General features: G+C 49.0%; 44 protein-coding genes and 1 riboswitch (2 of these 45 running past the window's edge). Of the genes, 25 read left to right on the top strand and 19 right to left on the bottom strand.

Going from position 1 to position 57,671, the window contains the following annotated elements; genetic code table 11:
• Together IPL32_06790 and IPL32_06785 are read right to left on the bottom strand one after the other, a co-directional pair.
• Positions 1-779, bottom strand: the 5' end (the start) of a protein-coding gene (locus IPL32_06790) for a DUF3857 domain-containing protein (GenBank protein MBK8465522.1). The gene continues 1,201 nt to the left of window position 1, outside the view; the window shows 779 of its 1,980 coding nt (coding positions 1-779); its start codon is at positions 777-779; its stop codon lies off the left edge, out of view.
• Between the two features lie 27 nt (positions 780-806).
• On the bottom strand, positions 807-2,810 hold the full coding sequence (locus tag IPL32_06785; protein ID MBK8465521.1) for a DUF3857 and transglutaminase domain-containing protein: 2,004 nt from the start codon (positions 2,808-2,810) through the stop codon (positions 807-809).
• A gap of 243 nt (positions 2,811-3,053) precedes the next feature.
• Here IPL32_06785 and IPL32_06780 point away from each other — a divergent pair, with 243 nt between their 5' ends.
• Entirely contained in the window at positions 3,054-4,124 is a 1,071-nt protein-coding gene (locus IPL32_06780; GenBank protein ID MBK8465520.1) for a class I fructose-bisphosphate aldolase, read from the top strand.
• A gap of 109 nt (positions 4,125-4,233) precedes the next feature.
• Complete coding sequence (locus IPL32_06775; protein ID MBK8465519.1) at positions 4,234-6,000, top strand: hypothetical protein; 1,767 nt, start codon at positions 4,234-4,236, stop codon at positions 5,998-6,000.
• Between the two features lie 88 nt (positions 6,001-6,088).
• Here the strand turns inward: IPL32_06775 and IPL32_06770 are convergent, their stop codons facing one another.
• Genes IPL32_06770 through IPL32_06755 form a run of 4 tightly spaced genes read right to left on the bottom strand, consistent with a single transcriptional unit; the run spans position 6,089 to position 8,501 of the window.
• Positions 6,089-6,988 (bottom strand): MBL fold metallo-hydrolase, encoded by a 900-nt coding sequence (locus IPL32_06770; GenBank protein ID MBK8465518.1) that lies wholly within the window; start codon positions 6,986-6,988, stop codon positions 6,089-6,091.
• A gap of 58 nt (positions 6,989-7,046) precedes the next feature.
• Complete coding sequence (locus tag IPL32_06765) at positions 7,047-7,715, bottom strand: MBL fold metallo-hydrolase (protein MBK8465517.1); 669 nt, start codon at positions 7,713-7,715, stop codon at positions 7,047-7,049.
• Positions 7,716-7,773: 58 nt separating this feature from the next.
• Positions 7,774-8,058 (bottom strand): hypothetical protein, encoded by a 285-nt coding sequence (locus tag IPL32_06760; GenBank protein ID MBK8465516.1) that lies wholly within the window; start codon positions 8,056-8,058, stop codon positions 7,774-7,776.
• Positions 8,055-8,501 carry a GNAT family N-acetyltransferase gene (locus IPL32_06755; protein MBK8465515.1) on the bottom strand — a complete coding sequence of 149 codons (447 nt, stop codon included), beginning with the start codon at positions 8,499-8,501 and terminating at the stop codon, positions 8,055-8,057. The genes IPL32_06760 and IPL32_06755 overlap by 4 nt, the downstream gene beginning before the upstream one ends.
• 113 nt (positions 8,502-8,614) lie before the next feature.
• On the opposite strand from IPL32_06755, the gene IPL32_06750 reads away from it, so the two are divergent.
• Positions 8,615-9,574 (top strand): phosphoesterase, encoded by a 960-nt coding sequence (locus IPL32_06750; protein MBK8465514.1) that lies wholly within the window; start codon positions 8,615-8,617, stop codon positions 9,572-9,574.
• A 394-nt stretch (positions 9,575-9,968) separates the two neighbouring features.
• Here IPL32_06750 and IPL32_06745 read toward each other — a convergent pair whose 3' ends face one another.
• Entirely contained in the window at positions 9,969-10,523 is a 555-nt protein-coding gene (locus IPL32_06745) for a hypothetical protein (GenBank protein ID MBK8465513.1), read from the bottom strand.
• A gap of 103 nt (positions 10,524-10,626) precedes the next feature.
• On the bottom strand, positions 10,627-12,429 hold the full coding sequence (locus tag IPL32_06740) for an amino acid permease (GenBank protein ID MBK8465512.1): 1,803 nt from the start codon (positions 12,427-12,429) through the stop codon (positions 10,627-10,629).
• A 121-nt stretch (positions 12,430-12,550) separates the two neighbouring features.
• Between IPL32_06740 and IPL32_06735 the strand changes: the two genes are divergently transcribed.
• A complete protein-coding gene (locus IPL32_06735) occupies positions 12,551-12,823 on the top strand; it encodes a TMEM165/GDT1 family protein (protein MBK8465511.1) in 273 nt (90 codons plus the stop codon).
• A 57-nt stretch (positions 12,824-12,880) separates the two neighbouring features.
• Here the strand turns inward: IPL32_06735 and IPL32_06730 are convergent, their stop codons facing one another.
• From IPL32_06730 to acs, 3 genes are all read right to left on the bottom strand, one after another.
• A complete protein-coding gene (locus tag IPL32_06730) occupies positions 12,881-18,592 on the bottom strand; it encodes a hypothetical protein (protein MBK8465510.1) in 5,712 nt (1,903 codons plus the stop codon).
• Between the two features lie 178 nt (positions 18,593-18,770).
• A complete protein-coding gene (msrA, locus tag IPL32_06725) occupies positions 18,771-19,316 on the bottom strand; it encodes a peptide-methionine (S)-S-oxide reductase MsrA (protein ID MBK8465509.1) in 546 nt (181 codons plus the stop codon).
• Between the two features lie 3 nt (positions 19,317-19,319).
• A complete protein-coding gene (gene acs / locus IPL32_06720; protein MBK8465508.1) occupies positions 19,320-21,272 on the bottom strand; it encodes an acetate--CoA ligase in 1,953 nt (650 codons plus the stop codon).
• Between the two features lie 127 nt (positions 21,273-21,399).
• Here acs and IPL32_06715 point away from each other — a divergent pair, with 127 nt between their 5' ends.
• The 3 genes from IPL32_06715 to IPL32_06705 all read left to right on the top strand — a co-directional run bounded on the left by IPL32_06715 (position 21,400) and on the right by IPL32_06705 (position 24,863).
• Complete coding sequence (locus tag IPL32_06715) at positions 21,400-22,911, top strand: xylose ABC transporter ATP-binding protein (GenBank protein ID MBK8465507.1); 1,512 nt, start codon at positions 21,400-21,402, stop codon at positions 22,909-22,911.
• 5 nt (positions 22,912-22,916) lie between these two features.
• Positions 22,917-24,059 carry a sugar ABC transporter permease gene (locus IPL32_06710; GenBank protein ID MBK8465506.1) on the top strand — a complete coding sequence of 381 codons (1,143 nt, stop codon included), beginning with the start codon at positions 22,917-22,919 and terminating at the stop codon, positions 24,057-24,059.
• A gap of 246 nt (positions 24,060-24,305) precedes the next feature.
• The gene (locus tag IPL32_06705; protein MBK8465505.1) at positions 24,306-24,863 is read left to right on the top strand and encodes a hypothetical protein; all 558 of its coding nucleotides are present in this window, start codon (positions 24,306-24,308) and stop codon (positions 24,861-24,863) included.
• Between the two features lie 3 nt (positions 24,864-24,866).
• On the opposite strand, the gene moaA is transcribed toward IPL32_06705, so the two are convergent.
• The 6 genes from moaA to IPL32_06675 all read right to left on the bottom strand — a co-directional run bounded on the left by moaA (position 24,867) and on the right by IPL32_06675 (position 34,538).
• The gene (moaA, locus tag IPL32_06700) at positions 24,867-25,859 is read right to left on the bottom strand and encodes a GTP 3',8-cyclase MoaA (GenBank protein ID MBK8465504.1); all 993 of its coding nucleotides are present in this window, start codon (positions 25,857-25,859) and stop codon (positions 24,867-24,869) included.
• A gap of 119 nt (positions 25,860-25,978) precedes the next feature.
• Positions 25,979-26,926 carry a tRNA epoxyqueuosine(34) reductase QueG gene (gene queG / locus IPL32_06695; GenBank protein MBK8465503.1) on the bottom strand — a complete coding sequence of 316 codons (948 nt, stop codon included), beginning with the start codon at positions 26,924-26,926 and terminating at the stop codon, positions 25,979-25,981.
• A gap of 87 nt (positions 26,927-27,013) precedes the next feature.
• Positions 27,014-30,820 carry a TonB-dependent receptor gene (locus IPL32_06690; GenBank protein ID MBK8465502.1) on the bottom strand — a complete coding sequence of 1,269 codons (3,807 nt, stop codon included), beginning with the start codon at positions 30,818-30,820 and terminating at the stop codon, positions 27,014-27,016.
• Positions 30,821-31,027: 207 nt separating this feature from the next.
• Positions 31,028-32,062 (bottom strand): hypothetical protein, encoded by a 1,035-nt coding sequence (locus IPL32_06685; GenBank protein MBK8465501.1) that lies wholly within the window; start codon positions 32,060-32,062, stop codon positions 31,028-31,030.
• A gap of 100 nt (positions 32,063-32,162) precedes the next feature.
• Positions 32,163-33,305, bottom strand: coding sequence for an N-acetyl-alpha-D-glucosaminyl L-malate synthase BshA (gene bshA, locus IPL32_06680; GenBank protein ID MBK8465500.1), 1,143 nt, complete (start codon positions 33,303-33,305; stop codon positions 32,163-32,165).
• A 30-nt stretch (positions 33,306-33,335) separates the two neighbouring features.
• Positions 33,336-34,538 (bottom strand): PQQ-dependent sugar dehydrogenase, encoded by a 1,203-nt coding sequence (locus tag IPL32_06675; protein MBK8465499.1) that lies wholly within the window; start codon positions 34,536-34,538, stop codon positions 33,336-33,338.
• 83 nt (positions 34,539-34,621) lie between these two features.
• On the opposite strand from IPL32_06675, the gene IPL32_06670 reads away from it, so the two are divergent.
• Positions 34,622-35,233, top strand: a complete 612-nt coding sequence (locus IPL32_06670) for a zinc ribbon domain-containing protein (GenBank protein ID MBK8465498.1) — start codon at positions 34,622-34,624, stop codon at positions 35,231-35,233.
• A 13-nt stretch (positions 35,234-35,246) separates the two neighbouring features.
• Here the strand turns inward: IPL32_06670 and IPL32_06665 are convergent, their stop codons facing one another.
• Complete coding sequence (locus IPL32_06665; protein MBK8465497.1) at positions 35,247-36,437, bottom strand: PQQ-dependent sugar dehydrogenase; 1,191 nt, start codon at positions 36,435-36,437, stop codon at positions 35,247-35,249.
• A gap of 66 nt (positions 36,438-36,503) precedes the next feature.
• On the bottom strand, positions 36,504-37,031 hold the full coding sequence (locus IPL32_06660; protein MBK8465496.1) for a hypothetical protein: 528 nt from the start codon (positions 37,029-37,031) through the stop codon (positions 36,504-36,506).
• Positions 37,032-37,234: 203 nt separating this feature from the next.
• Between IPL32_06660 and IPL32_06655 the strand changes: the two genes are divergently transcribed.
• The 17 genes from IPL32_06655 to IPL32_06575 form a co-directional block, all read left to right on the top strand.
• A complete protein-coding gene (locus IPL32_06655) occupies positions 37,235-40,111 on the top strand; it encodes a M48 family metalloprotease (GenBank protein MBK8465495.1) in 2,877 nt (958 codons plus the stop codon).
• Positions 40,112-40,656: 545 nt separating this feature from the next.
• Positions 40,657-40,765, top strand: a riboswitch (TPP riboswitch).
• Complete coding sequence (gene thiC / locus IPL32_06650; GenBank protein ID MBK8465494.1) at positions 40,757-42,721, top strand: phosphomethylpyrimidine synthase ThiC; 1,965 nt, start codon at positions 40,757-40,759, stop codon at positions 42,719-42,721. (Overlaps the previous riboswitch by 9 nt.)
• Positions 42,722-42,768: 47 nt before the next feature.
• Positions 42,769-43,725, top strand: coding sequence for a class I SAM-dependent methyltransferase (locus IPL32_06645; GenBank protein MBK8465493.1), 957 nt, complete (start codon positions 42,769-42,771; stop codon positions 43,723-43,725).
• A gap of 84 nt (positions 43,726-43,809) precedes the next feature.
• A complete protein-coding gene (locus IPL32_06640; protein MBK8465492.1) occupies positions 43,810-44,880 on the top strand; it encodes a glycosyltransferase family 4 protein in 1,071 nt (356 codons plus the stop codon).
• Positions 44,877-45,773 carry a glycosyltransferase gene (locus tag IPL32_06635; GenBank protein ID MBK8465491.1) on the top strand — a complete coding sequence of 299 codons (897 nt, stop codon included), beginning with the start codon at positions 44,877-44,879 and terminating at the stop codon, positions 45,771-45,773. Before IPL32_06640 ends, IPL32_06635 begins: the two co-directional genes overlap by 4 nt.
• The gene (locus IPL32_06630) at positions 45,730-46,671 is read left to right on the top strand and encodes an FkbM family methyltransferase (GenBank protein MBK8465490.1); all 942 of its coding nucleotides are present in this window, start codon (positions 45,730-45,732) and stop codon (positions 46,669-46,671) included. Before IPL32_06635 ends, IPL32_06630 begins: the two co-directional genes overlap by 44 nt.
• Before the next feature lie 11 nt (positions 46,672-46,682).
• A complete protein-coding gene (locus IPL32_06625) occupies positions 46,683-47,666 on the top strand; it encodes a methyltransferase domain-containing protein (protein MBK8465489.1) in 984 nt (327 codons plus the stop codon).
• 1 nt (position 47,667) lies between these two features.
• Positions 47,668-48,399, top strand: a complete 732-nt coding sequence (locus IPL32_06620; protein ID MBK8465488.1) for a class I SAM-dependent methyltransferase — start codon at positions 47,668-47,670, stop codon at positions 48,397-48,399.
• Positions 48,392-49,618 (top strand): glycosyltransferase family 4 protein, encoded by a 1,227-nt coding sequence (locus IPL32_06615; protein ID MBK8465487.1) that lies wholly within the window; start codon positions 48,392-48,394, stop codon positions 49,616-49,618. The genes IPL32_06620 and IPL32_06615 overlap by 8 nt, the downstream gene beginning before the upstream one ends.
• 31 nt (positions 49,619-49,649) lie before the next feature.
• The gene (locus tag IPL32_06610; GenBank protein MBK8465486.1) at positions 49,650-50,738 is read left to right on the top strand and encodes a glycosyltransferase family 4 protein; all 1,089 of its coding nucleotides are present in this window, start codon (positions 49,650-49,652) and stop codon (positions 50,736-50,738) included.
• Between the two features lies 1 nt (position 50,739).
• Complete coding sequence (locus IPL32_06605) at positions 50,740-51,864, top strand: NAD-dependent epimerase/dehydratase family protein (protein MBK8465485.1); 1,125 nt, start codon at positions 50,740-50,742, stop codon at positions 51,862-51,864.
• Positions 51,865-51,867: 3 nt separating this feature from the next.
• The gene (locus IPL32_06600; protein MBK8465484.1) at positions 51,868-52,587 is read left to right on the top strand and encodes a hypothetical protein; all 720 of its coding nucleotides are present in this window, start codon (positions 51,868-51,870) and stop codon (positions 52,585-52,587) included.
• Positions 52,588-52,601: 14 nt separating this feature from the next.
• Positions 52,602-53,969, top strand: coding sequence for a glycosyltransferase family 39 protein (locus IPL32_06595; protein MBK8465483.1), 1,368 nt, complete (start codon positions 52,602-52,604; stop codon positions 53,967-53,969).
• Positions 53,970-53,976: 7 nt separating this feature from the next.
• Positions 53,977-55,863 (top strand): asparagine synthase (glutamine-hydrolyzing), encoded by a 1,887-nt coding sequence (gene asnB / locus IPL32_06590; GenBank protein ID MBK8465482.1) that lies wholly within the window; start codon positions 53,977-53,979, stop codon positions 55,861-55,863.
• A 154-nt stretch (positions 55,864-56,017) separates the two neighbouring features.
• Positions 56,018-56,848, top strand: coding sequence for a DUF3473 domain-containing protein (locus IPL32_06585; GenBank protein MBK8465481.1), 831 nt, complete (start codon positions 56,018-56,020; stop codon positions 56,846-56,848).
• 40 nt (positions 56,849-56,888) lie between these two features.
• Positions 56,889-57,560, top strand: coding sequence for a methyltransferase domain-containing protein (locus IPL32_06580; GenBank protein ID MBK8465480.1), 672 nt, complete (start codon positions 56,889-56,891; stop codon positions 57,558-57,560).
• Between the two features lie 27 nt (positions 57,561-57,587).
• On the top strand, positions 57,588-57,671 hold the start of the coding sequence (locus IPL32_06575; protein ID MBK8465479.1) for a glycosyltransferase family 4 protein. Its footprint extends 1,167 nt past the window's final position; the window shows 84 of its 1,251 coding nt (coding positions 1-84); its start codon is at positions 57,588-57,590; its stop codon lies off the right edge, out of view.

Genomic DNA, 57,671 nt, shown 5'->3' with positions numbered 1-57,671 from the left:
TCCGTCCAATTCGCAAACGCAGGACGTGTCGACTGAGATTTATTTTCGGGTGAATAGTTGACTGAAATGCGCGGAGTGAGGCTGTCGACATCCGGCCCAAGCGGTTCAAACGGTATCCATCCGAGATTTCGCAACTCCCACGAATAGGATGATCCATTCACCTGAGGTTTTATCTCGGACGAATTGAAAGTAAGGCTTTTTGCGGTCCAACCGGCAGGCAGATTGAGTGAATAACGAGAAAGCAAAGTCGGCAGCCTATTCTGAAAGCGCCATTGGTCTTGATAAAACAACGGCGTATTTTCCGAAACCGTTGTGTATCCAAAAACATATCCGATGTCCACATCACCTGAAGCATCAATTCGTTTTATGCGCCCTTCATCATAAACGTCGTCAGGGTCTGCGATGCGGTCGTACATCGCCTTCTTGTCGTACGATTTTACCGTTCCGTCGGGCCTGATGATCCATGCGTTGATGTCGCGGACCTTGCCTGAGCTTACCCAATAGAATGCCGTTGCCATGGCATATTCTTTTCCCTCACGGGTAAGAAGCTTGATCGCATAATTATCAATAGTTACGAGTTTGCCGTCGCCGTTAAGAGTGACCTGTTCCTCGTCATGCAGCACTACTGCAGGCACAGCTTTTTCATATGCCGGTACAGTTGCTGCGGCAGCCTGTTTTAACCATGTTGGAGCATCATCTGCCCTAACTGTTGCCGCAAACGCAAGAAAAACGGCTAAGCTGGAAAAAAGAGTGGTTAGTTTTTTTACCTTTTTACACATATAACCGTCCTGTTCTTTAATCTAATACTAACGCTGTTTCAGAGTTATCGTGTGGGAATCCGCAGTATGAAACGCATCAAATAATCCCTTTATAGGCTTATAATTGCTAGCGTCAAACAATACGTATCCGTTGCCGCCGAAATGAAAGTGACGGCTATAGCTTAGAGAAGCGGCCGAATTGGACCTGGAGATCTTTATGTCGAGCATTGCAATCTTTGCTGGATCGGAAACTATCCCGGGAGTATCGGCATTGTCCAGATCAAAGTTTTGCGGGTATGTAAATTCTATCTTGTCATCTTCTGACCAAGGAAACCGAAAAAAGAGGTCGTATTTTCGCGAAGAGCTTGAAAATACGGGATTTGAGCCGTATTCAAAAAAACCGGGTTGCAGGAAAAGCCTCTTGCCCGTTTTTTGAGCATAGTTTGGTACCCGAATTGTGTATTTTTGGACCAAAGGTTTTGAGCTGTCCATCAGATTCTCGATCGAAACGTTTGAAACCTCAATCAGGCTCATACGTAGCTTTAGATCTTCCTTAAGGCCTTCTTCGATTTTAGCCGGAGCATCTTCATAGTTATCCAACCTGTAAAGTAATGCCGGCTGGCCATACATCTCGATCTGAACCGATCCCTCGATGGTGCCATCTTCCAGCAAGCTAAACTTACCGGTTCGTTTTGTTACGGACGACTCGTGTTTAGCGTAAGGGGTTTTGACCCATTCTAATCCATCTTCACCGACAAGCATGGCCGGAGTGTCCTCTTCGTACCACACGAGCATACCGTAAGGCGCGAATTTGAGCCCGGGATTAAAGTACTTCCACTCGGAACCAACCTTTACGGCAACCGCCGCCGGATGAATGAGATTTTCATCTAGCATCTGAGGCGTAAAGAACATTTTGCTGCGATCAGAGGAAAGCACCACACGCGTCTCAAAGCCGGCGGCTTTGGCAAGGCTACCAAACAACATATCGATGAACATACTGCTTGCAGATTTTCGTTTTAGAACGTCAGAAACGGATTTGGCCTGCGGCAGTTTTTCCCGCTGTTCATCGGTTATTGATGGGTCAAATGTTGTGTTTGCGATCTGTGTCTGACAAAACTCGTAGAGCTTTTTTAGCTTTTCTTCCGGACTGGAAGCTCCGGCGGTGATGTCGGACGCTGCTTTCTTGAGCTCACCATTTGTTTTGTTCATTATTTGAGCCAGAAATTTGTATTGTGCTCCCACACCGCCCCAATATTTTGTTGGTGAACTGGTGTCTTTGACGGCGTAAGTGACAGTATCAAGTGAGGCAGCGATCGCATCTCGGTCAGGCATGAGAAGCTGCATCCAAGAGCGAACCATATTCTCGGGCGGCATTTGTGGCTCCTCTATCATCGCCGGAATATTTGTTCGCTTTGCGATCCAATAGCCGCCTTTGTCCTTTACAAACTTTGTATCGTTAAAATTGTATGTCTGATAAGCCGGATCGCCTTTCCACGGCTTGTAGTAATAGGTCAGCGTCTGAACCGGTATATCCTTCTGAAATTCAAGCGTTATCCCTCGCGCGCTGGCGTAACTGAAAACTTCTTTGTATTTGTATTCAATAATGACGCCAGGCTCGATATTGGGAATGGCAAATGATTTAGCCATTAGCTTGGCACCGTTCGTCTTGACGATCTCACGCTCGAAAACGTCCCCTGGCTTTATATCTACGATCGAACCATCCTTCTTTATGACGCGCGCCGCAAGATCTTTGATCTTGATTCCCTTAACAAATGAAACGTCAAACTTGCTATATTTTTCGCGGCCGCGCTCGGTATATATCTTGATGCGGACATAGTGTTTTCTGGAAAGATCGATCGAGTCACTGTCGTCTATCCTAACTTCCCAAAATATGGCCTCGGCATCCGCATCGGGTTCAATTGAAGATTTTTGTGAAGACAGTTCTTCCTGAGAAACAGGACGCCAATCCTTGTCCTGGGCGGTCGTGTTGGCGACCAAAAATACGACAAAGATAAAACAACTGAACAGCAGATAAGCACTATAAGCCTTCATATTTACGTTGGGGTCTCCTGTTAATATTTTTTTAAATTTATTGTGTTGACGGGGCAGTTTACTATGGAATTGCTATAGAATCAATGAAATTTAGCTCGTGAAGCCTCTCGAATGACAGTTTTTTGAGCATTATTTTAATGTAATTTTGAAGATACTAGGATGAGAAAAGAAACATTTCATATGCTACAATGTCGAAAATCAGATTTTTAGTTTAATTAAGTTAATTATTCAGGAGAGAATTAGATGTCTGTCGATAGTATTAGAGAACTCTTGGGTGCCGAGGCCGATACCCTTTTAAATCACGTTTCAAAAACGATACCAAAAGAAACTTTACAGTTGCCGGGCGGCGATTTTGTTGATCGCGTCTGGACAAATTCTGATCGTACGCCGAGCGTTTTGCGTTCGCTGCAGACGTTGAATGACAATGGGCGTTTGCGCGGGACGGGTTATTTGTCGATCTTGCCGGTCGATCAGGGAATCGAGCATTCGGCGGGAGCGAGCTTTGCTCCGAACCCGATGTATTTCGATCCTGAGAACATTGTAAAACTCGCTATCGAAGGCGGCTGCAACGCCGTTGCTTCAACATACGGCGTGCTCGGTTCGGTCGCTCGCAAATACGCACACAAGATACCGTTTATCGTAAAGATCAATCATAACGAGCTGCTCACCTGTCCAAATCAGTTCGATCAGGTGATGTTTGGCACGGTCGAGCAGGCGAGCAATATGGGTGCGGTCGCTGTCGGAGCGACGATCTATTTTGGTTCGGACCAATCGACGCGGCAGATCACTGAGGTCGCCGAGGCGTTTGCGTATGCACATGAGCTTGGGATGGCGACGATACTGTGGTGCTACCTCCGCAATTCGGCATTTAAGACCGACGAAGGCGATATGCATACGGCGGCCGATCTGACTGCGCAGGCAAATCATCTCGGCGTGACGATACAGGCCGATATCATCAAGCAGAAACTGCCCGAACGCAACGGCGGATATCCCGCAATGAACAAAGCGGGAAGCTACGGCAAGACACACAAAAAGGTCTATGACGAACTGACGACCGACAATCCGATCGACCTCGTCCGCTATCAGGTTGCGAATTGTTATATGGGCCGCTGCGGCTTGATAAATTCGGGTGGCGAATCAAAAGGCGCAAGCGATATGGCAGATGCCGTTCGCACGGCTGTTGTAAATAAACGCGGCGGCGGCACGGGTTTGATCTCGGGACGCAAGGCATTCCAGCGGCCGATGAAGGAAGGTGTTGAACTGCTCAATGCAATTCAGGACGTTTATCTGGCAAAGGAAATTACCGTAGCGTAGTTTTTACTACTTTAGTCTGCACAAGCCCGCACGTAAGTAAGGGCGTTACACTCAACACCCGCGTGTATCGCCCTTACTAACGTGCGGGCTTGTGCAATAATATCCAAGCATGAACGCAAAAAATTGGAAATACGCCTTACTGCCAACGCTCTTCATGGTCTTTTTGGCGATGTATCCGCAGATCAATTTTCGCATTGCAAAAGGTTCGGCATGGCACGGAGCTTATTTTGTTGCAAACTTTGACGAAGTCGCTTATTCAGCCTATGTAAATGCTCTGATAAACGGCAAACCGCGCAAATATGACCAATATATGGCAGCCGAGCTGCCTCACGAATCGCTGTATTCGATACAGTTCATACCTGCATACACGATCGCCATGCCTGCGAAGCTGTTGGGCATTTCTGCTTCGACTGCGTTTATCTTCCTGAATATTCTATGCTCCGCACTCGCGGCGTTGTTCATATTTTGGCTTTTATTCAAGATCACCGGCGACGGGCCTTTAGCTGCGACAGGCGTTTTGATGGTTTGCTGTCTCGGAACGGCTGTTGCCTACGAAGGCGAGTTGCGGGATTGGACCCAAGGCCAGATCCTTGTCGATTTTTTTCCGTTTTTGAGGCGTTATCAACCGGGATTTGCGTTTTCGTTCTTCTTCCTTTTTTGCGGATCGGTCTGGTTTTCACTAAATGCTGAAACACGGAAAAAGGCGATTCTTTATTCTCTGATGAGCGGCATTATTTTCGTTCTGCTCATATATTCTTATTTCTTTCTCTGGACAGCCGCCGCAGCGTGGCTTGCCTGTGTTTTCGTTTTAAGTCTCATTTGGCATAGAGAGAATCTCAAAAATCTGCTCACCAATGCAGCTGTCGTCGGCGGGATCGCGATCGCAGCTCTTATTCCATACGCCATGATGCTTTCCGAACGCGGAGCGCATATTGACAGTATTCAGCTTCTGGCAAATACGCGCTTGCCCGATCTTGATTCGCCGTCGATGATCTTTGGATCGATCGTTTCTATCGCGATCGCAATTCTCATATGGCGCGGCGGCGTGGAGATCAGGTCGCCTCAAACGTTGTTCGCACTCGCATTTGCTGTGACGCCTCTGGTGTTATTCAATCAGCAGATCGTGACCGGCCACTCGCTGCAGCCGATACACTACGAAGTTTTTATTGCCAATTATATGGTGCTGATCGCGTTGGCACTTTTATTGTTCATGGTCCTGCAGAAAAAGGAAGTTTTTCGTAAGGCACTGCTCTACATAGCGATAATTGCCGCCGGTTGGGGCGTTGTCGAAGCAACAGGCTCGACTAGCCGCAACAGCCAGTTTGCCGATCTTCGCGATCTGGCGATACCGGCGATTCGCTATGTCGAAAAACAGGAACAGCAATCATCAACAAAGGGAAGCGCCGTCTATGCGGCAAATACCGGCTGGTCAGATTTTATCCCGACGATCGCCGATCTGAGGCCGCTGTGGACATCTCACACGACATCGGCCGGAGGTATTGGCATAACCGAAAACAAGCGGCTTTTTCATTGCTATCTGTATTACGGCGGATACGGCGAAAAGGACGTTGAGGAAGGCTTGAAAGCAGGTGCGTTTGAAATTACCGCCGCACTTTTTGGATCGGAACGTGCACTTCCGGCACTAGGTACACATTCTGCACCGATCACAGCACAAGAGATCAGCGCAGAGGTAAAATTATATGGTGACTTTATAAAGAATTTCTCTAAAACAACTGCAACTCAACCGCTGATCTCTTACGCAATATTACCTGCGGAAGAGGGATCAAATCTCGACAACATTGATAAATGGTACGAGCGAGATGCCGGAACGGTTACAGGTTTGCTGAAGGTCTACAAGCTCAAATTAAAACCCTAAAATGCCGAACCGCACGTTAAGGGCGATACACTCAAACGCCGAGTGACGCCCTTGTTTAGAAGCAGGCTTCGCATTTGTTGACCGTCTATTATTTCTTTGAATAGCTCCGATATACGATTTCCAGCCACATGTCTGTTTTGATAAATCCGGAGCCGGCTTCTTTGAATTTATCAGGAAGGCCGGCTTTTTTAATATCATCCAGCGATTTTCCCGCCTTCATTGCGTCCTGTACGATCTTCGTACTCTCGACCATTGTTTGGTGATATGACTTTAGATCTTCGATCGTGGCGAGCGGGCCATGACCGGGAATCAGCTTCGCATCTGCCGGAATTGTCTTTATCAGCGAAGCGATATTGTTTATAAGGCCTTGCACATTGCCGCCGCTGTCGACATCGACGAACGGAAAGCGGCGAACAAAAAAATCATCACCGAGATGGACCACGTTGGCGTTTTTAAAGAAGACGACCGTGTCTCCATCCGTGTGCCCCGTTGGATAATGCACAGCTTTAACTTCTTCGCCGTTAATGTGAATCGACAGGCTCTCGTTGTACGTCACGATCGGCAGCGCGTGAGAGACATACGGAGCGGTTTTTTCGCCGAAGATCACTGGCGGTTCCATCATTCGTCTTCGAACGTTTGAATGCGCGACGATGATCGAATCCTTGCCAAAGAAAAAGTTTCCCTCTGTATGATCGCCGTGCCAGTGTGTGTTAAAAATAAATTTTGGCGATGCGGCTCCGAGTTCTTTTAGCGCGTCACGCAGCTTTTCACTTACGGCTTTGTAGTCGTCATCGACGATCAAGATGCCGTCGGGGCCGACCACAGCTCCGATATTGCCTCCGCGCCCTTGCAGCATATACACGTTGCCGCTCACTTTTGTGACTTTGACGGTCACGTCTTGCGGATTTTCAAAATGGCTGTCATCGCCGTGCGCAAACACAAGGCACGACAGACTTATTATCATTAGTGCGGAAAGTAATTTGTTCATTTTTATATAATTCCTTTTAGTCAAAAGTGGTTAATACTACTATTACGCCGGCTTGCAATCACTGTACGCCGGTCAAAAATGGATTACGTTCGCGTTCGATGCCGACAGTAGTTTCCGGCCCGTGGCCGCAGTGAACGGTAAAGTCGTCTGCTAGCGAGAGGACCTGCGCTTTTATCGATTCAATAAGCTGTTCGTGGTTGCCGCCCGGCAGATCGGTTCGTCCGACCGTTCCGCTGAACAAACAATCCCCTGTGAAAACTACACGTTCATTTTCCTCGACCAAAACAACGTGGCCGCGCGTGTGTCCCGGACAATGCCGTATCGAAAATCTCAAACTACCAACTTCGTAAACTTCGCCGTGCTTCCAGTTTTGAGTCACCGGCGGCGGAGCATCATAATCAAATCCCAATGCCGCCAACTGCGTCCGCGGAATGCCCATCATCAAGGGCTGCTGCGGCAAGCCGTAATACAGATCTTCGTCGTCTTTATGAATTAATATCTCCGCGTCAGGAAAAGTTTTGGCAAGATCAGACGTGCCACCGATGTGATCAAGATGCCCGTGCGTTATCGCTATCGCCTGTAAGTCAAATCCGTTGTCGTTTATAAAGGCAACAACCTCGTCCGATCTCTCGCCGGGATCAATGCAAATCGCCTTACGCGTTTCCTCACAAGCAACAATACGAGTGTTCTGTTGGAAAGCTGTTAGCACGAAAGTTTTAATCAGCATAACGGCGAATTTACCACATAGACACATCGGACACATAGTCAGAAAAAATCTATGTGAACTATGTTTCTATGTGGTCTAAATATTGAACCGGATCAAAATCGTCAAAGCGACGTTCGTTTAGTACAAAAATAATTGCATCGCGATAAGTTTTTGCATCTGGCTTGCCGGTAAAGCAAGGCGTTTCGATTTCGGTAAGGCTCAAATAGGTTATCAAGCAGCTTAATAGCATCCAGAGCAGTACTTCTTCGTCCGTGCCGATCGGGTTGTGCTTTATTATGCTTTCGCGATCTTCAGCTATTCCTTCGCAGATGCGTGCGAACTCGGCTTCGCTTATCTTGGTCATAATACCTCGTCATACATCTTGTATGGCGACTGCTTCATGCCCAATTTTTCATAGACGCGTTGGGCGTGCGTGTTTTCATTTTCAACGTAGAGCCGGATGCCGTAAACATTCCCTGTCGCCGCGGCATGTGTCTTTACGAAATCGTAAAGTAGGCTGTAAATTCGCTTTCCGCGGGCTTCGGGGCGAATGTAAACGCTTTGAACCCACCACCACCATGCGTTTCGCCAATCGCTCCATTCATACGTCACGAGTAGAGCTCCGGCTATCTCGCCATCCTCGTCAGCAACAACATAGAATCCTTTTGCCTTATCCTCAAATATGCTCTCAACCGCCGGTCGGACAATCTCCGTATCCAGGCGTTTCCCTTCGGTTTCAAGGGCCATTGCCCTGTTAAATTCGACCAGTGAGCCGATATCGTTTGTTGTTGCGATTCTGATATTCATTTATGTTTCCTTGACGCGAAGCCCGGCGTCCTCTAGCCTAATATGTTTTGCGCCGTGTCAGTAGCCCGCACGTAAGTAAGGGATCTAAAGACATGTGCGGGCTATCAATACTTATGAAACTTAGGATACTTTATCACGGCAACTGTTTTGACGGCGCGGCATCGGCAGCTATATTCAGCAAATTTTATCGTGCGAAAGTCGATGAGAATGCCGAGATCGCCTACACACCGACTATGCATCGCGCCGGAAATGCGTTTGACCGCGATCAGTTTGACGGTGACGATAATGCGATCGTCGATTTTAAATACTGCCCGGACGAACGGCTGACATGGTGGTTTGACCATCATCAATCGGCTTTTCTTTCGCCGTCGGACCAAGAGCATTTTCTTGCCGATACCTCGGGCAAAAAATTTCTTGATACGACAAGTAAATCATGCGCTGAGTTCATAGCTCGCATAGCAAAAGAAAAATTTGATTTCGAGGACGAATCGCTTGCCGAGCTTATCGAGTGGGCACACATTATCGACGGTGCTCTTTACGAATCGCCCGCACAATGCGTCGAGCTGCGTTCTTCTGCTTTGAAACTAATGCAGGTCATCGAAGGTGAAAAAGATCCGGCATTTGTCGAACAGGTAATCAGATATCTGACTGAAAGATCACTAGACGAGATCGTGGAAAGCGAGGAAATACAGGCAAAGCTCACGCCGATCCTCGAACGCCATTGGAACACGGTAAATCTGATCAAGGAACATGCCCAATACGAACGCGGCGTTGTTCGTTTTGATCTGACCGACACGGACATCGATGGTTACAACAAATTCATACCGTATTATTTTTATCCCGAAACGACCTACAATGTCGCTCTAACCCAAAGCGAGTTCCGCACGAAAATATCAGTCGGCTCAAACCCTTGGTCGCCGCGTCCGCGTACTCACAATATCGCCGAGATCTGCGAACGCTACGGCGGCGGCGGCCACGCCGTTGTCGGCGCAGTTTCACTGAAACCCGACGAACTCGACCTCGGCAAAAAATATATGGCTGAGATCATCGAAGAATTACAATTTGACGAATAAGTTTCCGTCAATGTAATTTGCCGGGTTGATGGGCGGGATGAAGGGCGTCATCAAGCTGTGATGATCACGTGTCCGCAAAACGATGATGGCGGGTATCAGGCATTAAAGATTTACGATTTTCCTGATGGCTTTTTGGGGGTCTGCGATGGCTTTTTAGGAGTCTAAGATGGCTTTTTGGGGGTGTTCCGATGGCCTTTTTGAGGCGATTTCCGCTAAATCACTGCGGATAATGTATTTAGCTTGGTATCAGCACTGTTCGGCGCTAGCCTGTGTTTCTCGTCTTCTATTCACATCGTCGTCGATGACATCCGGCATTTTTATCATTATTTACATCCTCTGCATTAGAAAAGGCTGCCCTTGCAGGCAGCCTTAAAACGAGGATCTGGCTAAAAGTTTACGATTTCTTAGTAAAAACCTTTGTTGAAGATTCGCTGCCTCTCGGCGTGCTTCGCTCCGAGTTGACTGTCAAAGTGTTGCCGTCGGATGACAGCTCCCACGTTTCCTTGGATGTCATCGTCACTTCGCCCATTGGTCCGCTAAAACTGCGTGAATTCGATAGTTTCAGTTTACCGCTTTCTATTTTTGCTTTTGTAATCTCAGGCATTGAGCCCATCGGCCCTTCAACGTCTGTTTTGGCTTCCTTGCCGTCCAAACTGTAAGTTTTCGTTCCGTCGCCCATCGCACTGCCTGGCTTACGTCCGCCCATTTGCCCGCCTTGCGGTGCGTCTGTCGGCGGAGGCGGACGTTTGGTCGCCGTTTCGATCTTGATGTCTTTGTCCGTTTGAGTGACGGTCAAAGTCTGTGACTCGATCGGCATGCGGTCGCTCATTTTCGATTTGCTGACATCGAGTGTCCATGTGCCCGAAAAATTCGCTGCCTTATCCTGTGCCGAGGCCGATAACGCAACGAACAGCGAAAGAAACGCTGCCAACATAAAATTCTTTTTCATAATTATTGCTCCTAAAAATCGATATTTGGATCTGTCCATATGTTAAGACGCTCTTTGATCAAGTTTGGTTCGGGCAAAATTGTAAAGATACTTTTAAAGTTTTTTATGTTTGAGCAACACGGCTGAGATGGCTGTTTTTGTAGCCGTAGAATGCATAAACAAGGAGTCCAACGATCAGCCAGATCCCGAACCTCAGCCAGTTTGTCACACCGAGTTCGGTCATGAGGTAAAGACACGAAAGTAATCCCAAGATCGGTATCAGCGACAGCTTTTTGGTCAAACTTAGAAATACAAGGACAAGAGCAGTTAAATAAAAGATCAAGAGCGGAATTTTATGAGAAAATGCCGCTAACAATGACTCTCCTTTCTCGGGAGTCAGTGTTAGAAAATCGCTCATGAAAGTCGGATTAAAATAATAAATTACCGCAAAAACTGCGATCAATATTACCGGTAAGCTGAACTGTGAATTGAAGTACGGCACAAACCTGGTTCCACTTTCCTTAAACTCTTTATCTTTAAACAAGACGCCTGCACAAACTACGACAAACGCAAACAGTGTGCCGATGCTTGCTAGGTCCGTTACCTCGGTCAGGTTCATAAATAACGCGGGAATTGCTACTACGATGCCTGTAATTATGGTTGCAAACCATGGAGTTTTGAATTTTGGGTGAATCGAAGAAAATACTTTCGGCAGCAGTCCGTCGCGGCTCATCGCCATCCACAAACGCGGCTGGCCGATCTGGAAAACCAGAAATACTGTTGCCAAAGCGATCACTGCACTTATGGCAATAATTCCCGCAACCCACGGCATATTCGCACCTTCCGGGCCGAAAACAAACGCAAGCGGATCGCCGACGTCGAGCTTTGTGTAGCTGACCATTCCCGTCAGAACCAGCGCGATCGCTATATAAAGAACAGTACAGATCACCAGCGACAAGATCATCGCTATCGGCAGATCGCGTTGAGGATTCTTACACTCTTCGGCGGTCGTGGACAATGCGTCAAAACCGATGTACGCAAAAAAGACTGCTGAAACGCCCTTCAGCACTCCTTCTATGCCGTTCGGAGCAAATGGCGACCAGTTTGAAGGATTAACGTAATTGAGGCCGAGAAAAATCACGAGCAGAATGATTCCGATCTTTAGGCACGTCATTATATTTGACGCAAATTTCGACTCGCGAATTCCGATATAGACTAATGTCGTAATTACAACCACGATGCCGAGCGCCGGAATGTCGGCAACAATCGGTATCGAGCCGATGTGCGGCGAATTGAGCCACGCCAAATATCCATCGACCTGTCCGCAGTTGACAACGGCGTCCTTAGCGTCACACGCTTTTGTTAAAACATCGACCGTTGCTCCTCCTGCAATTGCATCTTGTACGGCATTATAGCCACGGCTCGCGGTGACAAAATCCATCGTGAAATGCAGCGGAATGTTGATACCATATCCCTTTAACCAGCCCGTAAAATAATCGCTCCACGAAATCGCGACCGCGATGTTGCCGATAGCGTATTCTACGATAAGGTCCCAGCCGATGATCCACGCGATAAGCTCGCCCATTGATGCATAAGCGTATGTATATGCCGAACCCGCGACCGGAATTCGCGAGGCAAACTCTGCGTAGCAAAGTGCAGAGAACGCACATGCGGTGGCTGTAAATACAAACAACAAAGCTACAGCCGGGCCGCCGTTATACGATGCCTTACCGACCATTGCAAAAATTCCCGCTCCAATGATCGCGGCAATTCCCATCAATGTCAGATCAAACACGCCAAGCGATCGGCGGAGCGTCGCCGTGCCTTCGGTACCGCTGCCGACATCGCCTAAATGGTCCGACAATCCTGCGGCCGCGTCGGCCTGTATCTGAGCGATAGACTTTTTGCGAAATAGAGAATTTGCCATAATTCGAGTCTTGAGTTGTGAGTCTGAAGTCGTGAGTCTGCGCGTTTTGATTTTGAAGTCTTACGTCGAAACTGTCAACATTAGACGTAAGACTCACTACTCTAGACTGCGGACTCGACTTATGGATTGGAAAATATTTGGAACGGCTTTCTTAACATTATTTTTGGCAGAGCTTGGCGACAAGACGCAGCTTGCCGTGATCACAATGACGGCGAGCACGGAATCCAAAATATCCGTGTTTCTCGGCGCGAGCCTTGCACTTATAACCGTTACTCTTTTGGGTGTGCTGCTCGGAGGGGTTTTGAGCGAATATGTTCCGACCGAGTGGCTTCAGCGGATCGTCGCGGCGGCATTTATCATCATCGGAGTGCTGATGCTTTTAGGCAAGATGTAAAAATGCGCAAAAAAAGGCGGCTCGAAAGCCGCCTTTAGTGGTCTTTGATCGGTATTTCTACCAACCAACAAAATCCACATCAGTCAAATTGTCAAAGACACTAACAACCATCGGATTGAAGCTATAGTGTCGCGAATCCACTCTAAGGATATAGTTTCGTCCGACCGGAATACCGTCGAAACTATAGTATCCGAACGAAGTTGATCTAGTTGTTCGCACGAATCCGTCGCCATCGGCGATCGACACCGTTGCGTTGACAAGCGACTGGCCGGTTTCGATCTGAACACGTCCTGAGACCGAAGCTCCTGCGGCGGTCGTGCTGCATGCAGCGCCGATAACGGAATCTATGCGGACTCCCTGATCGCCGAGAGCGACACCGCTGCTGTCAGATGCAACGAGCCATCTTAATTTAACTGTCTGGCCATCGGCAGATGCAGGCAGATTTACCGTCGTCGTTATATAGGCGGGCACAACCACGGTTCCTCCTGACAGTCCGCTCCACGCAGCTCGTCCGCTTAGAGGGCTGCCAAATTGGTTGCTGATGACCTTATTATAACCGCCGGTCACAAAGCTGCCGCCCGCGTCAACAATATCCTGGAAAGGATTTCCGTTGATGCTGATCTCGAGGACCATTCCATCAAATCCCGTCGGTGATGCTGAACCGGCATCTTCAAGATTAAACGCATTCCTGAACGTCAACTGAAGACTGCTGGGTGAGACCGGATAACTTGGTGTGATCAGTTCAGTCGTACCTATCGAGGTTGCCGACGCAGCGAAAGCATTGTTTGTAGGCGAATCTGAATTAACATTCGACGTCACCCATCGAGCCGGCCCGCCGTTTGCGATCGAGATCCATCCAGTCGGCAGATTAGGCACAGCCGTCGTATCGAAGAACTGAGGGCATCCGAGCGGAGTAGCGGTCGCAGTTGCTGTCGCTGTACTCGTCGCCGTAGGTGTATTTGTCGGGGTGTTTGTCACCGTCGGCGTATTTGTGGGCGTAAATGTTGCTGTTGGCGTGCTTGTTGGAGTAAACGTCGCAGTTGGCGTGTTTGTAGGCGTACTTGTTGCGGTACTCGTTGGAACCACCGTCGGAGTATTTGTCGGAGTATTCGTCGCTGTTGGCGTAAATGTTTCAGTTGCGGTGGCAGTTGGTGTAAAAGTCTCCGTCGCGGTTGGCGTTGGAGTCAACGTTTCCGTCGCAGTTGCCGTTGGAGTAAATGTCTCCGTTGCTGTTGCCGTTGGCGTGAACGTTTCCGTGGCTGTTGCTGTTGGAGTAAATGTCTCCGTTGCTGTTGCCGTTGGCGTGAACGTTTCCGTGGCTGTCGCGGTTGGAGTAAACGTCTCGGTGGCTGTCGCCGTTGGCGTAAACGTTTCCGTAGCAGTTGCCGTTGGAGTAAACGTCTCTGTCGCAGTTGCAGTCGGAGTGAATGTCTCGGTTGCCGTCGCCGTTGGAGTAAATGTCTCAGTTGCGGTAGCTGTCGGAGTAAACGTCTCCGTGGCAGTTGCAGTCGGAGTGAATGTCTCGGTTGCGGTAGCTGTCGGAGTAAATGTCTCCGTAGCTGTTGCGGTTGGTGTAAACGTTTCCGTCGCCGTAGCTGTCGGTGTGAACGTTTCTGTGGCTGTTGCAGTCGGAGTAAACGTCTCTGTCGCCGTTGCTGTTGGTGTATCTGTCGGCGTGTCAGTCGGCGTCGGAGTGAAAGTTTCCGTAGCGGTAGCAGTTGGCGTATCGGTCGGGGTAAATGTCTGTGTTGCTGTTGCAGTCGGAGTGAAAGTCTCAGTTGCAGTCGCGGTTGGAGTATTTGTAGGTGTATCGGTAGGCGTATTCGTTGGAGTAAACGTCTCCGTAGCGGTTGCTGTTGGGGTAAATGTCTCAGTGGCCGTCGGAGTCGAAGTCGATGTCTCCGTAGCCGTTGGAGTAAATGTTTCCGTTGCAGTAGCAGTCGGTGTGAAAGTTTCGGTCGCAGTCGCCGTTGGAGTAAATGTCTCCGTCGCGGTAGCTGTCGGTGTGAAGGTTTCGGTCGCTGTTGCAGTCGGAGTGAAGGTTTCGGTCGCGGTTGCTGTCGGAGTGAATGTTTCCGTAGCCGTCGCCGTTGGAGTATCGGTTGGAGTAAATGTTTCTGTCGCCGTTGCAGTTGGTGTATCCGTCGGAGTGTCAGTCGGCGTCGGCGTGAATGTTTCAGTAGCGGTCGCTGTTGGAGTATCGGTTGGAGTGAATGTCTCTGTTGCGGTTGCGGTTGGTGTAAACGTCTCCGTCGCGGTTGCTGTTGGCGTATCTGTCGGAGTGAATGTTTCCGTAGCTGTAGCCGTTGGAGTAAACGTTTCCGTAGCTGTCGCTGTCGGAGTAAACGTTTCTGTCGCCGTTGCAGTCGGAGTAAATGTCTCCGTAGCGGTTGCCGTTGGAGTAAACGTCTCCGTGGCAGTTGCTGTCGGAGTAAATGTTTCCGTTGCGGTTGCCGTTGGAGTAAATGTCTCCGTGGCTGTCGCTGTTGGGGTAAACGTTTCTGTCGCAGTTGCAGTCGGAGTGAATGTCTCGGTTGCCGTCGCCGTTGGAGTAAATGTCTCAGTTGCGGTAGCTGTCGGAGTAAACGTCTCCGTGGCAGTTGCTGTCGGAGTAAATGTTTCCGTTGCGGTTGCCGTTGGAGTAAATGTCTCCGTGGCTGTCGCTGTTGGGGTAAACGTTTCTGTCGCCGTTGCAGTCGGAGTAAATGTCTCGGTTGCCGTCGCCGTTGGAGTAAATGTCTCAGTTGCAGTTGCAGTCGGTGTGTCTGTTGGCGTGTCAGTTGGGGTATCTGTGGGGGTAAACGTCTCCGTGGCGGTTGCTGTCGGAGTGAATGTTTCGGTAGCGGTTGCCGTTGGAGTAAACGTCTCCGTGGCTGTCGCTGTTGGGGTGAACGTTTCTGTCGCAGTTGCAGTCGGAGTAAACGTTTCCGTTGCGGTTGCAGTCGGAGTAAAAGTCTCAGTTGCGGTAGCTGTCGGAGTAAACGTTTCTGTTGCAGTCGCTGTCGGGGTGAATGTTTCCGTAGCGGTTGCAGTCGGAGTAAAAGTCTCAGTTGCGGTTGCGGTTGGAGTGAACGTTTCTGTAGCCGTAGCCGTTGGAGTAAAGGTTTCCGTAGCTGTGGCCGTTGGAGTAAACGTTTCAGTGGCAGTCGCGGTAGGAGTAAATGTCTCGGTTGCCGTTGGTGTCGGAGTAAATGTCGCCGTTGCGGTTGAGGTGGACGTATTGGTTGGCGTTGGTGTAAAAGTTGCAGTCGCGGTGCTTGTTGGTGTATTTGTCGGAGTGTTTGACGGTGTTGGTGTGGACGTAGAAGTCGATGTCGCGGTTGCTGTCGGTGTAGGAGCGGTGCCAAATCCTGTGTCGAAAGTGTGATCGTTCGCGCCGACGCCACCGGTCGTTAGACTGATGACTGGAAATGTTCCGGCAGGTGAGCCCGTCGGATTTAGTACGTTAGCTGCATCGGAATCGGACGAGTCGTCGTTACCGAGCTGTGACGTTTGGTTAGCTGTTGTCAATATCAGACCTGACAAAGGATTGCCGGAAGTATAGTTGGCCGGAAGGTCGAGCCGGATCTGGTACGACGTGTTTGGGAGAACGCCGCCGTTAACTTGACCAATGTTGTCAGTGGTATTCGGATCGACGACGGTACTCGACACAAAATAATATTCGCCGTTGGAATCCGTTACCGCTGTTCCGACCAGAGTGGAACCTTGGTATAAACGAACTGTTATGTTCGCGATCCCATTTTCTCCAGGATCCTGGACACCGTTGTTGTTAGAGTCGCGCCAGACACGGTTGCCGATCTCGATCGGAGCCGCTGAACACATGGCCGAGATGCCTCCGAGGCCGTTTGCCTTACCAAAATCAGGTTGGCCGACACCGCCGAGACCGTTGTATATGCGATAAGCGCGCTCTGCACTGCCAGTGTTGTTATTGAAGTAGCGTATGCCGCCATCGAAAGTTGCACCGCTTGAGATCTGGCGGTCGATCGGATCAAGCAGCGTTGTAATGACATGCTGGCGTCCCGGCAGAAACATAAGCGAACCCCACGAAACTTCATCGTGGTAATTGCCGCCGTTTGGTGTCGTACAGAAATCGTCGTCGTGATAAAACTCGCCATTGCCTGGACCCTGTCCGGTTCCCTGAGGAGCAGTTCCGGTTCCGCCGCAGCGTCCATTGCTCTCGAGTGTCCATGAGCCAAAGCTGCCGCAGGCACGGATCGTGTCGCCGGCAGTTCTTTTAGCGTCAGGGCCGGCATCCAATGCCGAATCACCCGTGCGGTCGCGAAGACCGAGTATCATGTTGCCGTTCTCAAACTCAAGGCTCGTGAACATAGGCTGCGGATAGGCAAAGTCAGCTTGAATGGTCGTTACCCACGGACGCCATTCTGCGGCCTGGCCCGGATCGGCAAGTCCGCGAGCATAATTGAGCTGCGTGCTGAATACCGGCGTCGAAGTGATGGCAAGTGTGGTCGGATTGACCTGGAATACGTACGCGTAAAGGTTGGCGGCGTTCTGACTGGTCTCAGCCGTACAGAGAACACCAATGTAAACGCTGCCGCGATAATATTTTACTGCGAACGGACGTTTATTAGTGTTGCCAGTTCCAGTAGAACAGTTCGTTGCTGAACCGGCCGGTGTTGGAAGAGTAAGAGTCGTAACCGACACACTGTTGCCAAGGCTCGCACCAGTCGTTGGGTTCAAAGCATAGAGGCTGCGGTCTTGTAAATTCATTACAAAAAGGCGACTGTTGTCATCAGCGATGTCCATGCCGCCGATGCTGCTCTTGCCGACCCCGTTCCAACCGGTGTCGTTGTTATCTGCTCCGTAATCAGTGGTGTCGTGATTATTGGTTGTCGCGTTTGGAAGGGTGAAGATGCTTGTAACCGCACTGTTTGCCGGATTGACAACATAGATAGCGCCAGGATCGTCACTGGTGTTAAGCGTGCCGTCAGCACCCGGTCCAAAGCCGGAATGACGTTTAAAATACGACGCTGCATAGAGCCTGTTGGCCGAGGAGTTGTATGCGAGCGAATAGATCGTGCCTACAGTTGCAGCAGTAGTCGTAAGCGAATGAGTTAGAGGACTATCGTAATTTGCTACCGTTGTGTCAGTGTAGGTCGTGCCTGAATTATAGGGATAGTCGTAAAGGACGGCATTGGCAGAGTATGTTCCGTTTGACGCGCCTTGAGCATATCGCGATGTGACGAGTGTTGGATTGTTTTGACAATACTCGTCCGCGAGGGTCAATGCCAGATTGACATTAGTAGTGTTTAGATCATTGACAAACTGAACCGTCGAACCAGTGTTTGTCGCTGTGCCGCCAAGAACCGAATCCGTGCTGCGTGCCGATGGCGTATATCCTGTAGGCAATGTAGTAAATTCAAGTCTATACGGTCCGGTACCGGTTGCCGCAAGCGAATATGTGCCGTCAGATGCGGTGGTCGTGGTGCCTCGGGCAACTCCGGCGGAGTCGAAAGCACTCACGGTCACGGCTCCGATGCCGACATCAATTGAGTTGAGGCCGGCCGCAGTGTCATATGTTCCATTTGCATTATAGTCCTGAAAGACCCTGCCCGAGATGGTGCCTGCCAAAACAACGTCGACAAGTTCCGGTGTGGGCGTGCCGCTAAAGCCGGACATAAGCTCGGCAAATGTAAGTTCCTGCGCGTTAGAGCGAGAGTCTTTTGAAAACGCGATAACGAACAGCGAAAATAAGATCAATGCTAGAAGAGCGAATGCTCGGTAACGAGCCAACAGGGTGAAGGGGTTCATATGGTGATGGATCCGGATCCATTTAAGAATGTCTTAAAATGGATCTCAAGGCAGTTTGAATTTGAATGGAGCGCGGTTTGTGGAATTGCAGTGCAGACACAGCGGTGTTGCACTTCCTAGTTGAAAAGATACATCACAAAGGCAAAACTGTCAAACAAAATTTAACAATTCTAAACAGCTACTTTTTCAGCCGTGCGGCAAATTTCTGGCGAAACTTTGCTACTTTAGGTGCAACGACAGCAGCACAGTAAGGTTGTGCAGGGTTATTTGCGAAATACTCTTGATGATAATCCTCGCCCGGCCAGAATTTTCCAAAGGCGGTGACCTCGGTGACGATCGGCTTGTCGTAGATGTCTTCTGCGGTGATCTCGGCGATGACTTCTTCGGCGGTGCGTTTCTGTTCTTCGGAATGATAAAAGATCGCGGAGCGATACGACGTGCCAATGTCGTTGCCCTGACGGTTTAGCTGCGTCGGGTCGTGAACGGTGAAAAAGACGCGCAAAAGATCGGCGAACGAGAGTTCGGATGGATCGAATTTTATTTGCACTACCTCGGCGTGGCCTGTCGTTTCGGAACAGACTTGTTGGTAAGTCGGATTTTCGGTATGGCCGCCGGAATATCCCGAAACAACATCTTCAACGCCTTTCAGATCGTCAAAAACTGCTTCGACACACCAAAAACATCCTGCCGCGAGCGTTGCTGTTTCTAAATTTGCGTTTGTCATATATTATTCTTCGTCTTCTCGTAATTTTTCCAGTACAGATAGATCTTCGAGCGTCGTGACATCGCCCGCGACTGTGCCGCCCGATGCGATCTCACGAAGCAGGCGTCGCATGATCTTGCCCGAACGCGTCTTTGGAAGCGAATCGGTAAAACGAATATCATCGGGTTTTGCCAGCGCACCGATCTCTTTTGCGACATGGTAGCGAAGCTCATTTTTAAGCTCATCGCCGCCAACATGCCCGCCCGTAAGCGTCACAAAAGCTGCGATCGCCTGACCCTTTAGCTCGTCCGGACGGCCAACTACGGCAGCCTCGGCGACGGCTTCATGTGAGACGAGCGCAGATTCGATCTCCGCAGTGCCAAGACGGTGGCCGCTGACATTTATCACGTCATCGACGCGGCCCATTATCCAAAAATAGCCGTTCTCATCACGCCGCGCTCCATCGCCGGCGAAATAGAAACCGGGAATTTCTGACCAGTAAGCCTGTTTGTAGCGTTCGTCGTCGCCCCACAATGTGCGAAGCATCGACGGCCACGGGTGTTTGGCGACGAGATAACCGCCTTCGTTTACTCCGACAGGCTTTCCTGCCTTGGTCACAACATCGAGAATAATGCCCGGTATTGGCAGCGTGGCAGTTCCCGGCACGGTCGGTGTTGCGCCGGGCAGCGGTGAGATCATCGCCGAGCCGGTTTCCGTTTGCCACCATGTATCGACGATCGGACATTTTCCTTTGCCGATCACCTCGTGATACCACATCCATGCCTCTGGATTTATAGGCTCGCCGACCGTACCTAAAAGTCTTAAAGACGAAAGATCATGTTTGAGCGGATACTGCTCGCCCCATTTTATAAATGCACGAATGGCTGTTGGGGCCGTGTAAAAGATCGTGATCTTGTGGCGTTCGACGATGTCCCAAAACCGGTCAAAATCGGGAAAATTCGGAGCCCCTTCGTACATAAAGACAGTCGCTCCGTTTGCAAGCGGCCCGTAAACGACATAACTGTGTCCTGTCACCCAGCCGATATCAGCAGTACACCAATAGATATCTTCGTCCTTGAGATCAAAGATCATCTTCGTTGTGTAAGCTGTTTGGGTAAGGTAGCCGCCCGTCGTATGCAGAATGCCCTTTGGTTTGCCGGTCGTTCCCGAGGTGTAAAGGATAAAAAGCGGATGCTCGGAATCGAGCTCTTCGGCAGGACAGTTTGCACCTACTGTCCTCGTCAATTCGTGCCACCAATGGTCGCGACCCGGCTTCATCGATACTTTTGAATGCGTCCGTTGAAAGACGACGATATTCTCGACGCCCGGACATTCTTTTGCGGCCTCATCGACGATATCTTTTAATTTGATCTCGGACCCACGCCGATAACCGCCGTCAGCGGTGACAATGAGCTTGCACCCGCAATCATTAACGCGGTCGCGAATGGCGTCAGCCGAAAACCCGCCGAAAATCACCGTATGCGTCGCGCCGATCCGAGCACAGGCAAGCATTGCAACAGCCAAAGCCGGGACAAGCGGCATATATAGAGCGACGCGGTCGCCGGTCTTTACACCCAAGCTTTTGAGAACGTTGGCAAATCGCGAGACCTCCTGATGGAGTTGGAGATAGGTGATAGTTTTTATCTCGCCCGTCTCGCCTTCCCAGATGATAGCGGCTTTGTTTTTTCGCGACGTGGTAAGGTGCCGGTCGAGGCAGTTGTAAGAGATGTTGATCTTGCCGCCAATAAACCACTTGGCAAACGGCTCGTTCCATTCGAGGATCGTGTCCCATTTCCGAAACCAATCAAGACTCTCTGCCTGTTTCGCCCAAAATGCTTCCGGATCAGCAGCGGCCTCGGCATACAAACGCTCATACTCGTCAAAGCTTTTGATATGAGCATTTGCGGCAAACGCTGGCGGCGGCGGGAAGAGACGACGCTCATTCAGAGTGGATTCGATAGCGATGGGTTCCGACATATATTTAGAGTATAGAATATCCTTTGATGGAGCGTAAAACAGCACGTTTCCACTAACTCTGACACTCATTTTGGAAACGCGCAAAAGCCGTGTAGAATCGGCGAAGAATAGCCTCCGGCAAACATCTATGCCTCTTCTTGAAATGCGAAACATCGTCAAGGAGTTTCCCGGCGTCAGGGCCCTGGACGGCGTGAGCTTTACGCTTGATGCGGGTGAATTTCACGCGCTCGTTGGCGAGAACGGAGCCGGCAAATCGACGCTGATGAAAGTTCTGTCCGGCGTTTATCCCGAAGGCTCCTTTGAAGGCGATATATTGGTAGATGACGAGATCAGGCATTTTCGAGGGATACGCGATTCGGAATCTGCGGGCATCGCGATCATCTTTCAGGAGCTTTCGCTTGTAAAAGAACTGACTGTTGGTGAGAACATCTTTCTCGGCAAAGAGCCGTCTCGGTTCGGTGTTATAAATTGGTCCGAGCTTTATCACAAGGCCGCTGAATTATTACAGAAGCTACATCTGCCTATCGATCCGCGTGTTCAGGTCGCCACGCTTGGCATAGGCCAGCAGCAACTCGTTGAGATCGCGAAAGCATTGTCGCAGGACGCTAAGATTCTCGTCCTCGACGAGCCGACCGCCGCTCTGACAGAGTCGGAGGTCGAGACACTTTTCGGCATACTCGAAAAACTTCGCGAGCGTGGCGTCGGGATGATCTATATTTCGCACAAGCTCGACGAGGTTTTCAAAATGAGTGACCGCATCACTGTCCTGCGTGACGGCAAAACGGTTGCAACACACGCCGCCGCCGAAACGGATAAGAACGAGGTCATTGCGGCAATGGTTGGCCGTGAGGTCGGTGATATTTTCCCCAAGGCGGAGCATAACTGCGGGAAAACTGCTTTGAGCGTCAAAGATCTAACGGCGTACTCACTTGAAGACACCGAGAAAAAGTTGGTTGACAATATTTCGTTCGATGTGAGAAAAGGCGAGGTGCTTGGCATTGCAGGTTTAATGGGAGCTGGCCGCACTGAGCTTTTGATGACGATATTTGGAGCTTGGAGTGGCAGATATTCGGGTGAGATCGAGATCGACGGCGAACCGGCTTCCATTCATTCACCGGCCGATGCTATTTCAAACGGGATTGGATTTGTGACGGAGGATCGCAAGCGTTATGGGTTGTTACTCGATCAAACGATCACTGATAACATGACGCTTGCGGGCCTGCGCTCCTTATCCGGAAAGTTTCTGACTGATCGAACAAGAGAAACTATTGCAGTTGAGGCACCGATGAAAGGCCTGCGGATCAAGGCAAATTCGCCGAGGACAATCGCCGGAACACTCTCAGGCGGCAATCAGCAAAAGGTCGTACTCGGGAAATGGCTTTTGACCAAGCCAAAAATTCTCTTCCTCGACGAACCGACACGTGGTATCGATGTAGGTGCAAAGCAGGAAATATACACTGAGATCAATAAGCTGGCAAAACAGGGAATGGCGATCGTACTCGTTTCATCTGAGTTACCCGAAGTGCTCGGGCTTTCGGACCGCGTTATCGTTTTATACGAAGGCAAACTTACAGGTGAATTCACCCGCGAAGAGGCGACTCCCGAAAAGGTAATGGCTGCGGCGACCGGTAATAATTAAACATCATGGACGAAGCGAACAAAACACGCATCACCAAATCGACGCTGCGGGCATACATCATGATCGCCATATTGGGCATCATCTGGGCGTATTTTCATTGGGCGACCGATTCGATCTTTTTGACGCCGCGCAATCTCTCTAATCTGATGACGCAGATGTCGGTGACGGCGATACTTGCTGTTGGGATGCTGATGGTAATCGTTTCGGGCCATATCGATCTGTCGGTTGGATCGGCGTTGGGGTTTGCGGGCGGCACTGCGGCTTATGTCCTTACCGTTTTGGAGTACGGACTTCCGTCTGCCATCATAGCGGCAATTGTTGTTGGTGTTGCTATCGGAGTTTTTCACGGGGTGTTGACCGCGTATCTGAATATCCCTGCGTTTATCGTTACGCTAGGCGGGCTACTTGCTTGGCGCGGCGCTGTGAAATGGCTTCTCGGCGGCAATACGATACCGATCTCGGATGAAACCTTTAAGGGTATAGGCAACAATAATCTACCTTTGTCCGTCGGTTGGGCATTGGCTACGGCTGCTATTGCGTTCGTATTGTTTATGACCTATCGCAAAGCCAGATCGGTCAAAGATTACGGACTTGGCGAAGCAAATTACGGCGGCGAGTTGCTTAAAGCGATTATTCCTATCGGCGGCATTGTTGCGTTTATTTGGGTGATGAATGCATATCAAGGCGTGCCGATCCCGGTTCTAATATTGCTTGCGGTCGCATTATTTGGCGGATTTCTGACTAATTCAACCGTTTTTGGCCGCTACCTCTATGCCATCGGCGGTAACGCCGATGCCGCTCGGTTATCCGGAATAAATAACAAACGAAATATCCTTAAGGTTTACGCTCTCTTAGGAGCATTCACCGGTGTCGCCGCATTGATCTTTACCGCACGTGTCGGAAGCTCCGCTCCGGATGCCGGTGTTTTAAAGGAACTAGACGCCATCGCCGCGTGTGTTATTGGTGGGGCGAGTCTGATGGGCGGACGCGGAACCATCTTCGGAGCATGCCTCGGCGCACTCATCATGGCGAGCCTAGACAACGGTATGTCGTTGCTCAACGTTCGCGATTTTATGCAGGACATCATCAAAGGCTCGATCCTTGTCGCGGCGGTAGGTTTGGATATGATGGGTAGGAAGCAGAATTAGCTAGATCTTTCAGTAGAATAGTGCATCAAAAAAAATTATATGGGCATCAGGAAAAAATTCATGCTTGTTTTTAGTTTTCTTTTGCTGGTTTTGCCTGCCTATGCGACTTTCGCCGTGGGAAAGCCGTGTAACAAGGCGAAATCAGACATGGAGAAACTTAGATGCGCTGAAGAAACGGCTGACAAGTTTGTTGCGCGATTTCTTGACACCCTTGATTTTGCTGTGCCGTACCGAGAATTCTTCACAGTGGACCGAACATTAAGGAACCGTAATGCTCGTGCCTTTCGAGGAGGAGCAAATACAAAAGTTCAGCGCGTTAACGACAGGACACTCGATCAAATGTACATTGCATTCATGAACGTTTACTATTTGAGCAATCTTTGGGGTTTGAGTACGAAAAGAGTAAAGGATGTTGATGAACAGTTGTATCCACCCGAAATTGTTTTTGCAATGAAATCATCTCCCTATTTCCGCAATTGGATTTCTGACGCTGCTTGCTGCAACGAAGGTGAGGAGGATGTTAAAACTCGTTCGGAAGTACTTGGACTAATTAAGGACGCGCATCGTATTTCCTCACTTTTTCGTAAACGAATTCCGCCAAATTCCATGTCGTCCTCTATGTACAAAGAAAACGCGAAAGGCATTCTCCATGATTCTAGCTCGCCACGAATAAAATACGGTGAGCCAAACCTAGGTGTTAGTGACAGTCGCGCCGTGTTTATTGTCGAGCGCGATCTGTTTTACTTTTATATTTTCGAAGAGGCTGGAAGGTTCAAAGTATTTGGGCTTGGCATTGGCAACTAGATTCTATCCCCCAATAAAACTCATCGTCCTCGAGGGCTGAACAAATTCGGCGTCATTAATATAGTGACGCGGTTCTTTTTTCATGACGACGTTTTCGATAAAGTCCACGATCTCTTCTCGGTTGGCGCCGCTGCGGACGAAGTCCCTTAAATTATGTTCGGTGGTTGAAAAGAGGCACGTGCGGATCTGGCCGTCGGCGGTGAGGCGGATGCGTGAGCAGGCTCCGCAAAACATTTCGGTCACGGGTGCAATTATTCCGATCTCGCCTTTTGCTCCGTCGGCGAATTCATATTTCCAAGCCGTTTCGCTGCCGCGCGACGATTCCTTTAGTCGAAGCGGATAGACAGCGTTTATAGTATCGTGAATCTCCTTGCCTGGAACGACCATTTCACGGCTCCAATCGTTGCCGCTATCGAGCGGCATAAACTCGATAAACCTCATCGCCACATCATATTCGCGCGCGAATCGCGCAAAATCCACCATCTCGTCGTCGTTGCGTCCACGCACGACACAGGCATTGATCTTTATCGGCTCAAACCCGAACTTTTTCGCCGCGTCGATCGCGTCGTAAACTTTATCGAGAGCGTCAACGCCGGTGATGTCGAGAAATTTTTCACGGTCAAGACTGTCGAGGCTGACCGTGACACGGTCGAGTCCCGCATCTTTTAACGCAGCGGCATGACGGGGAAAATCGAATCCGTTAGTGGTTAAAGCAAGGTCAGTAAGCTGTGGTTTTAATTTAGCTATCTCGGCAACTAACTTAGGAACGTCCTTCCTGATCAAAGGTTCACCGCCCGTTAGCCTTATCTTTTCTATGCCAAGCGAAACGAAAATATCGGTCAGATATACGATCTCCTCAAATGACAAGATCGTTTCTTTCCGAGCAAGCGGAGGCTCGCCATTTGGCAGACAGTAAAAACAACGAAAATTACAGCGATCTGTAAGCGAAACGCGCAGATCGCGAATTATTCGGTTGTGAGCATCCCGGAGCGGCATAGATAAGATGATAACCGAAATGCTCAAGAATTTTTCAACGCGGATCTAGCGGATTAGGCGGAAAGCCCCGGATTTGTAGTATTAGTCCGGAAAATCTGCTCAATCCTCTTAATTCGCGTTCAAATTTCATTCGGCGGGGGTGATTTCTTTAGAGCCTCTGCGTTACGTTTTAAGCCCGGGAGTTTGGCTCGTTTGATCGCTGTGCGGCGAAAGCGTTCGGCGTAGCTTTCCGGCGTTAGGGATAAAACTACATCGAGAACTATTGATGTCTCGCCTTCTCGCGGCTCAAAACGGCTTTCTTGTGTTGGAGTTTCAAAACGGTTCCATGGGCAAACGTCCTGACAAACGTCGCAGCCGTAAAGCCAGCCTTCCATTTTTGCCGCAACATCGGCTGGCAGAGTTTCGTCACGCAATTCGATGGTGGCGTATGAGATACACTTTCGCGAATCAACGACATACGGCTCGACAATAGCGTTTGTCGGACAGGTATCGAGACAGGCCGTGCATGTACCGCAATGATCTTCGACGATCTCAGTGTCATATTCGAGGTCTACATTAAGAAGTATCTCGCCGATAAATACCCAAGAACCAACGTCGGTCGTGATCAGATTTGAGTGCTTCCCGATCCAACCTAAACCGGCACGCACGGCCCACGCCTTGTCCATCATCGGAGCCGTATCGACGCAGATCTTGCCCTCGGCATTAGGGCTCTCGGCTTTGATCCACGCGAAAAGCTCTTTCAGCTTTTCGCTTACCACATCGTGATAATCATCGCCCCATGCGTAACGAGACAGCTTACCCTTTTCAGTATTTTGATCGTGTTGATGATCGGTATAGTAATTTAAGAGAACAACGATGACCGATCTTGCCTCCGGGAATAACAGACGCGGATCGCTGCGTTTATCAGGGTCGCGTGCCAACCATGTCATCTCTCCGTGAAAGCCTTTGTTGAGCCATTCATTCAAACGGGCGCCTTCTTCAATCAGATTAGCGGCCTCTACGATGCCGACCTTTTGGAATCCGATCTCTATGGCTTTTTGCTTGATTTTTTCAGACAAAGAGTGCATATGGCGATTATCCTTGATAATAGTTCTTACACAAAAAAGCCGGACGGTGTAATACCATCCGGCTGTAAAGTATTAAGGTAAAGTAAATTAAAAACTAAGTTTTGCTCCGAATTGGAACTGTCGCGGGTCATAAGCCGAGGTTGGCTGACTGTAATACTTGCTGCCTTTGCGTTCACCATAGGTGTTGACAACATTGTAAAACGGATTGCCTGCGGCTTCGTTAAAGCGGTTAAACAGATTAAAGCCTTCGGCGATCAGATCGAGATTGACGCGTTCGCCGAGACGGACTCGACGGGTAAGTCGTGCATCGACCGAAAAGTAGTTGTGCGTGATGCCCATATTTCGCGGCAGACTGCCATCCCGTGGAAAATCGCCCACGAAGCAGCCTGCATCAACACCGGTCTGGCACAACGTGCCATCGGCCAGCACCGACGGACGTTCGTTACTGCTTTGGAAATCGCCGTTCGAGTCGCCCGGGGCAAGAATATTAAATGGACGGCCCGATCCAAATTCCACGATGGGAGCAAATGAAAATCCGTGCATAAATCCATAGAACCCTCCGGAAGATTTCCAGCTTTCCGGTGCGTTGATGATGCCGCTGAAGACAAAACGGTGCCGCTGATCAAAAAGCGAATCAGAACGCTCCGCCGCAAAATCAAAATTGTTCTGCGGTTTCAAGAGCGTCTGAAGATCTGATGAATCGTCAATGGAATGCGACCATGTGTAGGTCGCCAGAAACTGCATATTGCTCGAAAACCGTTTTTTCAGTTCGACATTCATCGCGTTGTACGATGAATTTCCATCGGATAACTGAGCACTGACATCACCAAAGGCCGTGATTGGTCCCGCAGTGCGGACAGAGCCTGCCATTTGAGCATCAAAGATGGCCTTCGTTACAGCTCCACCGGTCGCAGATGCGATGAAGAAATAATTTGGCGCAAGCGGGCGGAAAAAGTTTGCAGCGATCGGGCTGACAAATTTTTGGCCGGTCGTGTTATTGATCGCTATTAGACCCGGGATCACGACAGTAAACAGGGCGTTAGAAGTGGTAGGCATCGGAAAGAACGATGCTGACGCGGTACTTGTTGGATAGCAGCTTGCCGCATTCGGAGTCGCAGTCGTGCAACCTGCAAACGCCGGATTATTAACCGCAAAGCGTCTAAAATTCTCTCTTAAATTATTGGTATTTGGTGCATTTACGTCCTGCGGATGGTTCAAGTGATGGGCGTTGACCATAATTCCGCTGACAGATAGCGACATGTTTTTACCGATTTGTCTTTCGAACGACAGGTTAGCCTGAATGGCGTCGGGATACTTGAAATCTTTCGAGACGTGCAAGGTAAATGGAAGGATTGGCCCGAATCCGGTAAACGTTGCCGGATTGAAGCGCATGAGTCCATTCAGATATTGAGCTGAGGCAGCCAGCCCTGGTGTAACGCCCGGAATCGCCGTTCCCTGAAATACCTGAAACGCATTAAGTAACGATGTCGGAGCAAACGGAACTTCGCCCGAACGGGCGAATGGTAAGAGAGTTGCCTGCTGCTGCTGCGAGCCATCAGCGATATTGGAAAGAAATGAGGAAGCGAGCGCCGGGTGGTCGAAAAATCTGCCGAAAGCTCCCCGCATAACTGTCTTCCCATCTCCGGCAATGTCCCATGCAAATCCCAGACGCGGAGCAATGTTGTCCACATCACGTGGATACCCCTGAGTTACATTTAAAGCGAATTCGGCCGCTCCTACATCTGATTCACTTAAAGTGATCCCCGTCAAAGGATCGCGAAACGGTGACGGCGCGAAACTTTCAGTAAACTCATAATCGTAACGGACGCCAAAATTAATAGTCAGCCGCGGAGTAACCTTCCATGTATCTTGTCCAAAAACTGCGACAGGCCTGTTGGACAGTGTGCTGTCCGGATCGCCAAAGCCCTGAATGAAAACGCCCGGGAAGCCTAGGCCGTAAGATTGGGTTGCGGTAAATCCCGGACAGCGAACGGCTAAAGTTGGTGAATCGCATGCTACACCACCAACCGAAACGAACGATCCTGCAGCCTGCTGGCTGAAATTGAACAGCGCCGGAAAATTAAGTTCCAATCTAGCCTTACCATTGACAAGACTGACGTCGCCGCCAAACTTCATTGTATGATTACCGGAAACCCATGTCAGATTATTGCGAAATTGGTGGCGCTTTTCGACACGATTTAGCGGTGAGAAAGGATTGGCACCCATAAAGGCTGTGCCTGTGATTTGCAGGGCTACGCTTGGAACTTGCGAGTCAAATTTTGCGACCCGTCGGCCAAAGTTATAATAGAGCTCGTTGACGACCTTGGTCGACATGATACTCGTAAGAGATGCCCCAAACGAAAAGTCTTCAAGTTGCTGAATGCCGGTTCGTGAATAATCATTTTGCCCGAGCGTCTGGTTCTGCGACTCATCCTGAATCCCATTGACGGTGCCCGGATTATATCCCAGACGCATAGACAACTGATGGCTGGCGGACAGGGCGCTGTCGAAGCGAAGGGAGCTGTAGCTCGAATTTTCCGAGATCGGGAATAATCGGCTTAATTGTGACAATGGACGAAAAGCGACCAGTTGACCATCCGAATTCCTTGTCAGAGGGATCGGCATCCCCGATAATATGAATCGTCCGCCGATGACCTGTCCTTGTGGGACGCCGATACCGGGAACGAAATTAATCAGTGTGCTTGCCCCATTAATGGAAGATTGTCCGCCTGCTGATGCAAGATGCGCGTAGGCAACAGCCCGGCCTATCTGTGCTGCATCACCGCTGCCCAAGGCTGACTGAATATAGGAAACCTGCGCCGAGGTTAGATTTGTAAAGGTCTGTGAAATCGGCAGGATCGGAGCTCCGATAGTAACGCTTTGAGTAGCACCGCCATAGATATCACCGGTAAAAAAGCCCGATTCCTGACGGCGTCTTTGCTCAAACGAGAGGAAGAAGAAGTTTTTATTTTTTTTGTCCATCGGTCCGCCAAAAGTTGCTCCATACTGAGCCCGTGTGTAAGGCGGCTTCTTGTCCGGATCGTTGTCGATCACGGGAGCAAATGCATTTCGCGCCTGGATCGTTTTGTGGCGAATGAAACCGAACAAATTGCCGTGGAAATCACTTGTTCCGCGCTTTGTGACTACATTTACAATGCCGCCGGTCGCGCGTCCAAATTCAGGCATGTATGAGTTGGTCGTGATCTGAAATTCCTGCACAGCTTCCTGCGAAACGGTCGAACGGGCAGCATTGATCGAGTTATCGGTAAAATCGGCACCATCAACCTGCACGAGAGTCGAGCGACCGCGTTGGCCGCCGATATTCAAACCAGAAGTCGGTGCCGGCCCAATCGGACGGCCATTGTCACGTCCAACGGTCGAGATCGTAAGAGCAAAACCGGTCGCGCTGCGTTCGTTGATCGGAAGGTTCTCAATACGTACTTGTTCGATAGTGTTCGAAACGTTTGTTTTCGTAGTCTCGACAAGCTGAACATCGTCGCCCGCAACATTTACGATTGCCGTCGCCGTGCCTAATTCAAGTTTGATCGTCAGGTCGGCGCTCTGGCCTACAGTAAGCCGTACGGGCGAGATGATAACTTTTTTGAAGGACGAAGCCTCGGCCGTGATATCATATTCGCCCGGCGGTAATCCAATGAACTGATATACGCCGTCGCCATTAGTGGTCACCGTGCGGTTTATACCTGTTCCCATGCCTTTGGCCTGAACTGTGGCACCGCTGACGACCGCACCGTTCGGGTCAGTAACGGTACCAGAAAGGTCGGCTGCCGCCGCCTGCGACTGCGCGATTGCAGAAACGGCAAGGGCCGCGATCGCTGAGATCAGGACCACAAATTTAATGGCTTTACTGGAAATGCTGGACGAAAATGCTCTCATTTTTTTCTCCTTGAATGTTTGGATAAATCTGATTGCTGCCGGAAATCGATATGCTCCTACTATAGAGACTTGTTCGACTTGCGTGTAAGAAACGACAAAGGATCTTTACTCCGGCTAATACTTATTACAGAAATGATTTGCTTTGAATTTTTTAACTCAAAACCGCCATTTAAGCAAGCAATAATGTAATGTTTTTGTAACAGGTGCCTATTTTAAGTGCTTTCTCAGGAACGAAACGATCATGAAAGCATCGTAATAGACCCAAGGTTTTTCGCCTAGTGTGTAATGGCCGCATGGTATGGTCACCGCACTGTGTTTTATTTTATGGCGGCGAAGAGCTTTGATAGTGTCGCGCGAAAGGTCAACGGGAAAACTGAGATCGAAGAGCGTATAAATGTACCGCTGCGGACGCGGCGGTAGTTTGGCTAGGCGTTCGATGTATGCCATCGGCGAGATTGGCAGCCAGTACTCGCGAAGCTCGTCGAGCGTCAGATTGTCGCCCAAAGCCTCTTTGACATGATAGGTCGTGATGCCGTGCCAGACGACGTCCGCCGGATAGCCCGACACATGATTAAAAACAGCGGTGTCGATCTGCATGTCGTGCGTAAACGCAAAAAAGCCAACGCACGAACCGATGCTTGTGCCAACGATGCCGATCTTTTCGTAGCCTTGCTGTTTGAGCCATTTGATGGCGGAACGAGTATCGACGACAGCCTGCCGCAAACTTTGAAGCGTACGCCCGACATTGGGGGCCACGAGATAATCGGCACGGTTTATCTCAGGCGGTTTTCGCTCTTCGTGATAAGGCAGCGTCAGACGCAAGGCCGAGAAACCGATTCGGTTGAACAACTTGCACAGATCGAAATATGTTCCTGGCTTTGCGTTCCAATGCGGTAGTACCAGAACAGCGGCTTTTTTGTTTTTATCGTGAGGAAAGAATTTAGCGTAAGCAGTGTTGTTTTCGTTCGAAGGCGTTTCAATGCCGCTTGTCCAACTAAGATCGGGAGCATTTGCTTTTATGTTTGAAATTTGAAATTTGAAATCTGAAATGTCCGGCGAGAAGAAAAAATCGTCGCTGTTCGCAACGGTATTTTTTGAGTATTCACTAAAAAGCTTTCGCGGATCGGCTCCATTTGCATTCGAAGTAATGTATTCCGTGCCCCAATCGAACGGATGCACGACGCGGTTATCATCGAACATCGCAAGATGCCTTTCGCGTTTGTGCATGTAGCGCTTGAGCATATTTAGAAATAATTAACCGCAGATAGACGCAGATAGACGCCGATTAGATCTTTCTCTATTATCTGTGTTCATCTGCGTCCATCGGCGGTTGAATTTCTTCTCAAGCGGCAGCGGCTTTCGCTTTTTGGACGATCTTTTCGTAGAACGCGATGTATTGCGGAATTATCTTTGAGGTCGAGTATCGCTGAACGGCAAGCTCGCGGCCTTTTTCGCCGAACGAGCGTCGAAGTTCTTCGTCTTTCAGCAAATGGATCGTGTCTTTCGTCATCTTTTCGACATCGCCGACATCGCTTAGGAAACCTGATTCACCATCGTTGACGACTTCCGGAATGCCACCGATACGTGTTGCGATTACCGGCACTTCGCACGCTTGCGCTTCTAATGCGGCGAGGCCGAACGACTCTAATTCCGACGGCAGCAGAAACACATCGGCTACGCCCAGATAGTCAGCTATATTCGCTTGCTTACCCACAAAAACGACGTGGTCCTTCACGCCCAACTGTCCTGCACGATAAATGCAGGCCGAGCGTTCGGGCCCGTCGCCGACCATGATGAGCCTTGCATTTTCACCGGCGGCGCGGACCGTGGCAAGTATCTCGACGCAATCGTTTGGACGCTTGACCGGGCGGAAGTTTGATACGTGGACCAAAAGCCGTTCGCCGTTTGGCGCCAGTTCTGCCCGCAAAGGCGAATCGGGCAGGCGTTTGTAATGATTCTGGCAAATGAAATTTGGTATGACCTCGATCTCGTCAAAATCAAAGGTCTCGATCGTTGCCTGCTTCAAAAACTTCGAAACAGCTGTCACGCCGTCCGATTGCTGCAGGCCGTAACGCGTGATCGGCAAATACGAACGGTCCGCTCCGACGAGCGTAATATCCGTTCCGTGAAGCGTCGTTATGACAGGCACATAGCGTTTTTGCTTGATCGATTCGCGGGCCAGTATCGCCGAGATCGAATGCGGTATCGCGTAATGCACGTGGAGCAGATCGAGCTTTTCTGCACGAGCAACGGTCGCCATTTTTGTCGCAAGAGCGAGGTCGTAAGGCTGATGTTCAAAGAGCGGATACGACATCATTTCCACTTCGTGAAAATGGATGCGCTCGTTCAATTCCGTCAGACGCGTCGGTAAAAAAGACGAGATAAAATGAACGTTATGCCCGCGTTCAGCGAGGTCGCGGCCCAATTCAGAACCCACAATGCCGCTACCGCCGTATGTTGGATAAACCGTGATGCCAATATTCATAAAGCCTTTCCGAGCTAAATAAGTATCGTATCACGCAGCTCGTTTTTTCCGAATGTAATAGATTATGCCCGAATGGTCGTCGGTGAATAGGAACGAGTTAGCGTCGAGCTTCATGATGTCGCAAGGTCTGCCAACGACTTTTCCATCTTGTAAGAATCCACTTACAAATTCCTGTAATTTTTCCCCCTTTCGCATGATGACGATATTGTAGCCGTGACCGATCGTTTTGTCGGTCGAGCCGTGAAGCGATACTAGAAAAGCATTCTTGATCGTATCTGACGCATCAGCCTCATCCCAAAAATCAAATCCGAGTGCCGATGAGTGTGCCGGAAGATATGCATAAGGTTTAGCAACGTTTTTGCATCCTGACGAGCGTTTGAATTGCAGATCCTTAAAGATCTTGCCGTTTGACGAATAGCAGAACGGCCAGCCGTAATCTGTGCTGCGTTTGAGCGCGTAAAATGTCTCGTCCGGTTTTTGCAATCCCAAATGATCTGAGCCCTGGCCCGATGCCCAAAGGAATTTGCCGATCCATTTCAGGCCGACGGCGTTGCGCAAACCTTTGGCAAACTCGCGCTGCTCCGAGCCGTCAGGATTCATCTCGATAACGCTTGCCCGCACTTTTTCTTTTTCGATGCAGGCGTTGCAGGACGAGCCGACAGAGACGTACAGTTTGCCCGCAGGTGAGAATGTGATTGTGCGTGTCAGATGCCAGCCGCCGTATTTATAGCTGAGGCCGTAATCGGGAAAGGTCGCGAGAGTTTGCGGATCTGTATCGGTTGGTTTGGTTTCGCCGTGTGTGAATTTTCTTCGTGTCAGCTTGTCGGTCTCTGCAAGATAAAACCAATCCTGCCCATTTTCGTCGCGGTAAAATTGGCAGCTATTTGGGTTCCTAAGATCGGTCATATAAGGCGTCACTTTTTCAAACTTGCCCGTCTCGGCGTTCCAGCCGTCGAGGATGTAGACCACACCGCGTTTGTTGTCCGTCAGGTTGTACATATCGGTCACGAAAATACGTCCGTCCGGTGCCTTTGCAAAAAAACGAACTCGTTTCAAACCTTCCGCTGCAGGAATGATCTCAAATTCGGCCGGCAGATTGAGGAGGTTGAACGACTTACCGTCCTTCAATGTGACTTTGTGCGGAACAAGCTTTGGCTGGCCAAAAACAAGGCCGCCAAAAAGGCAGAAAACGCCGATCGCCAATAGTATTTGCTTATAAATATCCGTTCTCATTTGTGTTGATATGTGACTAAAATAGAAACAGAACTTAGACAGCGATAAATTCGTTATAATGACTCGAGGAGAATTATACAACAGTGTTTTGTCCCGAATGCGGAACTGAGGAGCGGCAGTCGAACCAGTTTTGCCGCGCGTGCGGCATTGATATGCGCCGTGTGCGTGTTGCGGTCGAGACGCCTGACAGCATCACGGCTTCGGCGATGTCCGCCCGCGAAGAGATCGGCCGTGCAGTCGCGTCCAAAATTCGTGAAACGCAGGACACTCGCGAACTTAAGAAAGTTGTCGATGAAGTTTTACCTGAGATCGAAAAATTTCTCGAGTCACCCGCCGAAAGAAAGCTGCGCAGTATGCGAATGGGAGCCATGCTCTCTTCCATAGGGATCGGCATCGGCATCGCACTGTCGATAGTGGCGATGGCTACACAGAAAGAGGAGATACTGCTGCTCGCCGGCCTTGGATTTATAAACTTCTTTATCGGCCTCGGCTTCATTATCAACGGTATGTATTTCACCTTGCCAAAAAAGGATATCCTCGACAGATCGTCCGACGCCGAGAGCCAACGCCAACTAGACGGAATTACAGGCCAAACAAACGACCTGCGACTTGCCGAACCGTCACCTCTATTTTCTTCCGTTACCGAGAGCACAACGCGGCACCTGAAAGAAAAAGAGCCTATTTCTGGTGATTAATTAACCATGCTCTTCAGGATGAAGGAGTCGAGGTCTTGGTTGCACTGGCTGCTGGTTTTTCGGGCACGAGCCTCAGAATTCTGTCGTCGTCTTTGGCAGGTTTGCCGCGAGCGTCTCGGTTTGATGTTGAGAAATAGATATAGCCGTCCGGGCCTTCTGCCATTTCACGGATGCGGCCATAAGGGCCGTCAAGCAAATTTTCCTGACTCACAACTTTGCGCCCCTCGAGAACTACTCGAATAATACGCATTCCGCGCAGGCAGCCGAAGAAAAAATTCCCTTTAAAGGCCGTGAAGATCGAACCATTGTAAAACATCGCGCTGGCGGGCGCGCATGCAGGCGTGTATTCGAGCAGAGGCGAGACCATGCCTTCTTTTGTTTGCTTGTGGTGTATTTCGGGCCAGCCGTAATTTTTTCCTGCCTCGAGAATATTCACTTCGTCACCGCCGCCGCCGCGTCCTTCAAAATCACTTGGCCCGTGTTCGGTCTCAAATACGAGTCCGCTGCCCGGCTGAAATGCTATGCCCTGCGCGTTGCGATTGCCAAGCGTCCATATCTCGGCGCGGTAGCCCGCTTTACCAACAAATGGATTGTCCTTCGGAACTGTGCCGTCGTCATTCAGCCGCAGAGTTTTTCCCGCAAGCGAGTCCGTCTTTTGAGCCAGATTCCAGTCAGTGGAATCACCGGTCGTTACATAAAGTTTGCCGTCAGGCCCGAACCTGCATCGCATTCCTGCATGATACGTAGCACCCGGCACGGAATCGAGGATTATTTTGTTTTCCGCAAATTTATTGTCTTTATAAACGTAGCGAACGATCTTTACCCGCTTGCCGTCTTTATTGTAGGCGTAAGCCAAATAGACAAAACCATTCTTGGCAAACTCAGGATGGATCGAGATATCCATCAGTCCGCTCTCGCCTGACGGCTCGACATCAGAAACAGTTAAGACAGGTTCCGTGCGAAGCTTGCCTTTTTCGATGATCCGAACTCGCCCTGGTCTTTCGGTCACGAGCATGTCGCCATTCGGAAGCCAAGCAAAGCCCCACGGCACTTCGAGCCCGCTTGCGACAGTCTCGACCTTGAATTTAACGTCGCCGCTCTTTGTTGTGACAACAGCGTTCTGAGGCAAAGTCTGCGCCTGGCTGCATCCAAAGGAACACAACGCCCAAATAACCGACGCAACTAACGTAATGCGGTGAGTCATATAAATATTATGGCCCAAAATGCATTAGTAGGCTAATTTTTGTCGAAAGTTGTATCCGGTTTGCGGCTAGTTGAGTTTTGATCCGAGTGCTTTTATCCACGTATACGGTTTTTTAAGGATCGATCCGGTCTTTGAAGCAAATGATCTTTTTTCGGGTGCAGACGGCTTTACCGACGCTGTAGTGATCCTAAAGTTATCAGAATCGTTAGTCGCAAGCATCACCCGCGGATAAGTAATTACAGTAGATTCAAATGGTTTGTGCTCAGCGACCAACTGCGACATTCTCCTCAGCGTTTTGGCGCTGCTGTTTTTCTTTACCTGCACATAGGACGACTGGGTATTTTGCGTTTCCCGACGCCAGCTCGCGGCAGATGTGATCGTGTCGCCGGAGTTCCAGCGTCTGCCAGAGCGTATCGGTTTAGAAACAGCAAACATCGCATCCGTCGGATCCAGCGTCGCTGCAAGCGGATTGGTGCCTTTGGTCACGGCATTTACGGCAACCAGCGACTCAATAGGACGGTCGATGGCATTCAAGGCAGTAAATCCTAACTGCAAACAAACCACAGCAATAATTCCAAGCAGCGGCAACTTCATATTCCTATCTCACAATGTGTTAATCAATGATTAACACTTACGTAGTTAGTATAATGTACGAAAATAAAGGTTGTAAACAAAATGAGAGACTTATTTATATTTAGTCTGGCGACCGGCCTTACCTCTATAGCAATTATCTCGTCGGCTTTTTTAGTTATTTCTACAAGTTTTTTATGATATGCTCTGCAAAAAAGGTGAATCTTATGCGTATCTTCTTCCTTGTGATCTCACTCTGTGCAGTCGCCTTTCCATCAACCGTCTTTTTTCAGGACTGCGCTCCGCCGCCGATAGTATTTAACTCGAAGAGTGGAAATATTTTTTCACCAGAACAGGAAATGTATCTGGGGGACGCTGTGATGGAACGCGTTGAAAAAGACTATCGTGTCATGGACGACGCGGCTGTAAACGCGTACTTACAGGCGATCGGTGAACGTATCATCAAACATCTTCCGGCGTCGGGCATTCGCTATAGGTTTGTGGTTGCGGACCTGCCGGACACGAATGCCTACGCTTTTCCGGGCGGCCGAATAATGGTCACTCGCAAACTGATCAGTTTTGTCAGAAGCGAAGACGAATTGGCGGCGGTCATTGGACACGAACTGGGCCATGCGACCGTTCATCACGGGGCCATCGATATGTCACGTTATTTCAAGCAGATACTCAATGTTAGCAGCGTGGGTGACCGCCGTGATGTGTTTGAAAAATATAACCGGTATCTTGAAGCGTTTCGCACTAAACGGGTCAACACATCTGACGATCACGAGAACAATCAACAGCTCGAAGCAGATAAGATCGGTGTTTTTGCGGTTTACGCGGCGGGCTACGATCCGAACGCCATGACCTCATTCTGGAAGCGGTTGACGGACGCTAAGAAGGTGAGTTTCTGGGGATCGGTCTTTGGTGAACGCAGGCCGGCCGACAAACGCCTTGGGGAAATGATCAGCGCGGTAAAAAATATTCCAACCCCGTGTATTGACAAGTTGGCGTCCTCGACAAAATCGGATTTTGATAAATGGAAAGGGTTCGTTATCAATTATTCCGGCCTTGGAGCAAAAGAATCGTTAGTCGGACTGACTCGCCGGCAGACATTGGTTCCATTGCGAAGCGACATTCAACATTTGCGCTTTAGTCCGGACGGTCAATATGTTTTGGCACAAGACGCCTCGACGGTTTCAGTCGTAAAACGGGAGCCTTTTTCTGTGGTCTTTCGGGTCGAAGTAGAGGATGCATTTCCGGCAATATTTTCCCCTGATTCGCAATCCCTCGTCGTTTACAATCGCAATCTGCGGGTCCAAAAATGGAACATATCCGATCAGAAACTTATATCGACAAATGAGATAGCTCTGCCAGGCGGCGGATATTGGCAGACGCGCATTTCACCTGTCGGAAATTATGTAGCGTGTTACAAATTCAACGCCGATCTGATCGTTTACGATGTCGTTAGCGGAGAAGAGGTTTTCAAACAGAAAGATTTCTATTTGCCTTCTTACTGGGAAGTGTTTTGGTGGGACCTGATGAAAGACTATTACGACGGCGGTGAGTATCCTGCGCTAAATATTGAGTTTTCACCTGACGGGAAATATTTTATAGCTGGAAAGCGAACATTTGGAAGAGATCTTTTCGGAAATTTCATGCGAGAGCAAACGGTAGCTGTTGATCTTTCGACGAGGCAAAAGATATCGATCGGTGAAAATGTAAAGAAATTGCTCCTCACTTCGATGGATTTTATCGGGTCCAACAAGGTGATCGGCCAATATGGGAGCGACGCTAAGAAATCAGGTGTATTTACATTTCCGGACGGTGAGCGTCTTGCCCAATTTGAACTTAGCGGCTCAAATTTTTTGGCTGGTTACTCAGGTGATTTGATCACAGTGCGTCCGGTCGCCGGTGCTGCCGTCGGCCTGTTTGATCTGAATCAAAAGAAATTCCTGCTGGGCAATGCAAAGTCGGCCATGGACGTTTACGACAAAACTTTTGTCGCTGAGAAACGTGATGGAGAAATTGGCTTGTTCAACGCAGAAACGAGAGAGAATATTGCGTCAGTGGCCCTTCCGCCAAGTCCGTTTGGCTATCTTAGGACAGGCGAATTGTCGGCGGATGGAAACTGGCTGGTTGTGTCAGAACGCTCAAGAGGAGCGGCATGGGATCTTAGAACGGGCGAACGAAAGGTGCACATCCGAGCCTTTAAAGGCTCGTATATTACACCGGACGCAATGGTCTATTCAGATTTTCCGAAACAGGGTAAGTCAGAGCGGTCGATCGCAGTTATGGACCTCAAAAATAGCACGGTTAATCCGTTAGGCGATATGGCTAGTGATGCGAATATTCGTCAAATGGGCCGCTATTTGCTTGTGCGTAAACCGCTTAAAGAAAAAAAGGAGAAAACCGAAAAAGAAGAAGACAAGAAAAAAGTGCCGTTTAGTGAAGAGGCTCGTGAAAAGGCGCTTCCAGATAAAGAAATGCTGATGGAACTGCGTGACGTCAAGACAGGAACGCTATTATGGCAAAGGGAATTTCTTAAAGAGAGGCCTTCCGTCGTGATCAATTCTGTTCATGATTCGATGGTACTTGGCTGGGCGCTAAATTCGGACGCTGCGAAGCAAATTATTAACAATAATCCGGCACTCAAGGCAAAGCGCGAGAAAATGGGTGATAAAGATGGTGACCAGCTTATTGAATTGATCGATCCCAAAACCGGTGAGATCAAAGGTGACTTTTTGCTTGAAACCGGCGAAGGATCGTTCAGGCCGGAATATTTGACTTTGGCAGGCGACTATCTTCTCGTCAACGACAACCGAAACCGGATCTTGGTTTTTTCAAGTGCAACGGGCGATCTTATAACCCGTTTTTTTGGAAATTACGCGGCGGCTTCACCTGCAACAAAACGGATCGCAATAGAAAATTCACCGGGTCGAGTGACGATTTTCGACATTGTGACCGGAGCAGAGATAACGAAGTTGTCATTTATTCATCCCGTATCAATGATTCAATTTACCGGCGAAGGGCAAGGGCTTTTTGTTCTAACCTCCGACCAAACTGCATATACGTTCGATACTGCAAAATTTAAAGCAGTTGACTAAGGTGTAAACGATATTGTGGGTTTGAGTGCATTAAGTGAATTAGTTGATTCCACTGACGACAATGTAATTATCAACGACATAGACGAGAAAATGTAAAAGACGACAATTTGGATCAAAGATAACGGTGCCTACATTTTTGTCACAAAAAACCGCGCTCAAAAGGTGGCTTTTTGGGGGTTCTCCGATGGCTTTTAGGGGGGTCAAATATGGCTTTTTGACCCTCAGAGATGGCTTTTTAAACGCCGGAAGTTGATAAGTGACGTAAATTCAATAATTTACCTGTGACAACTCAACCCTACACCATAACTTTTTCACGAAATGCCGCCTCCAGAAAACCTCAATTTTACTAAGAAATTGTAAAAATGTGGCACGTGCTACATTTAAAAAATGCCAAAAAGATCGGTTTTTTTGAAATAGTTTTTTTCGAAAAAAATTTCCCCCGGAAAACGCATTTTTTGCGATTTGTGATGGAGGCGACGAGATGTGGGTCTCTAAGGAGTATATTTCAAATATCGACGCGTTATAGAATACAATCTATAATGCAGTTCAGTTTTCAGGGGAGCCGATCTTGGCTGAGAGTTGCTCGAGTTGCGAACAAGACCCTAAAAACCTGATGCGGATAATACCGACGAAGGGAGAAAAACAATGTCAGAAATACAAGAAAAAACCAGTGATGAAGTAAAGCTTCCGAGTTCGCGTAAGGTTTACGTCGAAACTAACGGTAGTACCGTAAATAGCGGAAAACATAATCTACGAATCCCTTTTCGCGAGATCGCTTTGTCACCGTCGAAAGACTTTGACGGCAATCTTGAAGAAAATCCGCCTGTCCGTGTTTATGACACGAGCGGCATTTGGACCGATCCACAGGCTAAATGTGATGTTCGCGAAGGTCTGCCGGCCTTGCGTCGGGATTGGATAGTTGGGCGCGGTGATGTCGAGGAATATGTGGGGCGCGAAGTTTTGCCGCAGGATAATGGTTATTTGACCAAAGGTGCAGAGGATATCGCCCGTGTAAAGGACCGCGGCACTCTGGAAGAGTTTCCAAGTCTGCGCCGTGCGCCGTTAAAGGCTAAAAGTGGAGCATGCGTCACGCAGATGCATTACGCTCGCAAAGGCATTATCACGCCCGAGATGGAGTACGTTGCGATCCGCGAAAACCTTGGCCGTCAGGCCGAATATGACCATCTTACAAACGCGGAACGCAGCGACCGGAGTTCGTTGAATCATCAGCACAAAGGCGAATCTTTTGGAGCGTCGATTCCGACATTTGTTACGCCCGAATTCGTCCGTGACGAGGTCGCTCGCGGCCGGGCGATCATCCCAAACAATATCAACCATCCTGAATCTGAACCGATGGCGATCGGGCGTAATTTTCTGGTCAAAATTAATGCCAACATTGGAAATTCCGCCATTGCCTCTAGCATTGAGGAAGAGGTCGAGAAGATGCGTTGGTCAACGCTGTGGGGAGCCGACACGGTGATGGACCTTTCGACCGGAAAGAATATTCACGCGACCCGCGAATGGATACTTCGCAATTCACCAGTGCCGATCGGCACTGTACCGATCTATCAGGCACTCGAAAAGGTAAATGGCAAAGCCGAAGACCTTACTTGGGAAATATACCGCGACACGCTTATCGAACAAGCTGAGCAAGGCGTTGATTATTTTACTATCCATGCCGGCGTGCGGCTGCCGTTTATTCCGATGACAGCAAAACGCACGACCGGCATCGTCAGCCGCGGTGGTTCGATCATGGCAAAATGGTGCCTTGCACATCACGAGGAAAGCTTTTTATACACACGTTTTCGCGAGATATGCGAGATCATGCGGACGTATGACGTTGCATTTTCTCTTGGCGACGGATTGCGGCCGGGATCGATCGCGGATGCGAACGACGAAGCGCAATTTGCCGAGCTCGATACGCTTGGTGAGCTGACCAAAATTGCTTGGGAAATGGATTGCCAAACAATGATCGAAGGGCCGGGCCATGTTCCGATGCACCTCATTAAAGAGAACATGGACAAGCAGCTCGAGATCTGCGGCGAGGCTCCTTTTTACACGCTCGGGCCGCTGACGACCGATATTGCACCGGGTTACGATCACATCACAAGCGGCATCGGGGCGGCGATGATCGGCTGGTTTGGTACGGCGATGCTTTGCTACGTGACGCCAAAGGAACATCTTGGCCTGCCAAATAAACAAGACGTAAAAGAAGGCGTGATCACATACAAGCTCGCAGCCCACGCCGCGGATCTCGCAAAAGGCCATCCGGGAGCACAATACCGCGACAACGCTCTCTCAAAAGCACGCTTTGAGTTTCGCTGGGAAGACCAATTCAACCTCGGTCTCGATCCGGAAAAGGCTAAAGAGTTTCACGACGAGACGCTTCCTGCCGAAGGTGCCAAGCTTGCCCATTTCTGCTCGATGTGCGGGCCGCACTTTTGCTCGATGAAGATCACGCAGGATGTACGCGATTACGCTAACGCCCAAAACATTGAAGCCGAGAAAGCCCTTGCGGTTGGAATGAGCGAAAAAGCAAAAGAATTCGTGAAAAGCGGCGGCGAAATCTATCATGGCAATTTACCCGAAGATGGAAAACACGATCATTAATACCTTGTTCCGTTTTGTCGCATGGCTTGCGGAATGGAACACAAAGTATGTCTGAATTAACAGAACTGCCCCCAAATCCAATAACCGGTAAAAATAATGTTCGTATCGTAGATACCTATGCGGTCGAAGACATCATCCGTCTTTATCGCGAGCAGGAAAATGTCGATGTTGAGCATTATTTCGGGTATGGCGACACTCTGTATTTGTTGGAATGCCCTGATATTGGTTACCGCTTTTATTATCCTTTCGAAACGGCTGGAGGCGCCGAATTTTATCAGGATCTCGACCGCGTGGCCAGAGAACGCGGCCTTGAGTATGGCCGTAGCGTGGGCGAGGATCATGAGATTGCGTTAAAACACATTAGCCCTCACGATAGCGTTTTAGAGGTCGGCTGTAATATAGGGATGTTCTTGGAGCTAGTCGCAGAAACTACAAAAGATGTAGTCGGCCTTGATTTCAATCCGGAAGCAATTGAAAAGGCCAAGTTGAGAGGGGTTACTGCTCTGAGTGAGTCGATAGAAAACCATGCAGCTCATCACGTTTGTAGTTATGATGTCGTTTGCGCTTTTCAGGTTTTTGAGCATCTGGCCCAGATTGGATCTATGCTTACTGCCATGCTAAGTGCCTTGAGACCCGGCGGGAAACTGATTATGAGCGTTCCGAACAATGAGCCGTTTTTCCAACGTTTTAGTAAATACGATCCGTTAAATATGCCTCCGCATCATGCCGGATTATGGAATCTTGCGGCGTTCGATCGATTGGCCAACGAATTTGGAATGACCTTGGCAGATCATGAATACTACGGGACACGGGGCATTCTACCTGACGCTTACCTTAGATCGAAGCTGATGGCCGATGTGAGGTCTCTTCCTGTACGGCATTCGATTTCTGATAAAATTAAGATGCTCGCCTTCGCTCCGATAGCTCTGTCGTTAAGTTCCTTTGATTTTTTGTTTAGAGGCGTCCGAAACCACGCAAATCTCTTAGTTGTTTTCAAAAAATAATAGAGACGAATCACACAAGATTAAACCGGAATGCACGTTTGTCATTTTTCTGATTGCGCGATTGAAAGCGATTATTTCAAGAATATGGCTGCCGGCCTGACTCAAAATGGCGTGCGCGTGTCGCTTGTCGAGCTTGGCAGCGGAAGTGCTCCGCAATGGCTTGCAAAAATTCCGAATGCTTCATATCTGAGTCTGCATACCGATAGCAAGCTTCTGTATCCGATAGCTGTCCGCCGCCTGGCGCGTTTTTTGAAGGACGAGCATGTAGATATTCTTCACGCTCATCTTTTTTTTGCTGGACTGATCGGCGTTTTGGCAAAGCGGCTGCACAAAAAAACAACTGTCGCTCTCATGCGGCACCACACGAGCGGGGTCCACATGCTTGGTTCACGTCTTCACGTAACCGCTGATAAATGGATGGCTGAAAAGGCGGATCATGTTACGACGGTCTCTAGTGCTGTTCGAGAATATATGTACAATGTCGATCATATAGAACGTAGTGAGATCGACGTAGTTTACACAGGTTTCGATTTTGAAAAGATGGCGCCGAGTTTCGGAGATCGGATGCGTGTTCGGCGTGAATTCGGCTTTGCAGCTGATAATTTTGTTATTGGATACGTCGCGAATTTCATCAACGGCAAAGGTCATAAACAATTGATCGAGGCGTTTTCTAAGATCGCCGATGAAATTCCCGAGGCCAGGCTTTTTCTTGTGGGACGCGGAATGCTTCAGGAGGTTCAGGAGTCGGCGGCGAGATTTTCAGAGGGGCAAATTGTTTTTGCCGGTTGGCGTGACGACATTTCTGCCTGTCTTAACGCAATGGATATTTTCGTTCAGCCGTCGCTTTCCGAGGCGTTCAGTCAGGTTCTTATTGAAGCGATGGGCGTTGGCCTACCGGTTGTAGCGACCCGCGTAGGAGCAGCTAATGAGGTAATTGTAAATGGCGAAAACGGCCTTCTTATAGAACCGGACAAACCGGAAGAGATCTATTTTGAAGTCGAGCGTCTCCTTAGTGATGCTTCCATGCGCCAAATGATAGCCAAAAAGGGAATGTCTTTGGTGAGAGACCGGTATACAATTCCGATTATGATCGAACGGCTGATGTTCTTATATTGCCATTGGCTTGAACGCAAAAGGTTGAAAATCAGCAAATGAAAAAATGCCTCGTCAGTGTTGTAATTCCAAACTATAACTATGCTCACTTTTTGCGCGAGACGATCGACAGTGTACTGTCGCAAACATACTCGGATATTGAGATCATTGTCGTTGACGACGGTTCAAAGGATGCATCAAAAAATATATTGGAAGGTTATGGAGAAAAGATACGCACAATATTTCAGCAGAATCAGGGTGTTTCGGCGGCTCGGAACACTGGCGTAGGAATAAGCAACGGGGAATTTATTGCTTTTTTGGATGCGGACGATTCATGGATGCCGGCAAAGATTGCGAAACAGATTGAGCGGTTTGAAGCGGACACAAAGCTAGGACTCGTTCACGTTGGCGTAGATGAGGTTGATGAAAGCGGCAACTCGTTACTAAAAAGGTTTGACGGACTAGAGGGTAACGTGTCGGACGATCTCCTGATGTTAAAACGCGAAGGCATCTTAGGCGGAGGCAGCGGCCTGATGATTCCGCGAAAAATATTTGACGAGGTTGGCGGCTTTGATACGCGGCTTTCAACTTCGGCTGACTGGGATCTGTTTTATCAGATTAGCAAGCGGTATTCCGTCGGTTTCATAAACGAAATCCTGATCAAATATCGCATGCACAATTCAAACATGCATGCTAACGTTAATGCAATGGAGCACGATATGATGCTCGCTTTTGAAAAGGCATTTAGCGTCCAGACGCTGAAATTAACGAGTCTTAGGCGACGGGCCTATGGTAGTCTTCACCAAATTCTCGCGGGGTCGTATTTCGCAGTAGGAAACTATCGGGCATTTTTTTTCCATTCGATAAAGAGTCTGATGTTTAGCCCCGGTAATATAAGGCACTTTATCAGATATGGACGGCGTCAAGATCGCAGGCGAGGTGCTGGAAGTGAGTGATCCTTTGCCCCTTAAGACTAGATTGCTGGATGGCGTCAGGCGGGTATTTACAGTCAATCCGTTCGAGAACGGAATGCTTTTCTTACTGCGCGGCGTGAAATATGGAGGTTTTTGGTCACGGTTTATTCCCGGTCCGCACTTGTATCCACACGAGTCAAAACGCACCGTCACCCGCGACGGCATAAACTATGAGCTCGACATTAGCTGCATGATGCAATGGTATGTTTTTTGGGACTTTAAGGAGAAACAAAGAGATCGGCTTTACTCATTTATAAAAGAGGGCGATGTGGTGTTTGACGTCGGCACTAATATCGGCGAAACATTGTTGAATTTTGGCGGCCTAGTGGGTAGTAAAGGCTTTGTTTATGGTTTTGAACCAGATGAAAAGAATTTTAATAATCTGCAGAAAAACATCGGCCTCAACAATTTTGAAAATCTGCAGGTTTTCAATCTGGGAGTTTCAGACCGCAAGGAGCGAGTTAAGCTTCACCGGGTAAATCAGAACAACCTTGGGATGAACCGCATTTTGAATGAGACCGAGGCTGGGAAATTTGAGGATTTTTCTGAAATCGAAACGAATACGCTCGACAATATCGTTGTCGAAAACCACATCCAAAAAATTGACTTGATAAAGATCGATATCGAAGGCTATGAAATGCACGCTCTTCGCGGAGCGCACCAATTGCTACAAACATTCAGGCCTAAACTATTTATCGAAGTCGGTTATACTCGTCTGTTAGACCTTGGAACCAGCCCGCTAGAGATGGTTGCGTATTTGCACAAATTTGGTTATCGAATTTTTCATGCGGAAACTGACGAGGCCGTCGACGAAAAATATGATTTTTCACCTCTGGGTGATGGCGGGATAGATGTTTATGCCGTCGCTGACGCGGTATGAATTAAAATTCGATGAAGACAACACTGCTCGAGAAATTGGTATGTCCGAAATGTAAGGTAACACTTCTCTGTACCGTTGGCCGCGAGACTGACGGCGACATTCTTGAGGCTGATCTTAAGTGTTCTGGTTGCGATAGACACTACCCGGTCACGAATGGTATACCGCGTTTTGTCGAGACGGATGATTATGCAACGTCATTCGGTTATCAATGGAATAAATTTAGAAAGGAACAGATCGATTCATTCAATGGCACGACGCTCTCAGCCGATCGATTTTGGTCGGAAACGAAATGGACGCCGGAGATGATGAAAAACAAATGGATACTCGACGCCGGCTGTGGAGCAGGGAGATTTCTTGATATTGCGTCTCTAAGCGAGGCGGAAATTGTCGGTATTGACATTAGTAGTGCAATAGACGCAGCACGTTCAAATCTGGAAGGCCGTTCCAATGTCCATTTTGTTCAAGCAAGCATTTACGAACTTCCTTTTCGTGAAGGTGCCTTCGACCTCTGTTACAGCATCGGTGTTATACAGCACACACCTGACACGAGCGAAAGCCTTCGCTCGGTCGGTCGAATGGTAAAGGCGGGAGGACAGTTTGCAACGACCATATATCCCCGCAAGCCGTGGACCAAACTCTATTCCAAGTACTGGTTTCGACCTTTCACGACGCGAATGAAGAAAGAAATGCTCTTGGATCTTATAGAAAAAATAATGCCTGTGGCATTCAGCATTACCAATTTTCTTTTTCGGCTTCCTGGCGTGATAGGGCGCGGGTTTATGTTCATAATACCTGTCGCTAATTACGTGAACGAAAAACAGTTGACCGAACGCGACCGATATCAGTGGGCGATACTTGATACGTTCGATATGCTTTCTCCATATTACGATCAACCAATGACTGAAGCCGAAGCATCTTCCGCCCTCGACGAAGTAGGGGTCAAAGTAAAACGAACGGGGCAGTCCGGGCTCAATCTAATTGGTAAAAGGGTTTGATATGATCGCCGGAGGACTCCGCAAGTTTTTATATAAATGGGAATGGGGCACGCGATGCCGAAACGTCGATATTTCACTCGTTTTGGCTCCGTATATAAACAGCGAAACGACATTTTTAGACGCGGGTTGCGGTGAATATGGATTGTCCGGCTTTGTTCCGTCAAAGAGTATTGTGGGTGTTGATGTACTGCCTACAGACGTTCGGATTGATGGGTTCAGTTTTGTCCGCGGCAGTATAATTTCTTTACCTTTTTCGGAGCGAGCATTTTCTGTGGCAGCGTCTGTTGACGTGCTTGAACATTTGCCGGAAAGCATCCGTGCAGATGCTGTCAGGCAGCTCGTAAGGATCGCGGACAAGGTGATACTAATAGCCTTTCCAAGCGGAGAGGCCAGTCGGGAAATGGATGAAGAATTCAACCAGGAATTGGCCGACACAGATCAACCAATTCCTGATTGGCTTGCGGAGCATCTTGAAAATCCATATCCCGATACTGATGCGGTAGTAAGAGAGATGCAAAGCGAAGCCCGAAGGATCGGGCGCAAAATAAAAACTACAGTTTTCTACTCGGAAGATCGTTCAGTTGCACAATTTCTGCGACGGCTCGCCCTCAAATCAAAATACTTGTACATGGTTGGAAATCTCATTGCGGGAGTTTTGCTACCTGTTTTGCCGAGAGCAAAAAGTCATAACGCCTACCGGTCGATCATCCTCGCCGAATTTGAAAATGACTGATACGGCAAAACACACACTTTATGTTTGCTATTTTGGCTTGCGGCAGCCGCTTGTGCAGACTCAGGTGATCCCGTATTTACAAGAGATCGCTAAAGCCGGGATTAAAGTGAGTTTGCTCACATTCGAACCTGATATAAAGAGTGGGTGGACAGCCGAACAGGCCACAGCGGCTCGCGAAGAGTTAGCCGACAAAAATATTGAATGGGATTATTTGGCTTATCACAAACGGCCATCAGCAATTGCGACGGCCTACGACATTTTTGCAGGAACACGATTTATTCGTCGAAAGATTCGAAACGAGGACGTCGACGTCCTTCACGGGCGCATTCACGTGGCGACGCTGATGGGAGCGTTAGCCAGAAAATTCTCACACCGCAAGCCTATATTGATCTTCGATATTCGTGGTTTTTTTCCTGATGAATACACTGACGCCGGAGTTTGGCCGGAGAACGGCTGGCTTTATCGAGCTGCGAAGAAAGTTGAGCAGTGGCTGTTGGGAGAAGCGGATGGTTTCGTGGTCTTAACTGAAAAAGCGAAGAGCATCTTGTTCGCCGCTGAAAACAGGCCGGTCGAGGTCATTCCTTGCTGTGTAGATTTTGCCAAACGCTTTTCATCGGACAAAGATATTTTGAGTGACGATATTGTGGCGAAGCTTGGAGTAAAGAATCGTTTTGTAATCGCTCACGTCGGAGCTTTAGGCGGATTGTATCTAACCGAAGAGATCGTTGATTTTCTTGATGCTGCTCGCTCGGTTGAACCTGCTACGTTCGCACTTTTTCTAACACAAACTGATACCGCAAACCTTATCACTATGCTGCAAAAGAAAGGCTTTGACGAACGTGATTATTTTGTCGGTCAGGTCGATCCAGCCGAAATTCCTGAGTATTTAAGTGTCGCAGATGCAGGCCTATCGTTTGTAAAAGCAACCTATGCGACCCAATCACGTTCGCCGACAAAGATCCCGGAATATCTCGCCGCCGGATTACCGATAATTGCAAATACCGGTGTCGGCGACGTTGATCAGTTGATCACTGATGAAAGAGTCGGTGTATTGACCAACAGTTGTGACCGCGAAGCTTATCTCGATGCGATCAATCGACTAAAAGAGCTTGGCGACATCGGTGACAAATGCCGTGCGGTGGCCAAAAAGCGTTTCGATCTTGAAACCGTCGGCGGCGTTCGTTATCGACGGCTTTACGAGAAACTTTTTGCAAAGTGACTGGTCAGTTGCTAACATCTCATCTTTGATTATGCATGTTTTGGCTGTAGTTCCATCCGTTTACGACACCTCACCCGGGCAGCGTTTCAGAATAGAACAGTGGGAACCGATGCTGCGTGAAAATGGCGTCGAGATCACGTATGCTCCGTTCGAGACAGATGAACTTCGAGCGATTCTCTACAGCGGCGGAAAGATCTTTGAAAAGATCGGTGGAGTAACCCGAAGTTTGAAGCGCCGAATTGATGAACTTAGCCAACTTTCAAAATTTGACCTTGTGTATGTATTTCGTGAAGCCGCCTTACTTGGCCCGCCGTGGTTCGAGCGAAAGATCGGTCGATCGGGCGTACCAATGGTCTTCGATTTTGACGATGCAATTTTCTTTTCGTACAAAAGCCCATCGAACGGCTACCTGAGCTATCTCAAATTTCCGGGAAAGACCGCGGAGATTTGCCGCCTCTCTACTCATGTTATGGCCGGAAATGAGTTTCTTGCTGACTATGCACGTTCCAGCAATAACAACGTAACGATCATTCCGACCACGATCGACACAGATAAATACGAGTTTGTTGAACGCACAGACAATCCTGAGATCGTAACAATCGGATGGAGCGGCAGCTTTAGTACGGTTCAGCATCTGGATACGATTCGAGATGTTCTGCAGGAGCTTGCAAAAACCGAGCAGTTTCGCTTGAGCGTAATCGGAACGCCTACATATAAATTAGCTGGTGTAGATGCTGAAGCAATTCAATGGCGATCAATAACAGAGATTGAAGATCTGAGGCGCATCGACATCGGCCTGATGCCGCTGCCTGACGATAATTGGAGTAAAGGAAAATGCGGCCTCAAAGCTTTGCAGTACATGGCGCTCGGGATACCGACCATTTGCTCGCCGGTTGGTGTAAATTCTACAATCATTAAGGATAGCGAGAACGGATTTTTAGCTGAAAGCAGCGAAGAGTGGATCGAAAAGATCAAACGATTGATACACTCGCCGGAATTGAGACAAAAACTCGGACGCTCCGGGAGCGAAACCGTTGAACGTGAATATTCGGCAAAAGTTGTGGCTCCTAAGGTGCTGGAAGTTTTCCGCTCGACGATGAATTCGTCTAAACAGGTTTAGAATGGAAAAAAGGAACATATTGGTCACAGGCGGTGCGGGTTTTATCGGGTCGCATTTGGTTGACGCACTTGTCGAACGTGGCCATCGCGTGCGAATCCTTGATTCGCTCGTCGAGCAGGTTCACGGTGCTTCCGCGCCGCCGCACCTCAATACAACAGCGGAGTTTATGCACGGCGATGTATGTGATCCTAAGGCCGTTGCCGCCGCACTTGACGGTATGGATGTCGTCTATCATCAGGCGGCTGAAGTCGGCGTCGGCCAATCAATGTACGAAATCGTTCGCTATGTTAAGGCAAACGACCTTGGCACCGCTTTTCTTCTTGAAGAGATGATCAAGCGGCCTTCGCAGTTCAAAAAGCTGATAGTTGCGTCGTCGATGTCGATCTATGGCGAAGGGGCCTATCGCTGCAATACGTGCAAATCTAACGTTTATCCGCAGCTTCGATCCGATGAACAGCTTGCGGCACACGATTGGGAATTTAAGTGCGAATCGTGCAGCGGTTTTCTCGATACTGTCGGTACGCCGGAAGAGAAGCCGCTTTTCCCGACATCTGTTTATGCCGTGACCAAGCAGGATCAGGAGCAGTATTGTCTTGCTGTTGGCCGTGCCTATAAGATTCCGACGGTAGCTTTTCGCTATTTTAATGTTTACGGCACACGGCAGTCTCTGTCGAATCCTTATACCGGAGTTTGCGCGATATTTTCTTCGCGGCTTCTTAATGATCAGGCTCCGACGATATTCGAGGACGGTGAACAATCGCGCGACTTTGTTCACGTAAACGACATTGTTCAGGCAAATCTGTTGGCTCTCGAAACCGACAAAGGCGATTACCACCCAATGAATGTCGGTACAGGACGGGCAACGTCCGTTAAGCAGATAGCTCAATTATTGGCTAAAGGCCTCGGCAAGAACATCGACCCGGAAATTGTCGGCAAATACCGCGAAGGCGATATTCGTCACTGTATCGCCGACATTTCAAAGGCAAGAGATCTGCTCGGCTATGAGCCAAAAGTCACTCTCGAAGTCGGATTGACAGAACTTCTTGCCTGGCTCGGTGAACAGGACGCCGAGGACCGCGTTGAAAGCGCCACGGCCGAGCTCGCGACGCGCAGCCTTGTAAAATAGCGGATGTCTCGAAAACTTAGAATCGTCGGATCGGTTATTGTCGGTGCATTGCCGATGCCGATAGCGCGTCTCTGTTATCGCTGGTTTTTTGGATACAAGATCGGCAAGCGAGTTAAGATCGGATTCTCAATAATTGATGTTGACAGCTGCGAAATTGGAGATGATGTAACTATCGGGCATTTTAATGTATTTTCGGGCACACGGAACTTGTCCGTCGGTGGGCACACGCGGATCGGCGTTCTGAATATATTTCGCGGCGGCAATGTGATAAATGTCGGCAGGTATTGTGAAATATTACGGATGAACGAGATCAACTCGATTCCAGAGGCAGAGACGGTGAATGTCGCCGACCCAACATTCATCTTAGGCGATGGCTGCATGATCGGAGCCTCGCATAAGATCGATTTTACAGATAGGGTGGAATTTGGAAAAAGCGTGATCTTGGGCGGTCGAAACTCGTCTGTCTGGACTCACAACCGTCAAATAACAATGCCTGTGAGCGTTGGCGATCATAGCTATCTAGGCTCTGAGATTCGAATTGCTCCGGGCGGAGCAGTTGCCGCCAATTGTATTGTGGGCATCGGAGCCGTAATAACGAAGCAACTAACGAATGAGAATAAACTAGTCGCCGGTGCTCCGGCGCGCGAGGTTAAAGAGCTTGACGAGGAAGGACTTTTTTTGGTCAAGCAAAAAACGAGAAAAGACCTTCCGGACGATCTATAATTGCTCGAGTTGTAATGCTGAATAAGTTTCTGCTGTTAGCCTGTTTTCTGATAGTTGCTCTTGGGCTCTTCGCTGTTCCGTTCCCCGATGGTCCCGTTGCTCTCATCGCGGCAGTCCTTCTCTCGACCGGCGTCCTGCTGACATTTCGACGTTTTACTGAAGAAAGGGAATTTGTTACGACCATTTTTCTCGTCGGTCTCGCTCTTAGATTGAGTTTTGGTCTGTTGGTCCATATCTTTGATCTGAGGGAGTTTTTCGGTGGTGACGCATTGCAATACGATGCAAACGGTGCTCATCTGGTCGATATTTGGCTAGGCAAGGCGAGCCAGGCCGACTTAAAAGCGCTTGCCTATGATCCGGCAGGCGGCACCGGTTGGGGAATGAACTACCTAACCGGGTTTATTTATCTCTTTCTTGGACGAAACATTTTTGCGGCTCAGTCATTTTGCGCGGTCGCCGGTGCAGCGACGGCACCGATGGTTTTTTTCTGCGCCAAAAAGATATTTAATAATCTTCGCGTTGCAAAGTTCGCCGCGGTCTCGATCGCAGTTTTTCCTTCGTTTGTAATTTGGTCAAGCCAATTGTTGAAGGACGGGCTGATCATCTTTCTTCTTGTCCTTACTATGACAATGGTGTTGGAACTTCAGAAGAAGTTCAATTATGCGGCTTTGTCGCTGGTGATCGCTTCGCTGTTGGGAATTGTTTCTTTGCGTTTTTATATTTTCTACATGGTAATCGTTGCCGTGGTCGGCAGCTTTCTGATTGGAACGTCAACGTCGAATAAATCGATGTTTCGCCGCATCGCGGTGATAGTTCTGATGGGTGTTGCTCTTCTCTACCTCGGCGTTCGTCAAAGGGCTAGCATTGAGCTGTCGAAATTTGCAAACCTCGAACGTATACAGATCAGCCGCTCGCACCTCGTTCGATCTTCTGTCTCAGGATTTGGCGAGGATGTGGATGTTTCAACAACCGAGGGAGCGTTGTCGGCACTGCCTACGGGATTTGCATATCTGATGTTTGCACCGTTTCCGTGGCAGGCGGCAAATTTGAGGCAGGCCATTACGATACCAGAAGTGCTTTTGTGGTGGGCAATGTTTCCGTTTATGATAGCAGGCCTTGTCTATTCGGTAAGGAACAGGCTTCGCAATGCGTTCCCGGTATTGATTTTCAGCCTACTTTTAACTTTGTCATACTCGCTTCTACAGGGAAACGTCGGAACCGCATATCGCCAGCGAACTCAGATCCAGGTGTTTCTTTTCATTTTCGTAGGTGTCGGGTGGACCGTATATCAGGAACAGCGCGAGAACAAACGGTTACTTCGCGCTGCAGCTCAAAGGCAGGTTGAAAACAATCTGAGAGCAGGGCTGCAAATGTCAAAATAAGATCTAAATGTGCGGAATCACAGGTTTTGTAAATGCCGATGGCAACGCGGTGAATGGCTCGATTCTCGAAGCGATGAATCAAGCGATAATTCATCGTGGACCTGATGAAGACGGTTTTTACATCCACGAAAATGTTGGCCTCGCTATGCGGCGTTTATCGATCATCGACGTTGCCGGTGGTCAACAGCCGATACATAACGCTGACAAAACAAAATGGATCGTCTTTAATGGGGAGATCTATAATTACCAAACCCTCAGAGATGATTTGGAAAAGCGCGGCCATTTCTTTTACACAAAATCGGATACTGAGGTGGTCGTTCATCTTTATGACGAATACGGCGTGGATTGCCTGCATCATCTGCGCGGAATGTTTGCTTTGGCGATCTGGGACGAAACGGAAAAGTCTCTCTTTCTGGCACGCGACCGCGTAGGCAAAAAGCCATTGCTTTATTCGCATCAGGTAAACGGCGATCTGATTTTTGGTTCAGAGTTTCAGGCTGTATTAAAACATCCGTCAATTTCGCGCGAGGTGGATAATGGTGCGATCGACAGCTATTTGTCGTATCTCTGCGTTCCGGCACCGCAAACGGCGTTCAAGCAAATTCGCAAACTCGAACCCGGCCATTGGCTGAGCTGGAAAGGCGGCAACATCGAAACAAAACGTTACTGGCAGCCTGACTTTTCAAAAAAAATAAAAATCACAGAAGAAGAGGCCATCGAAGAAACCACTAGTATCCTGCGTGAATCGACGCGGCTGCGGCTTATTTCCGAAGTGCCTTTAGGAGCCTTTCTTTCGGGTGGAGTTGATTCTTCGGCGGTTGTTGCGTTGATGGCCCAGGAAAGCGCACAGCCGGTAAAAACGTTTTCGATCGGATTTGAAGAGGAAGATTTTAGCGAACTCAAATACGCCAAACGCGTTGCCGATCATGTCGGAGCTGAGTATAACGAGTTCATTGTGCGGCCAAACGCACTTGATGTTATCCCGACGCTTGTCGAACATTACGGCGAGCCCTACGCCGACTCGAGCGCGATCCCGACATACTACGTTGCAAAAGAGACCAGAAAATACGTGACGGTTGCTCTGAACGGCGACGGAGGTGATGAGAGTTTTGCAGGATATGAGCGATACGTCGCAATGCGAACAGCTGAAACGTACGGACGTATACCTGCCGCTTTGAGAAAGCTGTTCATCGAAGCCCCCGTCAGCTTCCTACCGACCTCGGAATTGAAACGAAGTCGTCTGCGGGATGCAAAACGCTTTTTACGCGCCGCAAACCTGCTGCGGACCGAACGATACTTTACTTGGGTGTCTGCCTTTAACTGCAACTCAAAAACTGAACTGTACACGCCCGAGTTTGCCGCTTCGGTATCAGGCCAAAATGCTTCTGCTTTATTAGATCGCTGGTTCACGGCGGCAAACGGTACAGGAACGCTCGACTCAACATTGTTGACCGATCAAATGACCTATCTGCCTAACGATCTTTTAGTAAAGGTCGATATAGCGACGATGGCAAATTCGCTTGAGGCCCGTTCGCCGTTTCTCGATCACAAACTTATCGAGTTTGCCGCGAGCCTGCCGGAAAATATCAAAATGCGCGGGTTTGAGACCAAATCACTTTTAAAAAAGGTCGCCGCGCGCCTCGTTCCGAAAGATGTTGTCTATCGTCGAAAGATGGGCTTTGGTGTTCCAATAGGAAAATGGTTTCGCGGCGAAATGAAAGACTTTGTTCGCGGCGTTTTGCTTTCTGAAAAATCGCTGAAGCGCGGTATCGTAAAGCCTGAGATTCTTGAAAGATATGTGAACGAACACACATCTGCGGCCCGCGACCACTCGTTCCAGCTTTGGACACTGCTAATGCTCGAGCTGTGGTTTCAGCGATTTATCGATCCCTAGATCACTCCGATTTTCTGAGTTTAGTGCTAAAATATTGAAAATCGCTTTGGTAACCGGCAGCGATTTCCCCGCACTTTCGCATGGCCCGCCGCCGCCCGCTGAAAAATGCTGGTCGCGGCAGGGTTGGTCGGTTACCATTTTCAACTTCTGTTATATGGCAAGCACACCGGTCAAAAATGCTCTAACGATCGACTTTGAAGATTGGTATCAAGGGCTTGAGATCCCTTATTCCGAATGGGACCGATTCGAAGACAGGATCGAGAAGGCCGGTGACAAATTGCTTCAGATTCTCGACGAAGGAAACGCAAAGGCGACCTTTTTCATGCTCGGCTATGTTGCCGAAAAGCATCCTGAATTAGTAAAACGAATCGAGGCCGAAGGGCACGAGATCGGCACGCATGGCTTTTCACACACGCTGATTTACAATCAGAAACCTGGTCTTTTCAAGGAAGAATTGACCCGTGCTATCACCTTTCTCGAAGATCTTATAGGAAAAAAAGTGCTTGGCCATCGAGCTCCGTTCTTTTCGATAACAAAAGACTCGCTATGGGCTTTAGATATTTTAGGCGAGCTTGGCATTAAATACGATTCGAGCATTTTTCCAATATTAAATTATCGGTACGGGATTGCAGACGCTCCACGATTTCCCTATAAGATAAAACGTGCGAATCACGAGTTCGACGAATTTCCGATCTCGACATTAAAGCTGCCGGGCTTTACGATGCCTATCTCGGGTGGTGCGTATTTTCGTATTTATCCTTATCAATTGACCAAACAGGCAATTAAGTCCGTCAATCGGTCAGGTGAGCCGGTCACTTTTTACCTGCATCCGTGGGAGCTCGATCCCGATCATCCGAGAATCGATGTGCCGCGACGAATCGCTCTGACGCATTATTTTAATCTTGGCTCGACCGAGCGGCGTCTCAGAAAGTTGCTGCGGGATTTTAAAATGGCGCCGATGAAAGAGGTTTTGGCGATCAATTAGAAAGTTGCATTAGAATTATTCAATATCATATTTTGTACTTATGGCTGTTAACGGAGCAAACTCGGTCGAGGAAAAAGTTCGAGATCATTTTCACGATGATGCCGAACGATTTGACGCGATTTATGGCGAGAAGAAAGGTGCCTTTCAAAAATTTATCGACAATTACTGGCGCGGCGTTGTGCAAAAGCGTCTTAAGATAAATGTCGAGACACTTAAGCCCCTCGAGGGTAAAAAAATACTCGATGTCGGATGCGGCAGCGGCCGATTTTGTATTGCGTTTGCTTTGAATGGAGCCGATAAAGTCATTGGCATTGATTTCGCTCAAGCGATGATCGAGATCGCTGACAAACTAGCGACCGAGGCAGGCGTCGAGGACAAATGTGAATTCGTTATCGGCGGATTTCCCGAAGCCATCTCCGATGACGACGGGCCGTTTGAAGCATGCACGGCAAACGGTTTTTTTGATTACGTTGAGCATCCCGTGCCTATCATCACACGAATGCGCGAGTTGACGCGGGGCAAATTGATAATGAGTTTCCCGAAAGCGATCGAATGGCGCGTTCCGATCAGGCGAGTGCGTTTTTGGCTAAAAGGAACACCGCTTTTTCTATACAATGAGGCTCAAGTTCGCGACATTATGACACGCTCAGGCGTGACAGATTACAAGATCATTTTTCTTGACCGCGACTATCTTGTTGTTGCCAATGTTTGATCTTTTTCCTCATCTTAGACACGTCAAATGAATCCTCATTCCGATGAGCGGACAGAAACGATCGTAACGGCACAGTCGATCCGCGTTCTGCATATAATCACGCGCATGATC

The sequence above is a fragment of the Chloracidobacterium sp. genome (genome assembly GCA_016711345.1).
Lineage (GTDB): Bacteria > Acidobacteriota > Blastocatellia > Pyrinomonadales > Pyrinomonadaceae > OLB17.
Note: the sequence above shows the minus strand (reverse complement) of the source record. Positions and strands in the feature narration are given on the sequence as shown.

Coding starts and splice junctions, on each gene's coding strand:
- IPL32_06785 (MBK8465521.1), bottom strand. CDS start 2,810: ATGAAGGCTTATAGTGCTTATCTGCTGTTCAGTTGTTTTATCTTTGTC.
- IPL32_06780 (MBK8465520.1), top strand. CDS start 3,054: ATGTCTGTCGATAGTATTAGAGAACTCTTGGGTGCCGAGGCCGATACC.
- IPL32_06775 (MBK8465519.1), top strand. CDS start 4,234: ATGAACGCAAAAAATTGGAAATACGCCTTACTGCCAACGCTCTTCATG.
- IPL32_06770 (MBK8465518.1), bottom strand. CDS start 6,988: ATGAACAAATTACTTTCCGCACTAATGATAATAAGTCTGTCGTGCCTT.
- IPL32_06765 (MBK8465517.1), bottom strand. CDS start 7,715: ATGCTGATTAAAACTTTCGTGCTAACAGCTTTCCAACAGAACACTCGT.
- IPL32_06760 (MBK8465516.1), bottom strand. CDS start 8,058: ATGACCAAGATAAGCGAAGCCGAGTTCGCACGCATCTGCGAAGGAATA.
- IPL32_06755 (MBK8465515.1), bottom strand. CDS start 8,501: ATGAATATCAGAATCGCAACAACAAACGATATCGGCTCACTGGTCGAA.
- IPL32_06750 (MBK8465514.1), top strand. CDS start 8,615: ATGAAACTTAGGATACTTTATCACGGCAACTGTTTTGACGGCGCGGCA.
- IPL32_06745 (MBK8465513.1), bottom strand. CDS start 10,523: ATGAAAAAGAATTTTATGTTGGCAGCGTTTCTTTCGCTGTTCGTTGCG.
- IPL32_06740 (MBK8465512.1), bottom strand. CDS start 12,429: ATGGCAAATTCTCTATTTCGCAAAAAGTCTATCGCTCAGATACAGGCC.
- IPL32_06735 (MBK8465511.1), top strand. CDS start 12,551: ATGGATTGGAAAATATTTGGAACGGCTTTCTTAACATTATTTTTGGCA.
- IPL32_06730 (MBK8465510.1), bottom strand. CDS start 18,592: ATGAACCCCTTCACCCTGTTGGCTCGTTACCGAGCATTCGCTCTTCTA.
- msrA (MBK8465509.1), bottom strand. CDS start 19,316: ATGACAAACGCAAATTTAGAAACAGCAACGCTCGCGGCAGGATGTTTT.
- acs (MBK8465508.1), bottom strand. CDS start 21,272: ATGTCGGAACCCATCGCTATCGAATCCACTCTGAATGAGCGTCGTCTC.
- IPL32_06715 (MBK8465507.1), top strand. CDS start 21,400: ATGCCTCTTCTTGAAATGCGAAACATCGTCAAGGAGTTTCCCGGCGTC.
- IPL32_06710 (MBK8465506.1), top strand. CDS start 22,917: ATGGACGAAGCGAACAAAACACGCATCACCAAATCGACGCTGCGGGCA.
- moaA (MBK8465504.1), bottom strand. CDS start 25,859: ATGCCGCTCCGGGATGCTCACAACCGAATAATTCGCGATCTGCGCGTT.
- queG (MBK8465503.1), bottom strand. CDS start 26,926: ATGCACTCTTTGTCTGAAAAAATCAAGCAAAAAGCCATAGAGATCGGA.
- IPL32_06690 (MBK8465502.1), bottom strand. CDS start 30,820: ATGAGAGCATTTTCGTCCAGCATTTCCAGTAAAGCCATTAAATTTGTG.
- IPL32_06685 (MBK8465501.1), bottom strand. CDS start 32,062: ATGCTCAAGCGCTACATGCACAAACGCGAAAGGCATCTTGCGATGTTC.
- bshA (MBK8465500.1), bottom strand. CDS start 33,305: ATGAATATTGGCATCACGGTTTATCCAACATACGGCGGTAGCGGCATT.
- IPL32_06675 (MBK8465499.1), bottom strand. CDS start 34,538: ATGAGAACGGATATTTATAAGCAAATACTATTGGCGATCGGCGTTTTC.
- IPL32_06665 (MBK8465497.1), bottom strand. CDS start 36,437: ATGACTCACCGCATTACGTTAGTTGCGTCGGTTATTTGGGCGTTGTGT.
- IPL32_06660 (MBK8465496.1), bottom strand. CDS start 37,031: ATGAAGTTGCCGCTGCTTGGAATTATTGCTGTGGTTTGTTTGCAGTTA.
- IPL32_06655 (MBK8465495.1), top strand. CDS start 37,235: ATGCGTATCTTCTTCCTTGTGATCTCACTCTGTGCAGTCGCCTTTCCA.
- thiC (MBK8465494.1), top strand. CDS start 40,757: ATGTCAGAAATACAAGAAAAAACCAGTGATGAAGTAAAGCTTCCGAGT.
- IPL32_06645 (MBK8465493.1), top strand. CDS start 42,769: ATGTCTGAATTAACAGAACTGCCCCCAAATCCAATAACCGGTAAAAAT.
- IPL32_06640 (MBK8465492.1), top strand. CDS start 43,810: ATGGCTGCCGGCCTGACTCAAAATGGCGTGCGCGTGTCGCTTGTCGAG.
- IPL32_06635 (MBK8465491.1), top strand. CDS start 44,877: ATGAAAAAATGCCTCGTCAGTGTTGTAATTCCAAACTATAACTATGCT.
- IPL32_06630 (MBK8465490.1), top strand. CDS start 45,730: ATGGACGGCGTCAAGATCGCAGGCGAGGTGCTGGAAGTGAGTGATCCT.
- IPL32_06625 (MBK8465489.1), top strand. CDS start 46,683: ATGAAGACAACACTGCTCGAGAAATTGGTATGTCCGAAATGTAAGGTA.
- IPL32_06620 (MBK8465488.1), top strand. CDS start 47,668: ATGATCGCCGGAGGACTCCGCAAGTTTTTATATAAATGGGAATGGGGC.
- IPL32_06615 (MBK8465487.1), top strand. CDS start 48,392: ATGACTGATACGGCAAAACACACACTTTATGTTTGCTATTTTGGCTTG.
- IPL32_06610 (MBK8465486.1), top strand. CDS start 49,650: ATGCATGTTTTGGCTGTAGTTCCATCCGTTTACGACACCTCACCCGGG.
- IPL32_06605 (MBK8465485.1), top strand. CDS start 50,740: ATGGAAAAAAGGAACATATTGGTCACAGGCGGTGCGGGTTTTATCGGG.
- IPL32_06600 (MBK8465484.1), top strand. CDS start 51,868: ATGTCTCGAAAACTTAGAATCGTCGGATCGGTTATTGTCGGTGCATTG.
- IPL32_06595 (MBK8465483.1), top strand. CDS start 52,602: ATGCTGAATAAGTTTCTGCTGTTAGCCTGTTTTCTGATAGTTGCTCTT.
- asnB (MBK8465482.1), top strand. CDS start 53,977: ATGTGCGGAATCACAGGTTTTGTAAATGCCGATGGCAACGCGGTGAAT.
- IPL32_06585 (MBK8465481.1), top strand. CDS start 56,018: ATGGCAAGCACACCGGTCAAAAATGCTCTAACGATCGACTTTGAAGAT.
- IPL32_06580 (MBK8465480.1), top strand. CDS start 56,889: ATGGCTGTTAACGGAGCAAACTCGGTCGAGGAAAAAGTTCGAGATCAT.